A 40,500-nucleotide genomic window follows, 5' to 3' on the forward strand; every position below is an offset into this window, starting at 1 on the left:
TGCAGGGTGCCGAAGAAGCCGTTCTGGAGCTCGGGACGGAACAACCCGCCGGAGCTGGTGAAGTTGAGCATCACGAACAGCACCATCATGGCCAGCGTGGTCCAGCGCTTGAGGAAGGTGTGCAGGCCGACGCCGATGACGAGGATGCCCGCCGAGTACAGCCACGCCATGCCGAACAGGCTCGCGAGATCGTGGTGCGCGAGGCGGAACACCGGCCCGGCGAGCAGGGTGCCGATGCCGCCGACCACGGCGGAGACGCCGAGCGCGAGCAGCGCCCGTATCCGCATCGGGAGCGCGGCACCCGCGGCGCCGAGAGCGGCGACCGAGGCGTAGGAGCCGATGCTGACCGCGATCAACAGGAAGAACAGGCCCTGGCCGGTGGGGTCGTCGGAGACCGGCTCGGCCACGTCGGTGATCTTCAGCGGGAGGCCCTGCTCGGCGGCGACCGGGGTGAAGACCCTCTCGACGGCCGTCGCGCCCATGTCCGAGGCGGCGCTGGCCACGAGCAGTTCGGGCGTCCTGGCGCTCGGCACGTAGGCGCCGGTCACCTCCCGGGACTTCAGCAGTTCGACGGCGTCGGCGCGGGTGGCGACGGTACGGACGTCGAGCTTGTCCCCCGCGGTGTCCTTGACCGTCTGGGCGAAGACCATCGCCCGCGGGGTGGTGCCGACGACGGCGACCGGCAGGTGGTGGGGCTCGGGGGTGACGAAGGCCCCCATGTACGCGAGCCCCATGCCGACGCACATCAGCAGCGGGGTGATCAGGTGCGTCAGCACGTGGCGCAGCGCCGGGGACCTCATCGGGCGACCTCCAATGGTTGGCTTATACAACTTCAGGTTCAAGTTGTACTATACAACTAGAACGCCTGAGGAGGTATTCCCGTGAACTCAGCGGAGTCGGCCGTCGAGACGATCCAGCGCGAGATGACCATCTTCGCCCGCCGGGCCCGCGCCTCGGCGGGCCGTATGCACCCCGAGCTGTCGCTGGTCTCATACACCCTGCTCAGCCACTTGGAGGAGCAGAGCGGCTGCCGGGCCACGGACCTCGCGGCGCACTACGCCCTGGACAAGTCCACGGTGAGCCGGCAGGTGGCGGCGCTGGAGCGGACCGGGCTGATCGAACGCCGGCTGGACCCGGAGGACCACCGGGTCCAGGTGCTCCATCTCACGGAGGCGGGCGAGGAGATCCTCACCCAGGTGACCCACAGCCGCCGGGCCGCCTTCCACGAACGGCTCGCCGACTGGCCGGAGGAGGACCTGGTCCGCTTCGCGGCCTACCTGGAGCGGTACAACGCGGGACGGGGCGACTCCGGGCCCGCGTGACCGGCGCTGCGCCGCGCCGGGCAGAGCCGACCGGACCCGGCGGGACCGGCGCACGCCGGGGTGCGCGCGCGGCCGCGCACCGGCACACGCTCCGTTCCCATGACGGCTACGCCACCGGGACCGCCGTGCGGTCGTTCTCGGCCAGGTGCTCGGGGACGCGGGCCGCGCCGAACGCGGTGCTGCGGCGGAGGCGGAAGCCCAGGGACTCGTACAGCCGGATCGCGTTCGCGTTCTGGGCGCCCGTGTGCAGGAACGGCGTCTCGCCGCGCTCCCGGATGCCGTGGGCGACGGCGCGGATCAGCCGCGTCGCGAGGCCCTCGCCGCGGTGCGCCGGGTCGGTGCAGACCGCGCTGATCTCGGTCCAGCCCGGCGGGTGCAGCCGCTCCCCCGCCATGGCGATCAGCGCCCCGCCGCGGCGGATGCCGAGGTAGGTGCCGAGTTCGATGGTGCGCGGCAGGAACGGACCGGGCCGGGTGCGTGCCACGAGGTCGAGCATCTCGGGCACGTCCGCCGGCCCGAGCGGGACCGCCTCCGGGTCCGGCGCGGCGTCGAGGCCGTCGTCCACGAGTTGCACGCCCTCGACGCGAAAGGTGATCTCCCAGCCGTCCGGGACCTCGCCACGGTAGCCCAGCAGCGGAACCTCAGCGCCGGGACCCGCCAGCGCGGCGAGGTCCGCCCAGTCCCGCGCGTCCGGCTCGTCGGGCAGAGCGAGCCACGGGGTGACGTCGACGGGGTAGCGCACCAACCGGCCGCGCCACTGCGCGAAGTGCGCGTGCGGGCCGGTCAGCGCGGCCAGGGCGGGGCGGTCGAGGACGTGCGGGGCGGCGACGGACGTCCGTTCGTCGCCGCCCGGTCCGGCTATGACGCTCACGCGGCCACCTCGATCACGATCTTTCCCAGGGTGTGCCCGTCCTCGACGGCGCGCAACGCCCGGTCGGCCTGCTCCAGCGGGAAGGTGCGGGTCACGTGCGCCTTCAGCGCGCCGCGCACGGCGAGGTCGGCGACCGCCTCCAGGACGGCGGCCGTGCGGGCGCGCTCGACCCGGGCACCGCCGAGCGAGGCGACGGCGTCGAGCGGGGAGCCGGCCGTGATCAGCTTGCCGCGGTCCTTGAGCAGTTCGGCGGCGTCGGCGAGCACCGCCCCGCCCACCAGGTCGTACACCCCGTCGATCCCGTCGGGCACGGCGGCACGCACCCGCTCGACGAGGCCGGGACCGGAGGGACCGTAGGAGACGTGAACCGCGCCGAGCGACTCCACGAACTCCCTCTTGCCCTCGCTCGCCACGCCCACGACCCGCAGTCCGAAGGCCCGGGCGATCTGCACGGCCGCGCTGCCGACGCCGCCGCCGGCGCCCGTGACCAGCAGCGTCGTCCCGCCCGGCAGGTCGAGCTGACGGAGGCCGTCGTAGGCCGTGGCCGCGGCGACCGGGAGCGTGGCGGCGTCGGTGAAGGACAGCCCTGCGGGCTTGTGGACGGTCACGTCGGCGGTGAGCAGGGCGAACTCCGCGTACCCACCGCTGGCGGTGCTGCCGAGGACCTCGTCGCCCACGGCGAAGCCGGTCACGCCCGCGCCGACCTCCGCCACGACGCCCGCCGCCTCGCTGCCGAAGACCCGGGGAAAGGGGCGCTCGTTCTCGCCGGGGCGCAGGAAGCCCTTCCGCAGCTTCCAGTCGACGGGGTTGACCCCTGCCGCCCGCACCGCGATCAGGATCTCGCCGGGGCCGGGGCTCGGACGGTCGAGTTCGGTCAGCGCCTCGGTCTCCGGTCCGCCGTGCCGCGTGTAGACATACGCCTTGGGCATGTTCGCTTCCTCGCTTCTCTCGCGCTGCCACCGGTGTACCGGCACCCGCATCGAGCGCAAAGCAGAAGCGCCGCAGAGCTATTCCCGGAGCCCGAAAGAGTTCATACGGATGCAATGATCCACGCGGAGACCCGGGAAGGGGCACCCGGAACGACAGCGTACGGTTGAAGCATGAACGTCACGCGAGGCTTCACGGGCCGTCCGCGCGTCGACAACCCGGGGCTGCCGCCCGGACAGTACGACGCGGGCGAGGACTGGCCCGTCCTGTCCGCCGAGGTCACCCCGGACCTCGCGCCGGCCGACTGGTCCTTCCGCATCGACGGCCTGGTCGAGCGGCCGCACACCTGGGACTGGGACGCGGCGCACACGCTGCCGGAGTCGGCGTACACCGGCGACATCCACTGTGTGACCGGCTGGTCGAAGTTCGGCGTGCGTTTCGGGGGCGTCTGCCTGGACGCGTTCTTCGACGTGGTGCGGCCCCATGGGTCCGCGACACATGCCGTGGCCTACTCCCACACCGGCTACACCACGAACCTGCCCCTCGCGGACCTCACCGGCGGGCAGGCCTGGATCGTCTGGGAATACGGCGGCGAGCCGCTGCCGTCGGAGCACGGCGGTCCGGCGCGGCTGATCGTGCCCCATCTGTACTTCTGGAAGAGCGCCAAGTGGATCGCGGGTCTCACGCTGCTCGACCACGACGAGCCCGGCTTCTGGGAGCGCAACGGCTACCACGAGCGCGGCAACCCCTGGGAGGAGCAGCGGTACTCCGGTGACTGAGACGGCGACGACGAACCCGACGGCTCCGCCGGCCCCGGCCGGCGGCCCCCTCGTCCCCGCGACGCGGTTCGCCGTGCCGGGGCGGATCGAGGTGAGCGGTCGGGCGGCCACGGTGTGGCAGACGGCCACACTGACCGAGATCCGGCGCGAGACGCCACGGACGGCCACGTTCCGGCTGGCCGTGCCCGCCTGGGCGGGACATCTGCCCGGCCAGCACCTGATGCTGCGGCTGACCGCGCCGGACGGCTACACGGCGCAGCGCCACTACTCCCTCGCGTCGGCGCCCGACGACTCGGGGCACGTCGAACTGACCCTGGACCACGTCCCCGGCGGCGAGGTCTCCGGCTGGTTCCACACGGTGGCCCGCCCCGGTGACACGGTCGAGGTGCGCGGCCCGCTGAGCGGCTTCTTCGCCTGGCCCGGTGACCGGCCCGCGCTGCTCATCGGGGCCGGTTCCGGGGTCGTACCGCTGATGTCGATGGTGCGCCACCACCGGCTGCGCGGCCTCGACGTGCCGCTGCGTCTGCTGGTGTCCGCGCGCGGCCCCGAGGAGCTGATCTACGCGTCCGAACTGGGCACGGAGACGACGCCCGTGTTCACGCGGAGCGCCCCCCAGGGCGTGCCGGTGGGACGTATGGCGGCGGCACATGTGGCGCCGCTCCTGGCCGAGCGGCCTTCTGGCGGGTGGGAGGCCTATGTGTGCGGATCCAACGCGTTCGCCGAGCACGCCTCCCGGCTGCTGGTCGCGGCAGGACAGCCGGTGGAACGGATCCGGATCGAGCGCTTCGGCTGAGCCGCCCGTCCGGAACGCGGTCCGGAACATCGTCCGGGACACCGTCGAACATCGTCGGGAACAGGCCGGGAACACCTGTCCGGGTCGCACGCCGGGGCCGGGCGCGCGACCGTGGGGCGCATGGCTCGTTCCGCGCTCCAAGCGGGCTTGAACTCGCGGTTCACGGCGTGAGCGAGGGGCACCGTACGGGGTACGAGACGGATGTGGACGCTCGTGTGCGTGAGCGATGGGGGACGGCGGACCCATGACAGCGGTCCGTCCGGCGCTCCGGCTCCTACGGGGCGAGGAGGTGGACATGCGGACCCGGGTTCATGGCTGGCGCTGGCAGCGCAATCCGCTGCGGCGCCGCTCGGACGTCGTGGAGGCGTGGACGGTGCTGGTCGTCTCCGTCCTGCTGTTCGTGGTGGTGCCCCTGGCCGGGATGGCCGCGGGCCTGCGTGCGTACGACCAGGCCGGCTCGCTCGCGGCGACGGCCCGTGCCGAACGCCACCAGGTGCACGCCCGGGTGGTCGGCGAACCGCCGCGCCGGGTGTCCGCCGTGGAGGGCGACCGTGAGCGCCCCTACCGCGCCCAGGTGCGCTGGGCCGAACCCGGCAAGGGGACCCGGACGACCTGGGCCCGGGTGCCGACGGGGACCCGGACCGGTGACACGGTCTCCGTGTGGCTCGACGCGCGGGGCCGGGATGTCGCCCCGCCGCCGGACGATGCGGCGATCGTGCAGCACGCGGTGACCGTCGGTGTGTGCGCGGCGGGCGGCGCGGCGGCCGTCGTGCTCCTCGGGTGCGCGGTCGAGCGCCGGATCGCACTGCGGCACCGGATGGCGGAGTGGGAGCGCGAGTGGGAACACACCGGCCCGAAGTGGACCCAGCCCAGGGCGTGACAGCGACCCGATCACTGTGTCCGGCCGACGCACCCCGGCCATCCGGGAGCAAGCGCTTGCCCATCGCATGACCAGGCACGTCTCCCATCAGGAACCCGTAGGGACATGCCCCACCGGGCCTGGCCAGTCCTCCGATCATCCACGTACGGTGAGCTGACACGCTGTCCCTTCACCAAGGCGGTTGTTGATGGCCCTGTTCGACCTTTCCCTCGACGAACTGCACGCGTACCGGAGCGAGTCCATCGAGCCGGAGGACTTCGACGCCTTCTGGGACAAGACCCTGGAGCAGGCGCGCGAGCACGAACTGGACGCCCGTTTCGAGCCGGTGGACACCGGGCTGTCGACGGTCGAGGTGTACGACGTGACGTTCGCCGGGTTCGACGGCCACCCCGTCAAGGGCTGGCTGCGACTGCCGGCCGGTGCCTGCGAACCCCTGCCGCTGGTCGTGGAGTTCATCGGCTACGGCGGCGGGCGCGGGCTTCCGCACGAGAACCTGCTGTGGTCGTCGACGGGCCGCGCGCACTTCACGATGGACACCCGCGGCCAGGGCAGCGCCTGGGGCGGGGGCGGCGGCACGGCGGACCCGGTCGGCGCGGCACCGGCGTACCCGGGCTTCATGACGCGCGGCATCGACGCGCCCGAGAACTACTACTACCGGCGGGTGTTCACGGACGCCGTACGCGCGGTCGAGGCCGCCCGTGCGCACCCGCTGGCCGACGCCGCGCGCACGGTGGCGCTCGGCACCAGCCAGGGCGGCGGCATCACGCTCGCGGTCGGCGGCCTGGTGCCGGACCTGGTCGCGGTCGCGCCGGACGTGCCGTTCCTGTGCGACTTCCCGCGCGCGACAACCCTGACGGACCGTCACCCCTACCGGGAGATCGGCCAGTTCCTCAAGACGCACCGCGGCCGCTCGGCGGAGGTGCAACGCACCCTGTCGTACTTCGACGCCGTGCACTTCGCGACCCGCGGCCGGGCGCCGGCCCTGTTCTCCGCCGCCCTGGAGGACCAGACCTGCCCGCCGTCGACGGTGTTCGCGGCCTTCAACGCCTGGGCGCAGGAGGACAAGTCGATCGAGGTGTACGACTTCAACGACCACGAGGGCGGCGGCCCCTTCCACGAGGCGGCGAAGGTGCGCTGGCTGCGGTCGTACGCCTGACGGCGCGTCGTCCGTCTGACAGCGCGCGGCGGGTTTCGGCCGAACCGCAATGCCGCTCTTCCCTTGTGGTTTAGACCAATGCAATGGTGGTCGCGCAATGAGCCCGCACGGCTACGTCTTGTCACCACAGGAGGGCGCGGCATGGCCCGCACCACCCCGCACGAACCCGAGCAGAGCCACGCAGCCGCAACGGTCGACGACCGGCCCCTGTACGGGCGGATCGCGGCTCTGCTGCTCGACGAACTGCACGCCGGTACCATTCCGCCCGGCGAACGGCTGCCCGGCGAACGGCACTTGGCGGCCCACTACCAGGTCAGCCGGGAGACCGTCCGGCAGGCGCTGGACCTGCTGCGCCGAGGCGGCCTGGTCGCCACCGACCGGCGCGGCAGCCATGTCACCCTGCCCGGCCGTCCCGTCGAGGCGCCGGGGACCCCGGTCTTCCCGCTGGGCGCCCGCTCGGCGGACCCGTGCGCGGTCGACCGGGCCACGGTGACCTGGGAGGCGCCGCCGCCGGAGCACGCGCGGGCACTGGGCCTCGCCCCGCAGCGGCCGACGCTGGTGCACCGCTACCGGTCGGCCACTGCGGACGGCCGGTCGCTGCGCACCGCGGTGACGTCGTTCTCGGCGGTGGCGCTGGCCGAGGTCGCGGAGCTGGCCCGCTACCGGGGCCGGGCCGACGGGGCCACCCCGGCACAGCTGCGACGGGCCTACGACTGGATGCGCAAGGCCGGTCTGGCCCTGCACCACCGGGACGCCATCAGCCAGATCGGCGACGCCTCCTCGGTGCGGGTGACCCGCCGGGTGCACGACCAGTACGCGCGGCCGCTGGAGATCACCGACCTGGTGGTGCACGAACAGGACATGCTCGTCTACGAGTTCACGCTGCCCGCCGCCGGCTGAGGCCTGCGGGCCACCACCAGCCGGACCCGCGGACCGCCGTCGCCGCGCCGCCCGAACTCCGGCAGGGCGCGCAGCTCGGTCACGAAGCCGGCCTCCCCCAACTCCCGCAGCACAGCCCCGAGTCGGAAGGCCCGGTAGTACATGACGAACGGCGGCCGCCACAGGGCGTTGCGCACCCGCATCACCGTGTCGAAGCCGAGCAGCGCCCAGTAGCCGGGCCTCGTCGGGCGGGGCGGGGCGAGCACCGGGAAGGCGAACCGGCCGCCGGGCCGCAGGGTCGCGTGGACCCGGGCGAACAGGCCCGGCAGCTCGCTCGGCAGGAAGTGGCCGAACGCGCCGAAGGAGACCACGAGGTCGAAGGCGGCCGCGAACGGCAGGGCACGGGCGTCGCCGCGCACCCAGGCGACCCCGGGCCCGCCGGCGGGCGGCCGCACCCGGCGCCGGGCCACGTCCAGCATGCCCGCGCTGAAGTCGACGCCGGTGACGCTCCGGCGGCACAGCCCGGTCAGCACCTCCACGCCCGCGCCCGTGCCGCAGCACAGGTCGAGCCCGTCCTCGAACGGGCCGAGCGGGGCGAGCTCCTTCGCGACGGACTCCAGCACCGCGTCCGGTGTCCGGAAAGGGGTGTGGTCGAACTTCGGGGCGAGCAGGTCGTAGCCCCGCTCGACGGACGACAGCGCCTGGACCGCGAGTTCACGCAGGGTGGGGCCTTCGGGACCGAACATCGTCTCAGCCTAGGGCCACCCGCCGGGTGAGGACCGCGAGGGCCCGCTCGCACCAGCGCAGGTTCTCCTCCTCGAAGGAGATTCCGGCCATCAGGGTGAGGTACGGCCCGACACGCTCGGCGGTGCGCAGGTACTCCTGCTCGCCACGCCCGTCCAGCAGGCGCTCGCGCACCCGCCGGTAACGGTCGAGCTTTCCGCGCGCCCAGCCCCTGCGCTCCTCGATCAGCGCCCGGGTGATCTCCGGGTCGCCGCCGTCCATCGCCTGGATCTTGATGAGGAACTCGTCACGGACGGCCGTGGGCCGCTTCGGCGGTTCGGCGGCGAACGCGCCGAGCTCGGCCCGGCCGGTCGCCGTGAGCGTGAACATCCGCTTGTTGGGCCGCCGTTCCTGCTGCACGGTGCGGGCCTCGACGAGCCCGTCCTGCGCGAGGCGCTCCAGCTCCCGGTAGAGCTGCTGCGGGGTGGCGGGCCAGAAGTTCGCGAGCGAGACGTCGAACACCTTCGACAGCTCGTAGCCCGAGGCCTCGCCCTCCAGCAGGGCGGCCAGGACGGCGTACTTGAGCGACATGTGGACAGGCTAACAGCAGTTGATTAATCTCATCCGCACCTATTCAATTAATTGACTATGTGAGGTGATCCGATGCGCGCGTTCCGCGAGGCGGTGGAGGCCGGGGACATCGACGCCGCCGTGGCATTGCTGGCCGAGGACGTCGTCTTCACCAGCCCGGTCGTCTTCAAGCCGTATCCGGGCCGGGCGATCACCGCGGCGATCCTGCGCGCGGTCTCCCAGGTCTTCGAGGACTTCCGGTACGTCCGCGAGATCGGCGCCCCGGACGGCGGCGACCACGCGCTGGTCTTCACGGCCCGGGTGGGCGACCGCGAGCTGACCGGCTGCGACTTCATCCACGTGAACGAGGACGGGCTGATCGACGACTTCATGGTCATGGTCCGTCCGCTGTCCGGCGCCCATGCCCTCGCGGAGGCCATGGGCGCGCGGTTCGACCGGATCGCGAAGGAGGCGGAGGCGCGGTCGGCGTGAGCCGGACGGGCAGGGTGCGCACGCTGTTGCCGACGAAACCGGAGTGCGGCGGCAGATCGGCTTCGGCCGCGGCGAGTTCGAGGCCGGGGAAGCGGGTGAACAGCCGCTCCAGCGCGATCCCGGCCTCCAGCCGGGCCAGCGGCGCACCGAGGCAGTAGTGCGCGCCGTGCCCGAAGGAGAGATGGCGTACGGCGTCGGCCCGGGCGGGGCGGGTGACGTCGAAGCGGTCGGCGTCGGGGCCGTGCGCGGCCGGGTCGCGGCCGGCGGCGGAGTAGCCGGCGAGGACGGGGGTGCCCGCGGGGATGCGGGTGCCGTCGACGGTGAGGTCCCGCACCGGATAGCGGAACGGGAAGTAGCTCACCGGCGCGTCCCAGCGCAGCGTCTCCTCCACCACGTCCGCCCAGTCCGCCCGGCCCGCGCGCACGAGGTCGAGCTGGTCGCGGTGGGCGCACAGGGCGCGTACGGCGTTGGTGACGAGGTTGAGGGTGGTCTCGTGTCCGGCGACGATCATCAGGACGAGGGTGCCGATCAGTTCCTGGTCGCTGAGCCGGTCACCACCCTCGTCGCGGGCGGTGATCAGCGCGCTGGTGAGGTCGTCGGCGGGGTGCGCCGCCTTGGCCGCCGCGATCTGGCCCAGTATGGCGACGAGTTCGCGGTTGGCGGCGATGGCCCGCTCGGGTGGGATGTCGGTGGCGACGACCTGGTTGCTGAGGTGGTGCAGCCGGTCGCGGAACTCGACGTCCACGCCCAGGAGTTCGCTGATCACTCCCATCGGCAGCGGCAGGGCGAAGTGCCGGCGCAGGTCGGCGACACCGGCTCCGGCGTCGGCGGCGCGGGCGAGATCGTCCAGCAGGAGTACGGTCAACTCCTCGATCCGGGGCCTGAGTTCGGCCACTCGGCGAGGCGTGAAGGCCCGGCCCACCAGGGACCGCAGCCGACGGTGGTCGTCACCGTCGGCGGTGGTCATGCCCCGCACGGTCGCGAAGGTCAGCATCGGCCACCCGGGGCCGATCCGGCCCTCCCGCAGGGCCGCGAAGTGCCGTGCGTCCTTGGCCACTTCGGGGTGCTGGAGGAACTCCTTCATCGCCCCGTGCCCGAGTACGGCCATCCCCTCGATGCCGCCGGGCAGTTCGACCGGGGCCACGGCACCGTCGGCCAGCAGCCGCGCGTTGACGGCGTGCGGGCACCCGCCGGCGGGGTCCAGACGGTACGGGGGCCGGGCGGCAGAGGTCTCCACGGATTCTCCTGAAGGTCGGGCGGGCCGGGAATGAACGCGGACTCCGTCATGTTGACCGAAGCGGACGCACGGGTATAGTGCGATCAGCGCATGTGCGTGTCCCGTCGTACGGACACCGATGTCGCGGACTTCTCCACCAGCCCCTCGGCCATGGCGTTCGACCGGCCCGGGCTTCCTCTCAGCACCACCTCGTGACCAGGGCGTCTCCGCCGTACCCGAGGTGCCGTTCCCGCCGCCCGGAGGCACGCCGTACCGGCCGTACGCGCCTCCCTCTCGCGGCCTCTCCCCCCTTCCCATGCTCTCCCTTCCGTCCGCGAAAGGACTTCCGGCCATGACCACCACACTCGAACACGCTCCCGCGGCCCCGCAGGCCCCGGCCGCCCGGCTCGTCACCGGTGTCCTCGACATCGACGCGCAGGGCAAGGGGCACCTGCGGCCCGTGAACCTTCTGGCCACCCCCGCGGACCCCCAGGTCCCGGCGGCCCTGATCCGGCGCCACGGGCTGCGCAAGGGCGACCTCGTCGAGGGCGTCCGGGGCGAGAAGCGGGCGCTGACCGAGGTCACGCGCGTCGAGGACCGCGCCACGGCGGACGTGCGCGAGCGGCGCCGTTTCCGCGACCTCACCCCGCTCCACCCGCGTGACCGCATCCGCCTCGAACACCCCGCGTCCGGGCCGGCCGGCCGCGTCACCGATCTCCTCGCGCCGGTCGGCAAGGGCCAGCGGGGGCTCATCGTGGCCCCGCCGAAGACCGGCAAGACGGTGCTGCTCCAGCAGCTCGCCGCGGCCGTGGCCGGCAATCACCCGGAGTGCCGACTGATGGTCCTGCTGCTCGACGAGCGGCCCGAGGAGGTCACCGAGATGCGCCGCTCGGTGCGAGGCGAGGTGTACGCCTCCACGTTCGACCGGAGCCCCAGGGAGCACATCGCGCTCGCCGAGCTGCTCGTCGAGCGCGCCAAGCGCCTGGTCGAGGCCGGTGAGGACGTCGTCGTCCTGCTGGACTCGCTCACCCGCCTGTGCCGGGCCCACAACAACGCCTCCGCCGCCGGCGGACGCACCCTGAGCGGTGGTGTCGACGCGGGCGCGCTGCTCGGGCCGAAGCGGTTCTTCGGCGCCGCCCGCCAGGCCGAGGAGGGCGGCTCTCTCACCATCCTCGCCACCGTGCTGGTGGACACCGGCTCGCGTGCCGACCAGTACTACTTCGAGGAGCTGAAGAGCACCGGCAACATGGAGCTGCGGCTCGACCGGGAAGCGGCGGCCCGCCGTCACTTCCCCGCCGTCGACATCGACGCGACCGGCACCCGCCGCGAGGAACTCCTGCTCACCCCGGCCGAGTTGACGGCCGCACACGGTCTGCGCCGGGTGCTGCGCGGTCGCGAGGGCGGCCCGTCCGGCCTGGAGACCCTGCTGGAGCGGTTGCGCGCCACACCGGACAACGCCGCGTTCCTGCGGCAGATCCGGCCCACCCTGCCCGCCGGCTGACCCTCGCCCCGGGGTGCCTCGTCCGGGTTGTCCGCATGGGCCGAACGGACCGCAGCGCGCGAGGAACGGCAGGCGCCTCCCTACGTTGATGTGCATGATTCACGGACTTTCTCACCGTGTGGCCGTTTCGGCCTGTGCGCTGTGCGTGGCGGGGGTCCTGACGCTCACACCGGCCGCGGCCTCCGCCCGGCACCGTGCCGGAGCCCCCGCCCCGTCCCCCGGGGAGCCCGCCCCGCCCGGCCCCCGGGCGGCGCTGCCGGGGCCGTCCCTGCTCTACGGCTCCGGCACACAGGTCCGGCCGCACCGGGACGCTCCCGAGGTGCCGAACGTGTCGGCGCTGTCCTGGGTGGTGGCCGACGCCCGCAGCGGGGACGTGCTGGCCGCGAGCGGAGCCCACCGCGGACTGCCGCCGGCCAGCACCCTGAAGACGCTGTTCGCCCTCACCGTGCTGCCCACCCTGCCGAGCGGGATGCGGCACACCGTGCGGAACGAGGACCTGGCGGGCATCGGCGCGGGCAGCAGCATGGTCGGCATCAAGGAGGGGCAGACCTACCAGGTGGCCGACCTGTGGCGCGGGGTCTTCCTCCGCTCCGGCAACGACGCCGTCCACGTGCTCGCCTCGATGGCCGGCGGCTGGCACACCACGGCCACGCGGATGCAGGCCAAGGCCCGCTCGCTCGGCGCCCTGGACACCCATGTCGTCTCCCCGGACGGATACGACGCGGACGGCCAGGTCTCCTCCGCGTACGACCTCGCGGTCTTCGGCCGGGAGGGCCTGCGCAACCCCGACTTCGCCCGCTACTGCTCCACCGCCCGGGCCACGTTCCCCGCCGACGGCTGGTCGTTCGGGATCCAGAACACCAACCGCCTGCTGACCGGCGCGAACGGCGTGCAGCCGTACCAGGGCCTGATCGGCATCAAGAACGGCTACACCAGCAACGCGGGCAACACCCTGGTGGCCGCGGCCGACCGGGGCGGACGCACGCTCGTGGTGACCGTGATGAACCCTCAGGGCGGCGGCTTGACGGTGTACGACGAGGCCCGCGAACTGCTGGACTGGGGCTTCGACGCGGCCGGTCGGGTGGATCCGGTGGGCTCGCTGGACGGACTGCGGGTGAAGTCCCGCCCGGCCAAGCCCCCGGCCGCACCGGTGGCCGCCGCCGCGTCGCAGGCACCGGGCGACGGCGTGGACTGGCCGCGCACGGCGGTCGTCGCGGGGCTCTCCGGGCTCGGCGCGGGCGCCTTGACAGTGGCGCTGCAGCGGCGGGCCAGGCGCAGGGACGCGCGCGACTGACCCGTCGGCAGTCCGAGCAGCAGGCCCAGCGTGATCCACGTGTAGGCATTGCTGCCCAGGAAGCCGCCGACGCCCGAGGCGCCGTCGTACCAGAGCCACACCACGCTCGTGCACAGCACGGCGTACAGGGCGCCCGCGATCCGCGGGCGCCCGGCGCGGACCAGCACGGCGAAGGACGGCAGCAGCCACACCAGGTGGTGCACCCAGGTGATGGGGCTGACCAGGCAGGCCGCCGCCCCGGTGAGCGCGAAGGCCGCCGTCCAGTCGCCGGCCGTCACCGCCCGCCGGGTCCGCCAGGCCCATACGCACAGCGTCAGCAGGACGAGCGTCGCCCACAGCGGGCGGCCGGTGTCGCCGAGGCGGGCCAGCACGCCCTGGAGCGACTGGTTCGACACGTAGTCGAGCCGCCCCACCCGGCTGGTGTCCCACAGGGCCTCGGTCCAGTAGTAGCGGGACGCCCGCGGGTCCGCCCAGGCCGCGAGCGCGGTCGCCGCGACGGCGACGGCCGTCGCAACGCCGGCCGCGCGGCGGCGCCCGGCGATCAGCAGCAGGCCGATGAACAGGGCGGGCGTCAGCTTCACGGCGGCGGCCAGCCCGATCCCGGCACCGGCCCAGCGCCCCCGGCCGGTGGCGAGCAGCCGGGAGTCGGCGAGGACGAGGGCGAGGAGCACCAGGTTCACCTGGCCGAAGCTGAAGGTGTCCCGCAGCGGCTCGAACAGGGCGAGCAGACACAGCAGCAGCGCCCAGCGGTACCAGCCGTGGCGCCGCCAGCCGGCCCCGGCGAGGATCCGCAGGACCACCGCCAGCGCGGCCAGGTTGATCACGAGGGACAGCGTGATCGCGGCGGTCCGGCCCAGCGGGGCCAGCGGCAGCATGGTGAGCGCGGCGAACGGCGGATAGGTGAAGCCGTACGCGGTCCCGGGCACGTGGTAGTCGTAGATCCGGCCGCCATGGCGGACCCAGGTGTGCACGGTGCCGTAGTAGACGCGCAGGTCGAAGAAGTCGCGCAGCAGCGGCACGGTCGCGGTGAAGACGGTGACCGAAGCGACGAGGACGAGGACCAGCAGCAGCCGGCCCCGCCGGGTGCGCGGCCCGATCGGACCGGTCAGCGCGCTCATGCGGTACGTCCCGGGGCCGGGGCCTGCGCCGCCTGGTGGGCCTGCCACAGCACGACCACGCCGAGCACCCCGCCGGAGACCGCGAGCACCAGCTGCCCGAGGTCGGCGGGGCCGCCGCTGGGCAGGACGGCGAGCGCGAGCACCCCGGCCAGCGCCGCGACCCGGTGCCGTACCGAGGTCTCGGGCGCGGCGGCGGCGATCAGGAACAGCCCCCACAGCAGGTACCAGGGGCGGATCGCCGGGCCGAAGACGGCGACGGTCAGCAGGCTCAGACCGAGCGCGTACACCGGCTTGAGGCGCAGCCGGAGCCATATCAGCGCGACGACCACGGCGGTGATCGCGAGGCCCAGCAGATGCCAGGCCGGCACGGCGAGCGGGGCCAGGCCGCTGCCGAGGTGGTGGAGCAGGGCGCCGGTGGCCCGGCCGAGCAGGCTCGTCAGGGCCCAGTTCTGTGGGGAGACCGGGGTGGTCAGCGCGGCGATCCAGCCGTAGCCGGTGCCGGCGACGGCCGTGGCGGCGACCGTCGTCGCGGCAGCGGCGGCCGCCGTGGTCAGTACGGCGGGCAGCGGGCGGCGGCCGGAGCGGATCTGGAGCGCGAGGACCGCGAGGAGCCCGAGCGCGGCCGGCGCCTTGACCAGGGCGGCCAGCGTGACGAGGACGGCCGCGAGGATCCCGGCGGCCGGCCGGCGGCCACGCGCGGCGACCAGGCCGAGCCCCAGCAGGCCGAGCATCAGGGCGTCGTTGTGGGCGCCCGCCACCAGGTGCAGCAGGACCAGCGGGTTGAGGGCGCCGAGCCAGAGGGCGGCGGCCGGGTCGGCGCCGCTGTGCCGGGCGAGCCGGGGCAGCGCGAGCGCCATGAGCGCCACGCCGAGCAGGGCGACCATGCGCATGCCGAGCAGGCCCGCGGGCAGTTCGCCGCGGGTCAGGCCGGACAGCGCGGAGGCCAGCCCCAGGAAGGCGGGGCCGTAGGGGGCTCCGGTGTGCTGCCACATCGGAGCGACCTCGTCGGCGAGCGGGCCGCCGAGCTGGGCCGGGCCGTGGGCGTAGACGTCCATGTGGGCGTCGACCATGGCGCCCTGTGCGAGATAGCTGTAGACGTCCCGGCTGAACAGCGGCGGCGCGAGCAGCAGCGGGGCCGTCCACACGGCGAGGACGAGCAGCAGGGCGCGCGGGCTGGGCGGCCGGGGTCCGCGGACCAGGCGGCCGAGCAGCACCCAGGCCGCTACCAGCAGGACGACACCGAAGTACACGCCGACCAGGCCGAGCGCCGCCTGCGCCGAGGCGGGGGCCAGCAGATCCTGCACGGGCAGGGCACCGGCGGTCTCACCGCCCAGCGCGAGGAAGGCGGTACCGGCCAGCCCGAGCAGCTGACAGCGGCGGAGATCGACGGGGAATGCCATGGCCAACACTGAGTCAGCGTGTCGACATCGGGTGGCCGGAAGACTACGGTCCCGCCACCGACGGGCGGCCCGGACGTGTCCGGCGTGTGAGGAACCGCGCCCCACCTCGCGCGAATCCCCCGGCCCGAATCTCCTGAACCACTCAGAAAACCGACAAACCGGTCAGCGTCGTGAAGCGGTCCAGCGCCGCCACTCCGGCGACCGAGTTGCCGCGCTCGTCCAGGCCGGGGCTCCACACGCACAGCGTGCAGCGGCCCGGGACGACCGCGATGATGCCGCCGCCCACTCCGCTCTTGCCGGGCAGGCCCACCCGGTAGGCGAAGTCACCGGCCGCGTCGTACGTCCCACAGGTCAGCATGACCGCGTTGACCTGCTTGGCCTGGCTGCGGGTGAGCAGCCGGGTGCCGTCGGCACGGATGCCGTGCCGGGCGAGGAAGCCGGTGGCGAGGGCCAGGTCGGCACAGGAGGCGGCGACGGAGCACTGCCGGAAGTACTGGTCGAGCAGCACCGTCACGTCGTTGTCGATGTTGCCGTAGGAGGCCATGAAGTGGGCGAGCGCGGCGTTGCGGTCGCCGAAGGCGGTCTCGGAGGCGGCGACCTCGTGGTCGAAGTCCAGCGCCGGGTTGCCGCTCTCCGCGCGCAGGAAGTCCAGGAGCTGTCCGGCGGCGTCCTCGGTACGGGTCTGGAGGCGGTCGGTGACGACGAGCGCGCCCGCGTTGATGAACGGATTGCGCGGGATGCCGTTCTCGTACTCCAGCTGGACCAGGGAGTTGAACGGGTTGCCGGAGGGTTCGCGGCCCACGTGCTCCCAGAGTTCGTCGCCCTCACGGGCCAGGTCGAGGGCGAGCGTGAAGACCTTGGTGATCGACTGCGTGGAGAACGGTTCGCGCCACTCCCCCACCCCGTACACGGTGCCGTCCAGTTCGGCGACCGCCATGCCGAAGCTGCGCGGATCGCGGGCGGCCAGGGCCGGGATGTAGTCGGCGGGACGGCCGCGGCCGGGGGTGTGGCCTATCTCCTCGGCGATGCGCTCCAGGACCGGCAGGAAGGTGTGGGACGACGTCGTTGTCATGATCGCCATTGTGCCTCCCGGCCGGTCCCGGAGCGTAATCGAGCGCGCGTTGCCGCAGGTCAGGCGAGCGGTGCTCCGCTGCCCGCGAGGACCTCGGGGCGCAGCAGGCCGGCCAGCTGTTCGGCGGGCAGCAGGCCCTTCTCCAGCACGAGTTCGGCCACGCCGCGGCCCGTGACGAGGGCCTCCTTGGCGATGTCGGTCGCCGCCGTGTAGCCGATGTGCGGGTTGAGCGCCGTGACCAGGCCGATGGAGTTCTCGACGCTCGCGCGCAGCCGCTCGGTGTTGGCGGTGATGCCGTTCACGCAGCGCTCGGCCAGCGTCAGGCAGGCGCTCTGGAGATGCGTGATCGACTCGGACAGCGAGTGCAGGATGATCGGCTCGAAGGCGTTGAGCTGGAGCTGCCCGGCCTCGGCGGCCATCGTGATGGCGACGTCGTTGCCGATCACCTCGAAGGCGACCTGGTTGACCACCTCGGGAATGACCGGGTTGACCTTGCCCGGCATGATCGACGAACCGGCCTGGACGGGCGGCAGGTTGATCTCGCCGAGGCCCGCGCGCGGTCCGGACGACAGCAGCCGCAGGTCGTTGCAGCTCTTGGACAGCTTGACCGCGATCCGCTTGAGCACGCCGGACATCTGGACGAAAGCGCCGCAGTCCTGGGTGGCCTCGACCAGGTTGGCCGCGGTGACCAGCGGCAGCCCGGTGATCTCCGACAGGTGCCGGCGGGCGGCCTCGGCGTACCCGGGGGACGCGTTGAGGCCCGTGCCGATGGCCGTGGCGCCGAGGTTGATCTCGTGGATCAGCTCGACGGCCTCGGCGAGACGGCTGCGGTCCTCCTCGATCATGACGGCATAGGCCGAGAACTCCTGCCCGAGCGTCATCGGCACGGCGTCCTGCAACTGTGTACGGCCCATCTTGAGCACGTCACGGAACTCGACGGCCTTGCGGGCGAACGAGTCCTGCAGCACGGCCATGGCCTTGAGCAGTCCACGTACCGCGAGCACCGTCGCTATCTTGACGGCGGTCGGGTAGACGTCATTGGTTGACTGACCCAGGTTGACGTCCTCATTGGGGTGCAGATAGGTGTACTGGCCCTTCTCCCGCCCGAGCAGCTCCAGCGCCCGGTTGGCCACGACCTCGTTGGCGTTCATGTTGGTCGACGTGCCGGCGCCGCCCTGGATGACGTCGACGACGAACTGGTCGTGCAGCGCGCCCGCCCGGATCTCGCGGCAGGCGGCGACGATCGCCTCCGCCTTCTCGGGCGCCAGCAGCCCCAGCTCCTGGTTGGCCAGCGCGGCGGCCTCCTTGACGGCGGCCAGGGCGTCGATCAGATGCGGGTACGCGGAGATCGGCGTACCGGTGATGGGGAAGTTCTCGGTGGCCCGCAGGGTGTGCACACCCCAGTAGGCGTCGGCGGGTACGTCACGGTCGCCGAGCAGGTCGTGCTCGCTGCGAGTGGCGGCGGTCATGAGGGTACGGTCCTCTTTCTGAGGGTTTGAGAGTGTTCGGCGGACTACGCGCAGGCGGTGAAAGGAACCGGGTCGAGGGCACGCACAACCCGCACCGACCCCACCGGCTCACCCCCACCCAGCAGCGGTTCGCCCGCGAACTCGGTGAGCAGCCCGGGATCGACACCCGCGCGCGCGAGCGCGGCCGCGGCGACCGGGATCCGTGCCCGGTTCGCCCCGTCGGCGATCTTCACGGCGACGGCCCGGCCGTCCGGCAGCGCGGCGACCTGCACGCCCTCGAAGCCGTCCTTGGCGAGCAGCCCCGGCACGGCCCGCATCAGCGCGGCCACGTCACGGCCGGAGCCGGAGGCCATCTCGGCGTGCTCGCGCATCGCGGCGGCGACCTCGGCCTCCGGCGTGCCGGGCGCGGCCGAGGTGATCCGGGCGAGGGCGCGGGCGAGACCGTGCAGGGAGATGGAGAACAGCGGCGCCCCGCAGCCGTCAACGGTGACGCGGGCGACGCGCTGGCCGGTCAGGTCCTCGACGATCTCCTGGATCGCCTGCTGGAGCGGGTGCGCCGGGTCGAGGTAGTCCTCCAGCGTCCAGCCGTTGAGCTTGGCGGTCCACAGCATGGCCGCGTGCTTGCCGGAGCAGTTCTGCGCGAGCCGGGAGGGCAGCCGGCCCTCGCGGACCCAGGCGTCCCGGACGACCGGGTCGAACGGCATGTCGGGGACGTTGCGCAGGTCGTCCTCGGTGAGTCCGGCGAGTTCGAGGATGCGCCGGGTGCCGGCGAGGTGGCGCTCCTCGCCGGAGTGGCTCGCGGCGGCCAGCGAGAGCAGGTCGCCGTCGAGCGGCAGCCCGGCCCGCAGCATGGCCACGGCCTGGAGGGGCTTGACGGCCGAGCGCGGGTAGAAGGCGGCCTCGATGTCGCCGAGTTGGAACTCCACCCGGCCGTCGGCGCCGAGGACGACGACGGAGCCGTGGTGGATGCCCTCGACGACCCCGCCGCGGACGAGGTGGGCGACGGGAGCGTGGAGGGGTTCGCGGACGACGGGCGCGTCGGCGGGGGAACTGCTGTACATCACTGCCTGCATCGATGGGTCGGGGCGGGCCGGTTCGCGGGTCACGCGTCGGCGCCGGTGGACGAGCGCGCTATGCGGCCGCGGATGGCGTACCAGCCCGCGACCAGCGCTGCGACGATCAGCGGCAGGCACAGCACGGTGGTGCGTCCGGCGCCGCCGTCGGCGTACATGAGGACCAGGACGGAGACGAGGAACGCCACCGTCACGATCTCGGTCCAGGGGGAGCCCGGCAGCCGGTAGGACGGCCGGGTCAGCTCGCCCTTCTGGGTCTTCCGCCAGAAGAGCGCGTGACAGATCATGATCATGCCCCAGGTCGCGAGGATGCCGATCGCCGCGAAGTTGAGGACGATCTCGAACGCGTCGGCGGGGACGACGTAGTTGAGGCCCACGCCGAGGACACAGATACCGCTGGTGAGCAGGATCCCGCCGTACGGGACCTGGCTGCGGCTCATCTTCGCGGTGAACTTCGGCGCCGAGCCGCTCATGGCCATGGAGCGCAGGATGCGGCCGGTGGAGTACAGGCCGGAGTTGAGCGAGGACATGGCCGCCGTGAGGACGACGAGGTTCATCACGCCGCCGGCCGCCGGGACGCCGATGTGGGACAGGACCGTCACGAAGGGGCTCTCGCCGGACTTGTACACGTTCCAGGGCAGCAGCATCGAGAGCAGGACGACGGAGCCGACGTAGAACAGGCCCACGCGCCACATGATCGAGTTGATCGCCTTCGGCATGATCTTCTCGGGGTTCTCGGTCTCACCGGCGGCCACGCCGACCAGTTCGACGGAGGCGTAGGCGAAGACGACGCCCTGGATGATCAGCAGCATGGGCAGCAGGCCGTTGGGGAAGATGCCGCCGTTGTCGGTGATCAGGGACGGGCCGGGCTGGTGGCCGTCGACCGGGTGCTGGGTGACCAGCAGGAAGATGCCGATGCACATGAAGATCACCAGCGCGCTGACCTTGACGATCGCGAACCAGAACTCCAGTTCGCCGAAGATCTTGACCGAGATCAGATTGACGGTCAACACGACGGCGAGGGCGATCAATGCGATCAACCATTGAGGGATGTCCGAGAACATGCCCCAGTAGTGGGTGTACGTGGCGACCGCGGTGATGTCGGCGATACCGGTGGTGGCCCAGTTCAGGAAGTACATCCAGCCGGCGGTGTACGCGCCCTTCTCCCCCAGGAACTCCCGGGCGTACGACACGAAGGCACCGGAGGACGGGCGGTACAGGACGAGCTCGCCGAGGGCGCGCACGACCAGGAAGGCGAAGACGCCGCAGACGGCGTACGCGATGAACAGGGAGGGGCCGGCGTCGGCGAGCCTGCCGCCCGCGCCGAGGAAGAGGCCGGTGCCGATGGCTCCGCCGATGGCGATCATGTTGACGTGCCGGTGCTTCAGGCCTTTGCTGTAGCCGGCGTCTCCGGCGTCGACATGGCCGGACGAGGGGCGCGTCTCGTCTTTGAGGTGCTGCTCGCTCACGCCTCGGGTCCGCCTTCCGTGGGGAGGTCGTCCGTCCGCTGGGGACGCACGATGTCGGTGAGGGTCGTCTCGACGCGGTCCAGGTGGTGGCTCATGGCCTCCACCGCGTCGGGTTCGGAACCGTCGATCAGCGCTTCGACGATCTCCCGGTGCTCGCGGTTGGACTGTTCACGGCGGCCGCCCAGTTCGTTGAGGAAGGCCGACTGACGCGCCAGTGCGTCGCGGATCTCCTCGATGACCCGGCGGAAGACCGGGTTCTGGGCGGCCTCGGCCACGGCGAGGTGGAAGAGGGTGTCCATCGCGACCCACGCGGTGGTGTCCGTCTCCCGCTCCATACGCTCGAGCAGGTGCGCCAGGTGGTCCAGGTCCTCGGGCGTACGGCGCAGGGCCGCGTACCCGGCGACCGGGATCTCGATGTGCCGGCGCACCTCGAGCAGGTCGCTGGCCGCGTAGTCGCCGAAGGTGGGGTCCTCGACGGCGTCCGCGACGACGAAGGTGCCCTTGCCGGTCCGGGAGACCGTGAGGCCCATCGTCTGCAGGGCGCGCAGCGCCTCGCGCAGCACGGGCCGCGACACCTCGAGGGTGCGGCACAGCTCGGCCTCGGAGGGGAGCTTGTCGCCGATGGCGTAGTCGCCGCGTTCGATGGCGCCGCGGAGGTGGCCGAGAACAGCTTCCATGGCGCTCACGCGCCGGGGACTCCGACCACCTGTCTGGCTGTCTGACAGGTTCACGAGTGACGATCCTGCGGGTTGCCCGCAGGGGCTGTCAAGACATCCGGTAAGGGAACATTCACGGGGTGCGGCGCCTGAAAACAGGCATCCGCACCCCGTGGGTGATCAGCGATCTCCGGTCGGTCTTCGGTCAGGCGCTGAGCACACCCGCGCCGAGCAGGCCGAGCAGGCCGACGCCGATCACGATGCGGTAGATCACGAAGGCGTTGAAGGAGTGCTTGGCGACGAACTTCAGCAGCCAGGCGATGGAGGCGTAGGCGACCACGAAGGACACGATGGTGCCGACGGCCAGCGGGGCCGCGCCCACCCCGGCGCCGAGGGCGTCCTTCAGTTCGTAGATGCCGGCGCCGGTCAGGGCCGGGATGCCGAGGAAGAACGACAGCCGGGTGGCGGCCACGCGGTCGAGGTCCAGGATGAGCGCGGTGGACATGGTGGCGCCGGAGCGGGAGAAGCCGGGGAAGAGCAGGGCGAGGATCTGCGAGCAGCCGACCCACATGGCGTCCTTGAACGAGGTGTCGTCCTCGCCGCGCTTGTGCCGTCCCATCTGGTCGGCCGCCCACATCACGCCGGAGCCGACGATCAGCGAGCCGGCCACCACCCACAGCGAGCCGAGCGCGCCGTCGATCAGCGGCTTGGCGGCCAGACCCACCAGGACGATCGGGATGGTGGCGGCGATGACCCACCAGGCGAACTTGTAGTCGTGGTGGTAGCGCTCCTCGCGGTTGGTCAGACCGCGGAACCAGGCGGAGACGATCCGCTTGATGTCCTTGAAGAAGTACACGAGCACGGCGGCGATGGCTCCGACCTGGATGACGGCGGAGAAGCCGACGACGGACTTGTCGTCGACGGGGATGTTCATGAGCCCCTCGGTGATCTTCAGGTGACCGGTGGAGGACACCGGAAGGAACTCGGTCACCCCCTCGACGACTCCGAGGACGACGGCCTGACCGACGGAGATGGCGCTCATGGGATCCAGTTCTGGGAAAGAGGAGGGAAAGACCGGGTCGACATTTCTGTAGACAGTCTTACTATGCCCGACCGTAGGGCAAGAGCTAGGCAAACAGCACGCCGGCGAGGGCGAACCCCGCGAACGCCGCCGCGACCCCGGCCGCCACGCTCGCGACGACGTTGACGGCAGCGTAGAGGCCCGAACCGGCCTCGGTCAGCCGCAGGGTCTCGTACGAGAAGGTCGAGTACGTCGTCAGCGCCCCGCACAACCCGACACCCAGGAGAAGTTGCAGGTGAGAGCCTTCGGCACCGGTGGACACGGCACCCGCGAGCGTCCCGAGGACCAGGCTTCCGGAGACGTTGACGACGAACGTACCCCAGGGGAAGACCGAGTCGTGGCGGGCCTGTACGGCGCGGTCGGCGAGGTAGCGCAGGGGCGCGCCGACCACGGCCCCCGCGATCACCAGGAGCCAGTTCACGACGAACTCTTACCTTCCGTGTCTCCTGTGTCAGGACCCGGCTCGTCCCACGTACCGCACGACCTCGCACGCGTCCAGCGTCACCAGCCCCTCGTGGACCAGTTCGTCGAGCTGGGGCAGGAACGCCCGCACCCGCTCCTCGGTGTCGACGACGACCACCGCGACCGGCAGGTCCTCGCTCAGGGACAGCAACCGGGAGGTGTGGATGCGGGAGGAGGCGCCGAAGCCCTCGATGCCGCGGAAGGCGCTCGCCCCGGCGAGCCCGGCCGCGTGGGCGCGGTGCACGATCTCGGAGTACAGGGGCTTGTGGTGCCAGGTGTCGTCCTCGCCGATGTAGACGGTCAGTCTGAGGGCCCGGCCGCTGAGCGACGTCATCGTTGCCTCCCGAGCAGCAGCCGGCGGGCCGCGACCAAACCCAGCCACACCGCCGTGAGTGCCGCGCACAGGGTCCCGGCGAGATAGGCGAGCCCGGCGCCCGGGCGGCCGGCCTCGACCAGCCCGCGGATGTCGACGGCGTAGGTGGAGAAGGTGGTGAAGCCGCCGAGGACACCGGCGCCGAAGAAGGGGCGCACCAGGCGGTGGGCGGCCCACACGTCGGTGATGAGCACCATGAACACGCCGATCACGGCGCAGCCGATGACATTGGTCCAGAAGGTGGCCCAGGGGAAGGAGCCCGGGGGCGTGGGCAGGGCGAGGGCGAGACCGTAGCGGGCGCAGGCGCCGAGGGCCCCGCCGACGGCGACCACGGCGACGATCGGTGCCTGCCCGCGCCACTCGGGCCTGCGCCGCGCCGCCGCAGGGACACGGATGCTCTCGGCTTCGGGGGCTGTCATGCGCTCGCGCCTCCTGTTCGGCCTGCCCCGCGACGGGTGATCACGACCGGACACCAGCGTACCGCCGCCCCGGCGGGCGGGGGCGGCGCGCGGATCCGCTCCCGGGGCCGGAGCTCACCAGCCCTTCTCGAAGACGCGGGCGACCTCGGCGATGCGGATCTCGTCGCGCCGGTAGCAGACGCGGCAGCGCACGCGGCGGGTGCGCAGCAGGCCGAGGCGGGTGAGGAAGTCGAGGTGGGCGCGGGCCGTGCGGGGCGGGACGCCCAGTTTGACGGCCACGGCCCGCGCGGTGACACCCGTCTCGGCGAGGTCGCCGCTCCCGCGGGCCGGGAAGTGGGCCGCGGGGTCCTTGAGCCACTCCAGGATGGTGTGCCGTATCCGGCCCGAGGGTGCTCCCGCCATCCGTCCGCCCTCCGTCGCCGCCTCCTCGTACGCAGTGTTCCCACTGTGGCCCGGGCGACGCCGCCGCGCGCGGCACTCGACGGCCGTTGTCCGGTACGGAACGGGCATGCGGCCGAGGAGTAACGGGCCCGGGCCGTGTGCGACGACGGGGGCCCGGCCGCCCCATACGGCCGGACCCCCTGCGGCGGTGGTTCAGCGGTGGCTGAACCACGTCATGGAGGAGAGCGCCTTGTCGTCGTAGCCGAACAGGGCCTGGTTCTCCCAGCCGTTTCCGGACGTGGCGTCGGTCGGGTCCCAGCCGTTGCCGGACACGGCGGTCCAGGTGGCCTCCCAGGAGAAGACGCCGAGGCCACGACCGCCCGGGACCGCCTCCACGATGCTCGCGACGTCGTTCATCCACTTGGTCTGGCCGGCCACCGTCGCCGGGTAGCCGGAGACCAGCTTGGCGGTGGTGTCGATCTGGTTCTCCAGCGAGTCGTTGTTGGCCAGCGTGAAGGGGTACGCGGTCTCGGCGACGAAGACGGGCTTGCCGTAGCGGGAGGCCGCGTCGTCCAGGGTGGTCTGGAAGTCGGAGAGCGGGCCGTGCCAGTAGCCGTAGTACGACAGTCCGATCGCGTCGAACTTCACGCCGTTGGCGACCGCGTTGTCGAACCACCACTCCGTGCCGGACTTGTCACCGCCCTTGGCCAGGTGCAGCGCGACGACCGTGGACGAACTGACCGCCTTGGCCGCGTCGTAGCCCGAGTTGAGCAGGCCGGCCAGCTGGCTCCAGTTGGACGTGGATCCCTCGGACCACAGGATGCCGCCATTGATCTCATTGCCGATCTGGACCATGTCGGCGGTGGTGCCTTGAGCCTTCAACGCGTTCAGGACGTCGTACGTGTGGTTGTACACGTCCGTCTTGAGGTGACTGTATGTATGGCCCGTCCATGCGGCCGGCTTGGTCTGGGCCCCGGGGTCCGCCCAGGTGTCCGAGTAGTGGAAGTCGACCAGGAGCTTCATGCCCTGGGCCTTGATGCGCTTGGCCATCGCGAGGACGTGCGCCTTGTCGTTGAAGCCGTCCGCGGGGTTCACCCAGACCTTCAGGCGGGCGTAGTTCATGCCGTACGACTTCAGGATGGCCAGGGCGTCGCCCGTGGTGCCCGAACTCGTCTTGTAGACACCGCCCTTGGCCTCGCTCTTGGCGAGGGAGGAGATGTCGGCACCGTGGATGGACGTGCCGGTGGTGCCGGACGTGAAGGTCAGATCGTCAACATTGATCCAGTTGCCGGCGTTCGCGTCACTGTTGATGCTGATGGTGCACTGGCTGTTCGTCACCTTGATCGGCGTGACGATACGGATCCACCCACTGGACGAGATGGGCAGATCGGTGCGCTGTTCCGGACTCCCGCAATTCTTGAGCGCTATGTACGCGGCGTTCTGCCCGCCACTGGAGCGGACCCAGGCGGTCAACGTGTAGTTCCCGTTGGTCAGGCCCGACAGGTACTGGTACGTCTCCACCTTGTAGGCCGACGCCGCGTAGTGGGTGAGGCGGTAACTGCCGCTGTGCCCGCCGGACTCGGTGTACGAGGCGCCGGTGTCGCCGTACTCGGACCAGCCGGCGGGGGTGGCCGTGCCGGTGCCGTCGGCCTCGAAGCCGCCGTTGGTCAGCGTGCTCGCGGCGTGCGCGGCCTGCGCGGGCAGGAAGGCGAGGGCGAGCCCGGCCGTGAGGGGCAGCAGCAGGGCTCTGGTGGTGCGTCCGGGATGGAACTTCATCGTCCGTCGTCCCTTCGACGTGACTGGGGAGGGGACCTCCAGCGGGGCTGGAGGAGAACCCCTCCGCCCGCGGCTCTCGTGGCACACGCGGGCGGAGGGGAGCCTGCTCAGCCGTCGAGTCGTACGACCCGGACGGCCCCTGCCGGGACCGGGAGGCGGCCCGCGGCGCGTTCGCCCGTCAGCAGCTCGGTGCCGGGCGACTCCAGCGGCACCTTGGTGTCGCCGGCGGTGTGGTTGATCGCGAAGAGGTAGGTGCCCGACGCGCCGCTGCGGCGCACCACTTCGACGTCCCGGGGCAGGTCGGCACGCGGCGCGAGCCCGGCGTCGTCGGCGGCCCAGCCGATCAGGGCGTCCAGGCCCTGGGCGTCGAGGCGGGTGGAGACGTACCAGGCGGTGCCGTGGCCGAGCGGGTGCCGGGTGACGGCGGGGCGGCCGGCGGTGAGTCCGTCGGCGTAGGTCCACACGGTCTCGGCGCCGCGCGGCACGACGAACTCCGTCCACACGTCCCCGGTCAGCTCGGAGCCGTCGGGTCCGGTCAGCCGTACCCGCTCGTCCTTCAGCAGCGGCGAGAACTCCTCCACCGTCAGACCGAGGACGTCGCGCAGCGCGCCCGGGTAGGCGCCCTCGTGCACGGCGTCGTGCTCGTCGACGATGCCGGAGAAGTACGACACCACGAGCGTGCCGCCGTTCTCGACGTACTCGCGGACGTTGTGCCCGGCCGCCTCCGTCATCAGGTACAGGGCCGGTACGACGACAAGGGGATAGGCCGACAAGTCGGCTTCCGGGTGGGCGAAGTCGACCGTGAGGTGGCGGTCGTAGAGGGCCTCGTAGAACGAGTCGGCGCGTTCGCGCGGGTCGTGGTCCTCACTGGGGCGCCAGGAGAGGTTCTGTGCCCACCAGGACTGCCAGTCCCACAGCATGGCCGCGTCGGCCTCGGTCCGGGTGCCGCGGATCGGGCTCAACGACTCGACGGAGGCGCCGAGTTCGATCACCTCGCGCCACACGCGCGTGTCCGTGCCGCCGTGCGGCAGCATCGACGAGTGGAACTTCTCGGCGCCGCGCCGGGACTGGCGCCACTGGAAGAACATCGCGCCCTCGGAGCCGCGCGCCACGTGGCCGAGCGAGTTGCGGGCCATCTGGCCGGGGGCCTTCGCGGGGTTGCGGGGCTGCCAGTTGACGCCCGAGGTGGAGTGTTCGAGGAGCAGCCAGGGGGCACCACCGGCCACGGACCGGGTGAGGTCGGCGGCCATCGCGAGGTTGACGTGGGTGCGGCGGCCGTCGGTGATCAGGTAGTGGTCGTTGGTGACGAGGTCGACCTCGCGGCCCCAGGCCCAGTAGTCGATCGAGTCGCACTGGCTGAGCGCGGTCATGAAGTTGGTGGTGACCGGAACACCGGGTGACAGGCGGTGCAGGATGTCGCGTTCGGCGGTGAAGTTCTCGCGGATGGTCGCGTCGGCGAACCGCTTGTAGTCCAGGGCCTGGCCCGGGTTGCCGACGGTCGGGGTGGCCCGGGGCGGGTTGATCTGCTCGAAGCCCGTGTAGCGCTGGCCCCAGAAGGCCGTCCCCCAGGCCTCGTTGACGGCTTCGACGGTACCGTGCGTCCGGGCGAGCCAGCGACGGAAGTGTGCGGCGCAGGAGTCGCAGTAGCAGGCCGAGACGGGGACGCCGTACTCGTTGTGCACGTGCCACAGGGCGAGTGCGGGGTGGTCGCCGTACCGCTCGGCGAGTTTCACGGTGACGGCCCTGGCCGCGGCCCGGTAGTCGGCGTTGCTGTGGCAGATCGCGCCACGGGAGCCGAACTCGTATCGCGTGCCGTCGGCGGTCACCGGCAGGGCCTCGGGGTGTGCGCGGTAGAACCAGGCGGGCGGGGCGACCGTCGGCGTGCCGAGGTCGACGCGGATGCCGTTCTCGTGGAGCAGGCCGATCACCCGGTCGAGCCAGCCGAAGTCGTACTCCCCCGGGGCGGGTTCCAGCAGGGCCCAGGAGAAGATCCCGACGCTCACCATCGTGACGCCGGCCTCGCGCATCAGCCGGACGTCCTCCTGCCAGACGCTTTCCGGCCACTGCTCGGGGTTGTAGTCGCCACCGAAGGCGAGCCTGGTGAGGCCCCTGGGGCTGGTGTCCGGCATGGGTGTCTCCCGTTGAATCGATCATTTGGGAACGTGCACACACAGCAGCGGCGGTGCGAGCCCAACATAACCGCACAGCAACAACCATTGACAAGTGTCCGGGATGTTTCTCTACTGTGAACGCTCACAGAAGCATGGCAGGGGGGTCCGCCAGGTGAGGACCCGGTTCATGTGAACGTGCACATCTGCATGGCAGGTCCCCGCAGGAGGCGGGGACCCAGGTCAGGGGAGAAACCATGCCGCACACGAAGCGTCGTCGCCTCGTGACAACCGCCCTCTCCGTCGCGCTCGGCGCGACCACCCTCGCCGCCTGCGGCTCCGGGGACGACAGCACATCCGGGTCCGGTCCGGTCTCGCTGACGTACTGGACCTGGACGCCCGGCATGGACAAGGTCGTCGACCTGTGGAACAAGGGGCCGGGCAGGAAGGACCGGATCACGGTCACGGTGAAGAAGCAGGCGTCCGGCGACACGCTGGTCACCAAGATCCTCACCGCGCACAAGGCGAAGAAGGCCCCGGACCTGGTGCAGGCCGAGTACCAGGCGCTGCCGACCCTGGTCAGCAACGACGCGCTGGCCGACATCTCCCAGCAGGTCGGTGACATCAAGGGCAAGTTCGCCGACGGCGTCTGGCAGCAGACCACGCTCGGCACGAAGGCCGTCTACGCCGTCCCGCAGGACATCGGCCCGATGATGTTCTACTACCGCGCGGACCTGTTCGAGAAGTACGGCCTGACGGTCCCCACCACCTGGGAGCAGTTCGCCCAGACCGCCCGCCAGTTGAAGAAGAAGGCGCCGGACAAGGACCTGACCACCTTCTCCGCCAACGACTCCGGACTCTTCGCCGGTCTCGCCCAGCAGGCCGGCGCCAGGTGGTGGACCGCCTCGGGCGGCAAGTGGAAGGTCGCCATCGACGACACGGCCACCCGGAAGGTCGCCGCGTTCTGGGGCGGGCTGGTCAAGGAGGGCGTCATCGACAACCAGCCGATGTACACCCCGGCCTGGAACAAGGCGCTGGACACCGGCAAGCAGCTCGCCTGGGTGAGCGCCGTGTGGGCGCCGGGCACGCTGGCCACCGCCGCGCCCGACACGAAGGGCAAGTGGGCGATGGCCCCGCTGCCGCAGTGGTCGGCGACCGAGGACGTGACCGGCAGCTGGGGCGGTTCCTCCACGGCCGTGACCACCGACTCCGCGCACAAGGAGGCGGCCGCGAAGTTCGCCGCCTGGCTGAACACCGACCACGACGCCCTCAACGCACTGGCCAAGGACGGCGGCATCTACCCGGCCTCCACGTCCGCGCAGCTCAGCGGCGCCTTCTCCAATCCGCCGGACTACTTCTCGAACCAGGCCGACTTCTACACCAGGGCCGCCGACATCGCGAAGACCACGGCGCCCTCGGCCTGGGGCCCGAACGTGAACGTCGCCTACACCTCGTTCAACGACGCCTTCGGCTCCGCCGCCAAGAACAAGTCGGACTTCGCCGCCGCCCTGAAGAAGATGCAGGACGACACGGTCGCGGACATGAAGAAGCAGGGCTTCGAGGTCTCCCGGTGACCAGCCCCGCACGCCGGAGGTCGTACGGGGTCAAGGGGGCTCCGTACACCTTCCTCCTCCCCGCGTCCCTGCTGTTCGTCCTCTTCTTCGCGCTGCCCATCGGCTACGCCGTCTTCCTCAGCTTCCGCAAGGTGCACGTCTCCGGGCTCGGGCTCGGCGCGAACGCCCGCAGCGAGGTCTGGGCGGGCTTCGCGAACTACACCGAGGCCTTCAAGGACAGCGAACTACTGCACGGTGCGCTGCGTGTGCTCGGCTACGGCTGCATCGTCGTCCCGGTGATGCTGGGCCTCGCCCTGTTGTTCGCGCTGATGCTGGACTCCGAGAAGGTACGGTTCGCCCCGTTCACCCGGCTCGCAGTCTTCCTCCCGTACGCCATTCCCGGTGTGGTGGCCGCGCTGTTGTGGGGCTTCCTCTATCTGCCGAGCGTCAGCCCGTTCTACTACGTGCTCGCCAAGCTCCACCTGCCCCAGCCGAACCTGCTGGACGGCGGCCCGCTCTATCTCGCCCTGTCGAACATCGCGGTCTGGGGCGGCACCGGCTTCAACATGATCGTCATCTACACGTCGTTGAGGTCCATTCCGGCCGAGGTGTACGAGGCGGCGAAGCTGGACGGCGCCACCCCGCTGCAGACCGCCCTGAAGATCAAGATCCCGATGGTGGCGCCCTCGCTGGTGCTGACCTTCTTCTTCTCGATCATCGCGACACTCCAGGTCTTCAACGAGCCGACGACCCTCAAGCCGCTCACCAACTCCGTCAACACGACGTGGAGTCCGTTGATGAAGGTGTACCAGGACGCCTTCGGCCGGAACGACATCTACTCGGCGGCCGCCGAGTCCACCCTGATTGCCCTGGCCACGCTGCTGCTGTCGTTCGGGTTCCTGCGAGCCGCGAACCGCCGGAACACGCGGGACGTCAGTGAAGGAGACGCGCGATGAGTTCTCTTGCGCTGCGCAAGGCGGCCCCGGCCGCGGGCACCACCCCGGGCACGGCCCAGGGCCCGCCGCTGCGCCGCCGGATCGCACTGGTGCCGACGGTCACGCTGCTGATCGGGGCCATCTACACGCTGCTGCCGGTCGCGTGGGTGGTGATCGCGTCCACCAAGTCCGGGCACGAGCTGTTCTCCACCTTCACCTTCCTGCCGGGCACCGGGTTCACGCAGAACATCAAGGACCTGAACGCCTACCGCGGGGGCGTCTACTGGACGTGGATGGGCAACTCCGCCCTGTACGCCGGTCTGGGCGCCCTGCTCTCCACCGCCGTCTCGGCGTTCAGCGGCTACGCACTCGCGACCTACCGCTTCAGGGGCCGCGAGACGATCTTCAACGTCCTGCTCGCGGGCGTGCTGATGCCACCGGTGATCCTCGCCGTCCCGCAGTACCTGCTGCTGGCGAAGGCGAACCTCACGGACTCCTACCTGTCCGTGCTGCTGCCGCAGATCCTCTCGCCGTACGGGGTCTACCTCGCCCGGATCTACTCCGCCGCGGCCGTCCCCGCCGACGTGGTGGAGGCCGGGCGGATGGACGGGGCGAGCGAGTGGCGGATCTTCACCCGGATCGCGCTGCCGATGATGATCCCGGGCATGGTCACCGTGTTCCTGTTCCAGTTCGTCGCGATCTGGAACAACTTCCTGCTGCCGTTCATCATGCTCAGCGACGACGAGAAGTTCCCGCTCACGCTGGGCCTGTACACGCTGCTGGAACAGGGCTCCAACACCCCGGCGCTGTACACCCTCGTGATCACGGGCGGGTTCCTCGCGGTCCTCCCGCTGATCGCCCTGTTCCTGGTCGTTCAGCGGTTCTGGAGCCTCGACCTGCTGTCCGGGGCCGTAAAGTCATGACCATGAGCAATCCGGGGGGCCGGCGCAAACCGCCGACGATCCACGACGTGGCGCGCGAGGCAGGCGTCTCGCGCGGCACCGTCTCGCGCGTGCTCAACGGCGGGCACTACGTCTCCCCCGCCGCGCAGGAGGCGGTCGACGCCGCCATCCGCAGGACCGGGTACGTCGTGAACCGGCACGCCCGCTCACTGATCACCGGACGCTCCGACTCGGTCGGCTTTCTGCTGACCGAGCCGCAGGAGCGGTTCTTCGAGGACCCCAACTTCAATGTCCTGCTGCGCGGTTGCACCCAGGCGCTGGCCGCGCACGACGTGCCGCTCCTGCTGATGCTGGCGGGCACCGAGGACGAACGGCGGCGCATCACGCGGTACATCACCGCCGGGCACGTCGACGGGGTGCTGCTGGTCTCCAGCCACTCCGGCGATCCGGTCGCGGAGGAACTGCGGGAGGCGGGCGTGCCGCTCGTCGCCTGCGGCAAGCCCATCGGCCTGGGTTCGAAGGTGAGTTACGTGGCCGCCGACGACCGGGACGGCGCGCGGGACATGGTCCGGCATCTGCTGTCGCTGGGCCGGCGCCGGATCGGTGTGGTCACCGGTCCGCTGGACACGCCGGGCGGTGTGGAGCGGCTCGCCGGGTACAAGGAGGTGCTCACCGAGGCCGGTATCGCTGTCGACGAACGGCTCGTCGTCTCCGGCGACTACAGCCGGGCGAGCGGTGAGGCGGGCGCGGAGCGGCTGCTGGCGCGGGCCCCGGAGATGGACGCGGTGTTCGTGGCCTCCGACCTGATGGCCCAGGGCGTGCTGTCCGCGCTGCACCGGGCCGGAAGGCGCGTGCCGGATGACATCGCTGTCGGCGGTTTCGACGACTCCCCGGCGGCGACGGCGGCGACTCCGGCCCTGACGACGATCAGGCAGCCGTGGGACCGGATCAGCAGCGAGATGGTGCGGGTGCTGCTCGCGCAGATCGGCGGGGAGGACCCGGCGGCGGTGATCCTGCCGACGGAGCTCGTTCGACGCGAGTCGGCGTGAGCGCTGCGCGGTGAACGCCGGGAAGGGTCGTCAGGCGTCTGCGGCTCCGTGGGGGTCGATCGCGCGGTTCCCGGCGCCCCCGCGGGGCGCGACCAGGCCGGTTTCGTAGGCGAGCACCACCGCCTGGGCCCGGTCGCGCAGGCCCAGTTTGGCGAAGATGCGGGCCACGTGGGACTTGACCGTGGCCTCGCTCAGGGTCAGTTCGGTGGCCAGTTCCGTGTTGGACAGGCCGCGGCCCATCAGGGTCAGGACCTCGCGCTCGCGGGGCGTGAGCGCGGCCAGGTCGGCGGGCGGTGCCGTCGCCGTGCGCACGGCCTCGGCCGCGTAGCGCTCCACCAGGCGCCGGGTGATCTGCGGGGCGAGCAGGGCGTCACCGGTGCCGACGAGGCGGACGGCCGCCGCGAGGTGCTCCGGGGTGACGTCCTTCAGCAGAAAGCCGCCGGCGCCGATCGACAGGGCCTCGTACACGTACCGGTCCAGGTCGAAGGTGGTCAGCATGAGGACCCGGCAGTCGGGGGTCCGCGCCAGGATGCGCCGGGTGGCCTCCAGTCCGTCCATGACCGGCATGCGGATGTCCATCAGCACGACGTCCGGGCGCAGTTCACGGACCGCGGCGACCGCCTCGGCGCCGTCGGCGGCCTCGCCCACGACGTCGATGCCGCGTGCGGTGAGGATGAGCCGGAAGCCGGTACGGATCAGGGTCTGGTCGTCCGCGATCAGGACCCGGGGTGTCCGCTCGGGCGCGCCGGCCGTCATGGGCGGTCCAGGGGTATGCGGGCGCGGACGCGGTAGCCGCCGCCGAGCCGGCGCCGGGCGTCGAAGTCACCGCCGTAGACGGCGACCCGTTCACGCAGGCCGAGCAGGCCGCGGCCGGTGCCTTCGGCGCGCGGCCGCGGGGAGCCCGGTGCCGTGCCGGTGAGCACGCTGGGGCCGGAGTTGAGCACCTCGACGCGCAGGGCGTGGTCGGCGTAGCGCACGCTCACCTCCGCGGTGCCGCCGTCGCCGTGCCGCAGGGCATTGGTCAGGGCCTCCTGGACGATGCGGTAGGCGGTCACGTCGATGCCCTGGGGCAGCGGGCGCGGTTCGCCCAGGACGCGGACCTCGACGGGGAGCCCGGCGAACGATATCCGGTCCACGAGCGAGCCGAGCCGGTCGAGACCGGGCTGCGGGGCGAGGGGCGTGCCCGCCCGGTCGGTGTCCGCCGCGGCGTCGGTGTCCGTGCCGTCGGGGGCCGGGGCCAGCAGGCCCAGCAGGTGTCTGAGGTCGGTCATCGCGCCCCGCCCGGCGTCCTCGACGGCTCTGAGCGCGGTCGCGGCCTCGTCCGGCATGGTGCCCAGCACCTCGCGCGCGGCGCCCGCCTGGACGACCATCAGGCTGACGGTGTGACTGACGATGTCGTGCAACTCCCGGGCGATCCGGTCGCGTTCGGCCGCGATCGCCGCTTCGGCGGCGCTCTCCCGCTCCCGCTCCAGCAGCCAGCCGCGCTCCCCGACGGCCGCCTGCCAGCGCCGCCGGGTGCGCACCAGTGCCCCCGCCAGTCCCACGACGGCCGCGCACGCCACCGCGAGCGCCGCCGCCAGCATCTCGTCCTCCCCCATGGCGTTCATGGTCGCAGACGGCACCGACATCCACATCGGCCCGGGGATCCAGTCGGCTGCATCGCCGGGATGAGGGCGGCACGGTGCGCGACGGGCGCCACCCGGGTGAAGATCACGGGCCGGCGTCGGCAACCGGTCAGGATCTGAGAAGCCGTGGCGGGCCGACCGGTCCTAGCGTGAGGTGCGTCGGCGGGACGACCCGTCGGGCCGCACATCGCGAAGGAGTGAGTTCCATGACCACAGGCGTGCAGACGATCATCTACCCCGTCAAGGACGCGAAGGCCGCCAAGGCGCTGTTCACCGCCCTGCTGGGCGTCGAGCCCTACGCCGACGAGCCGTACTACATCGGTTTCAGGGCCGCCGGGCAGGACGTCGGGCTCGACCCGAACGGGCACGCGCAGGGCCTGACCGGGCCGGTGCCGTTCTGGCACGTCACCGACCTGCGCGAGCGGCTCGCGGCGCTGGTGGAGGCGGGTGCCGAGGTGCTCCAGGACGTGCGGGACGTGGGCAACGGCCGGCTGGTCGCCTCCGTGAAGGACCCCGACGGCAACCTGATCGGCCTCCTCCAGGACCCGACCGCCTGAACCCCGGTCACCTGAGATCCGACCGCCCGCACCCCGAATTAGTTGCACACTCAACGATTGGCCGGATCGGTGCTACGGTGCGGGTATGGCAGTCAAGACGGCCGACGCCCGGCTCGAGGAACGGTGGCGGGACATCCTCGCGGTGCACGCGCGCACGATGTGCGAGATAGACCGGGCTCTGCACCCGCACGGACTGGGCGCCAGCGATTTCGAGGTGCTCGACATCCTGGCGACCGAGTCGCCCGCGCCGGGCGAGCAGTGCCGGGTGCAGAACCTGGTCGGCCGGGTGCATCTCAGCCAGAGCGCGCTGTCCCGGCTGATCGGCCGGCTGGAGAAGGACGGGCTGGTCGAGCGCTCGGTGTGCGTGGAGGACCGGCGCGGGGTGTGGGTGGCGCTCACTCCCAGGGGCCGCGCCCTGTACGAGGCGGTGCTGCCGCTCCAGCGGGCGGTGCTGGAGCGCATGCTGGCCGACCAGGACGCCAGGGCCGCGACTCCGCGACCCTAGAGCAGCAGTTCGGCCCCGTCGTCCAGCACTTCGACCCCGTTCTCGGCGGCACGCGCGCGTGCCGGTGACGACGGGTCGAGCAACGGGTTGGTGTTGTTCAGATGGGTGTAGACGCGGCGCGCCCCGGGATGCCGGGCGAGGGCTGCGAGGGTGCCGTACGGGCCCGTTACCGGCAGATGCCCCATCGCCGCCTGCCCGGCGCCCGACCGTACCACCGTCCCCATCTCGTCGGGCGCGTAGAAGGTGCCGTCGAGCAGCACGCAGTCGGCCTCGGCGCACAGCTCGTCCAGCTCCGCGCTCCAGGCGCCCACGCAGGGCGCGTACACCAGCACTCCCCCGCTGGCCAGGTCCTCGACGCGGTACGCCGTCACCCACGGGCCGGCCGGCCGCGGTGCCTGCGCCGGTATGTACTTCGGGATCTTCGCGCCCACCGGACGGGCCGTGACCACCAGCCCGCCGGCCAGGACGAAACCGCCGTCGGCCAGGGTGTCGGCCCAGTCCCAGGGGGCGTAGCGGTCCAGGGCGGCGCGCACGGGGGCGAGGGCCGCGCGGACCGGCGCAGCCGCGTAGACCTTCAGGCCCGGCGCGCCCCGCAGCTCGCCGAGTCCGCTGACGTGGTCGGCCTCGGCGTCGGTGAGCAGGACCCCGCGCAGCGGGGTGTCCCGGGGGCCGGGGCCGGGCCACAGTGCCGGTGTGGCGGTGAGCTGGGTGCGCAGATCGGGCGAGGCGTTCAGCAGCCACCAGTCGCGGCCGTTGCCGGTGACGGCGGCGCACTCCTGGGTACGGGAGGGCAGCCTGCCGTCCCGGGCGGCCGCGCACAGCGCGCAGGCGCAGTTCCACTGCGGGAAGCCGCCCCCGGCGGCGGTGCCCAGCAGGACGACCCTCACGATGGCCCCTCCCCGTTCGGCCGGCCTTTCTCCCGCTGGGGTCTTCCCCTCGCGAGGAGAGTGACCACCTCGGCGCGGGGAGCAGTTCCGGCCGTTCGGTCGCCCAAGGGGCGGGTGAGGGCGTGTTGTCAGCGGGCCAGCAGCGTCCGCACCCTCCGTGACGTGAGTGTCAGGGCGTGGGCGGAGTTGCCGTCTATGGCCAGGGCCAGGTCCTCGTCGGGCCACTGCGCGGCGAGGGCGCCGAGCGGGACGAGGCGGTAGCGCGAGATGAACGGCAGCAGCCGGCCCAGCTCGCCCTCCGTGGTGAACACGGGAACGACCGGTTCGCCTCCGGGCTGCTCCAGGACGGGCAGGGCCAGCGAGGAGGCTTCGGCCCCCTCCTCGTCGAGCGCGTCGTCCGGCACCGGGACGAGCACGTCGCTGTGCGCGAGGGTGTCCAGGGCGGCCTGGTCCTCGGCGTTCACGGCCAGCGCGTCCAGCGCCTGCTGGGCCGGTGTCGGCCGGTGGTCGTGTGCGGCGGATGTGTCCATGGCAAATCCCCAGGTAGCTGCGGTGATGCGGCCTCCCGGGCGGGTCCGTGCCCGGGTGCTCCCGATCGCGTACCCGCTGGGCTCCGGGGCATGCGTGGCGATCGCGGGGAGGTCTGGTGAGTACGCGGGCGTGCGGCCTAGCGTGTCCCCATGCCGATGCAGACCTGGTTCCGTGAGGCCAAACTGGGCGTCTTCGTCCACTGGGGCGTCTACGCGGTGGACGGCGTGCCCGAGTCCTGGTCCTTCTACACCGGGCAGGTCTCCCACGAGCGGTACATGAAGCAGTTGGACGGCTTCACGGCGTCCCGTTACGACCCGCGCGCGTGGGCGGAGCTGTTCGCCCGGGCCGGTGCCCGGTACGCCGTGCTCACCGCGCGTCATCACGACGGGGTGGCCCTGTGGGACAGCGCGCACGGCGGGCTGGACGTGGTCCGTCACACCCCGGCGGGGCGCGACCTGATCGCCGGGTACGCGGACGCGCTGCGCGAGCGCGGCCTCAAAGTGGGCCTGTACTACTCCCATTCGGACTGGAACCACCCCGACTACGCGAGCACCCGGCACCCCGCCCCGGACGAGGATCCCCCGAACCCGCTCGCGCACGCCCGGCCCGGTGCGGAGGACCCCGTCGCCTGGGCGCGGTATCTCGCCTACCGGGACGGACAGGTCGGGGAGCTGGTGAACCGGTTCCGGCCGGACCTGCTCTGGTTCGACGGCGAGTGGGAGCGCACCGAGGAGCAGTGGGGGCTGGACGCCCTGGCCGCGCGGATCCTGGCCGGGAACCCGGACACGGTGCTCAACGCGCGCATGCTGAGCCACGGCGACTACGCCACCCCGGAACAGGGCGTGCCGCTTCAGGCACCCGAGGGACCCTGGGAGTTGTGCCTCACGGTCAACGACTCCTGGGGCTTCCAGCACCAGGACCACAACCACAAGTCGGTGCGCCAGCTGGTGCGTTACTTCACGGAGACGATCGGCGCGGGCGGCAACCTGCTGCTGGACGTGGGCCCGCGCGAGGACGGCACGATACCGGCGGAGCAGGCGGAACGGCTGACGGGGCTCGGGGCGTGGATCGCCCGGCACGCCGAGGCCGTGTACGGCACCGTCGCGGGGCTGCCGCCGGGCCACCACTACGGCCCGAGCACGCTGTCGGCCGACCGGCGGACGCTGTACCTGGTGTGCTTCGACACCCCGCGCGAGACGGTGTCCGTGCGCGGCCTGCGCAACCGGGTGCGCCGGGTGCGGGCGCTGGGGACGGGCGCCGGACTGGGCCATCGGGTCACCGGCGGGCTGCACGACGTACCCGGCGTGACCTGGATCGATGCACCGGCGGCGACGGACGTGGACGAGTACGCGACCGTGCTCGCCGTGGAACTCGACGGGGAGCTGGATCTGTACCAGGGTACGGGGCGGAGGTGATCGTCAGCCGGGTCGGCCGGGCCGGCCGAGCAGTCCGGCGGCGGTGGTCACCCGGATCAGCGGCCGGTACAGGTCCATCAGGTGGAGGGCCTTGCGGTGGGAGTCGTCGTCCGCGCCCGCGCAGGCGTCGGCGACCACCAGCACCTCGGTGCCGGCGTCGGCGGCGGCCAGGGCGGTGGACAGCACACAGCAGTCGGTGCTGACTCCGGCCAGCACCAGCCGGTCGCCAGGGGCGAGGCGGGCGGCCAGCTCCGGGGTCCACTTGCCGAAGGTGCCGGCGTCCAGGACGTGCCGCGCCTCGTCGGCGAACTCGGCGTCCAGGTCCCAGAGTTCGGCGTCCGGGGGCCTGCGGGCGAAGGGCCACCGGTCGTAGTAGGCGCGCCAGGCACCGGTCGGGTGCTCGGGGGCCACGAAGCGGGTGAAGGTCACGCGGCCGGCGAAAGCGGGCAGCAGGCTGCGTACGCCCGCCGCCGCGTCCGCGTACCGGGGTGCGGCCCAGGGGCTCGCCGGGTCGGCGAAGACACGCTGCATGTCGATCACGGCGAGGTGGTCGGCGCTCATGCGGGGAGCACCTCTTCGCCGGGCGCCGGTGCGGTCTCCTCCTGGGCGCGCACCCGGCGGCGGCCGAGGAGCAGCGTGCCGAGGAAGGCGAGCGCGAGGGCGGCGAGGACGCCGAGGTCGGCGTACGCCCAGGCGCCTGCCGTGCCGCCGAGCCCGAGCGGCCCGAGCAGATAGCCCTGCCAACTGAGCCAGCTCGCGGCGGTGTTGGTGACCAGGCCCCAGCCGACGGCCGTGGCGGCGAGGGTGAGCAGCAGGGGCACCGGGGGGATGTCGCCGTAGCGGCCGTGCGTGCGGTAGAGGTCGTGGTCGTCGTAGTCGCGGCGGCGCAGGGCGAGGTCGGCCAGCATGATGCCGCACCAGGCGGCGATGGGGACGCCGAGCGTGGTGAGGAATCCCGTGAACGGGGCGAGGAAGTCGCCGGCGAAGAACACGATGTAGACGGAGCCGGCGATCATCAGGGCGCCGTCGAGGAGCGCGGCCAGGTAGCGGGGCACCGGCAGGCCGGCGGAGAGCAGGGCGAGCCCGGAGGAGTAGATGTCGAGGACGGCGCCGCCGACCAGGCCGAGGACGGCGACGACGGCGAACGGCACCAGGAACCAGGTCGGCAGGACGGTCGTGAGCGCGCCGATCGGGTCGGCCGCGACGGCCTTGCTCAGCGTCCGCGAGGAACCGGCCAGCAGCAGCCCGAGGACGAGCAGGAGCAGCGGGGCGGCGGAGGCGCCGAAGGTGGTCCAGCCGATCACCGACCGGTCGGCCGAACTGCGCGGCAGATAGCGGGAGTAGTCGGCGGCGGCGTTGACCCAGCCGAGGCCGAAGCCGGTCATCATGAACACGAGCGCGCCGATGAACTCCTGCGGGGAACCTGTCGGTACGGCGCTGACGGCGGCCCAGTGGATGTGGCCGGCGACGAGGACGGCGTAGACGACGGTGAGGACGCCCGTGATCACTGTGATCGCCGTCTGCAGCCGCATGATGACGTCGAAGCCCATGACCCCGCCGCCGACGGTCAGCGCGGCGACCACGACGAGGGCGAGCACCTTGGTCCCGGTGCCGCCGCCCCAGCCGAGGCGGCCGAAGACCGTCGCGGTGGCGAGCGTGGCCAGCGCCGTGAGGACAGTCTCCCAGCCGACGGTGAGCATCCAGGAGATCAGGGACGGCAGCCGGTTGCCGCGCACACCGAACGCGGCCCGGCTCAGCACCATCGTCGGTGCCGAGCCGCGCTTTCCGGCCACTGCGACGAGGCCGCACAGCAGGAACGAGACGACGATGCCGAGCACGCCGGCGGCGAGCGCCTGCCAGAAGGAGATGCCGAAGCCGAGCGCGAAGGCACCGTAACTCAGCCCGAGAACCGAGACGTTCGCCCCGAACCAGGGCCAGAACAGCGTGCGCGGCGTGCCCGTGCGCTCCGCGTCCCCGATCACGTCGAGGCCGTGTGTCTCCAGTTGGATCGGGCGGCGGCCGGAGGATCTGCCGTCGACCGGGTCCTGCGGGTACGTCGTCACACCGGGCCCCCTGTCCTGCCTGTCCGGGCGCGTCGCGATCACGCTAGGCGGACGCCCCGGGAGCGTCAATCGAGTTGCGGCACGTCGGCACCGCGGGGTGGAGCCGGACGCGTCGCGCCGGGAGCGGGCCGTGGGGCGGCGGGTTCAGCCCATGGTGCGTCGGGGCCGGGCCGCGTCGCGTCGGGTACGGACCGTGGGGCGGCAGGTCCGGGCCGTGG

Annotated in this window: 41 protein-coding genes and 1 pseudogene (1 of these 42 cut by a window edge); 16 read left to right on the top strand and 26 right to left on the bottom strand. The window is 72.1% G+C overall.

Annotated elements, in window-relative coordinates; all coding sequences use genetic code 11:
* Positions 1-800, bottom strand: partial view of a hypothetical protein gene (locus BIV23_RS36915; protein ID WP_071385335.1) — the 5' portion only. It extends 334 nt beyond the left edge of the window; 800 of the gene's 1,134 nt are visible here — the first part of the coding sequence; its start codon is at positions 798-800; its stop codon lies beyond the left edge, outside the window.
* Positions 801-881: 81 nt separating this feature from the next.
* Here BIV23_RS36915 and BIV23_RS36920 point away from each other — a divergent pair, with 81 nt between their 5' ends.
* A complete protein-coding gene (locus tag BIV23_RS36920) occupies positions 882-1,322 on the top strand; it encodes a MarR family winged helix-turn-helix transcriptional regulator (protein ID WP_071385336.1) in 441 nt (146 codons plus the stop codon).
* 106 nt (positions 1,323-1,428) lie between these two features.
* Here BIV23_RS36920 and BIV23_RS36925 read toward each other — a convergent pair whose 3' ends face one another.
* On the bottom strand, positions 1,429-2,193 hold the full coding sequence (locus tag BIV23_RS36925; RefSeq protein ID WP_071385337.1) for a GNAT family N-acetyltransferase: 765 nt from the start codon (positions 2,191-2,193) through the stop codon (positions 1,429-1,431).
* A complete protein-coding gene (locus BIV23_RS36930) occupies positions 2,190-3,122 on the bottom strand; it encodes a quinone oxidoreductase family protein (protein ID WP_071385338.1) in 933 nt (310 codons plus the stop codon). The genes BIV23_RS36925 and BIV23_RS36930 overlap by 4 nt, the downstream gene beginning before the upstream one ends.
* Before the next feature lie 171 nt (positions 3,123-3,293).
* On the opposite strand from BIV23_RS36930, the gene BIV23_RS36935 reads away from it, so the two are divergent.
* From BIV23_RS36935 to BIV23_RS36955, 5 genes are all read left to right on the top strand, one after another.
* A complete protein-coding gene (locus BIV23_RS36935) occupies positions 3,294-3,899 on the top strand; it encodes a sulfite oxidase-like oxidoreductase (RefSeq protein ID WP_071385339.1) in 606 nt (201 codons plus the stop codon).
* Positions 3,900-3,972: 73 nt separating this feature from the next.
* Positions 3,973-4,692 (top strand): ferredoxin reductase, encoded by a 720-nt coding sequence (locus BIV23_RS36940; protein ID WP_071385388.1) that lies wholly within the window; start codon positions 3,973-3,975, stop codon positions 4,690-4,692.
* Between the two features lie 295 nt (positions 4,693-4,987).
* Positions 4,988-5,572, top strand: coding sequence for an Rv1733c family protein (locus tag BIV23_RS36945; protein WP_071385340.1), 585 nt, complete (start codon positions 4,988-4,990; stop codon positions 5,570-5,572).
* 187 nt (positions 5,573-5,759) lie between these two features.
* Positions 5,760-6,728, top strand: a complete 969-nt coding sequence (locus BIV23_RS36950; protein ID WP_071385341.1) for an acetylxylan esterase — start codon at positions 5,760-5,762, stop codon at positions 6,726-6,728.
* 141 nt (positions 6,729-6,869) lie between these two features.
* Positions 6,870-7,628, top strand: a complete 759-nt coding sequence (locus tag BIV23_RS36955) for a GntR family transcriptional regulator (protein WP_071385342.1) — start codon at positions 6,870-6,872, stop codon at positions 7,626-7,628.
* On the opposite strand, the gene BIV23_RS36960 is transcribed toward BIV23_RS36955, so the two are convergent.
* Together BIV23_RS36960 and BIV23_RS36965 are read right to left on the bottom strand one after the other, a co-directional pair.
* Positions 7,598-8,353, bottom strand: a complete 756-nt coding sequence (locus BIV23_RS36960) for a class I SAM-dependent methyltransferase (RefSeq protein WP_071385343.1) — start codon at positions 8,351-8,353, stop codon at positions 7,598-7,600. The two genes, BIV23_RS36955 and BIV23_RS36960, sit on opposite strands and share 31 nt — an antisense overlap.
* Before the next feature lie 4 nt (positions 8,354-8,357).
* On the bottom strand, positions 8,358-8,921 hold the full coding sequence (locus tag BIV23_RS36965; RefSeq protein WP_071385344.1) for a PadR family transcriptional regulator: 564 nt from the start codon (positions 8,919-8,921) through the stop codon (positions 8,358-8,360).
* A gap of 72 nt (positions 8,922-8,993) precedes the next feature.
* Between BIV23_RS36965 and BIV23_RS36970 the strand changes: the two genes are divergently transcribed.
* Positions 8,994-9,392 (top strand): nuclear transport factor 2 family protein, encoded by a 399-nt coding sequence (locus BIV23_RS36970; RefSeq protein ID WP_071385345.1) that lies wholly within the window; start codon positions 8,994-8,996, stop codon positions 9,390-9,392.
* Here the strand turns inward: BIV23_RS36970 and BIV23_RS36975 are convergent.
* Positions 9,295-10,629: a cytochrome P450 family protein gene (locus BIV23_RS36975; protein WP_079173637.1), complete on the bottom strand. Its 1,335-nt coding sequence runs from the start codon at positions 10,627-10,629 to the stop codon at positions 9,295-9,297. The two genes, BIV23_RS36970 and BIV23_RS36975, sit on opposite strands and share 98 nt — an antisense overlap.
* Before the next feature lie 331 nt (positions 10,630-10,960).
* Between BIV23_RS36975 and rho the strand changes: the two genes are divergently transcribed.
* Both rho and BIV23_RS47490 read left to right on the top strand, forming a co-directional pair.
* Positions 10,961-12,109: a transcription termination factor Rho gene (rho, locus tag BIV23_RS36980; RefSeq protein WP_071385346.1), complete on the top strand. Its 1,149-nt coding sequence runs from the start codon at positions 10,961-10,963 to the stop codon at positions 12,107-12,109.
* A gap of 94 nt (positions 12,110-12,203) precedes the next feature.
* Positions 12,204-13,106 (top strand): annotated as a pseudogene (locus tag BIV23_RS47490) (D-alanyl-D-alanine carboxypeptidase family protein); the annotation flags it as partial.
* Between the two features lie 11 nt (positions 13,107-13,117).
* Here the strand turns inward: BIV23_RS47490 and BIV23_RS53695 are convergent.
* From BIV23_RS53695 to BIV23_RS37060, 14 genes are all read right to left on the bottom strand, one after another.
* On the bottom strand, positions 13,118-14,521 hold the full coding sequence (locus BIV23_RS53695) for a glycosyltransferase family 87 protein (protein WP_071385348.1): 1,404 nt from the start codon (positions 14,519-14,521) through the stop codon (positions 13,118-13,120).
* The gene (gene mptB / locus BIV23_RS37000) at positions 14,518-15,921 is read right to left on the bottom strand and encodes a polyprenol phosphomannose-dependent alpha 1,6 mannosyltransferase MptB (protein ID WP_071385349.1); all 1,404 of its coding nucleotides are present in this window, start codon (positions 15,919-15,921) and stop codon (positions 14,518-14,520) included. The genes BIV23_RS53695 and mptB overlap by 4 nt, the downstream gene beginning before the upstream one ends.
* Before the next feature lie 142 nt (positions 15,922-16,063).
* Positions 16,064-17,002: a glutaminase gene (locus BIV23_RS37005; RefSeq protein WP_071385350.1), complete on the bottom strand. Its 939-nt coding sequence runs from the start codon at positions 17,000-17,002 to the stop codon at positions 16,064-16,066.
* A 50-nt stretch (positions 17,003-17,052) separates the two neighbouring features.
* Positions 17,053-18,462 carry an aspartate ammonia-lyase gene (aspA, locus tag BIV23_RS37010; protein ID WP_071385351.1) on the bottom strand — a complete coding sequence of 470 codons (1,410 nt, stop codon included), beginning with the start codon at positions 18,460-18,462 and terminating at the stop codon, positions 17,053-17,055.
* A gap of 44 nt (positions 18,463-18,506) precedes the next feature.
* Positions 18,507-19,523, bottom strand: a complete 1,017-nt coding sequence (locus tag BIV23_RS37015) for an asparaginase (RefSeq protein WP_071385352.1) — start codon at positions 19,521-19,523, stop codon at positions 18,507-18,509.
* A gap of 41 nt (positions 19,524-19,564) precedes the next feature.
* Entirely contained in the window at positions 19,565-21,004 is a 1,440-nt protein-coding gene (locus BIV23_RS37020) for an amino acid permease (protein ID WP_071385353.1), read from the bottom strand.
* Positions 21,001-21,681 carry a FadR/GntR family transcriptional regulator gene (locus tag BIV23_RS37025; protein ID WP_071385354.1) on the bottom strand — a complete coding sequence of 227 codons (681 nt, stop codon included), beginning with the start codon at positions 21,679-21,681 and terminating at the stop codon, positions 21,001-21,003. Before BIV23_RS37025 ends, BIV23_RS37020 begins: the two co-directional genes overlap by 4 nt.
* A 184-nt stretch (positions 21,682-21,865) precedes the next feature.
* Positions 21,866-22,702, bottom strand: coding sequence for an undecaprenyl-diphosphate phosphatase (locus tag BIV23_RS37030; protein WP_071385355.1), 837 nt, complete (start codon positions 22,700-22,702; stop codon positions 21,866-21,868).
* An 85-nt stretch (positions 22,703-22,787) separates the two neighbouring features.
* On the bottom strand, positions 22,788-23,162 hold the full coding sequence (crcB, locus tag BIV23_RS37035) for a fluoride efflux transporter CrcB (protein ID WP_071385356.1): 375 nt from the start codon (positions 23,160-23,162) through the stop codon (positions 22,788-22,790).
* A gap of 30 nt (positions 23,163-23,192) precedes the next feature.
* A complete protein-coding gene (locus tag BIV23_RS37040; RefSeq protein ID WP_071385357.1) occupies positions 23,193-23,537 on the bottom strand; it encodes a DUF190 domain-containing protein in 345 nt (114 codons plus the stop codon).
* The gene (gene crcB, locus BIV23_RS37045) at positions 23,534-23,995 is read right to left on the bottom strand and encodes a fluoride efflux transporter CrcB (protein WP_071385358.1); all 462 of its coding nucleotides are present in this window, start codon (positions 23,993-23,995) and stop codon (positions 23,534-23,536) included. The genes BIV23_RS37040 and crcB (BIV23_RS37045) overlap by 4 nt, the downstream gene beginning before the upstream one ends.
* A 114-nt stretch (positions 23,996-24,109) precedes the next feature.
* A complete protein-coding gene (locus BIV23_RS37050; protein ID WP_071385359.1) occupies positions 24,110-24,397 on the bottom strand; it encodes an ArsR family transcriptional regulator in 288 nt (95 codons plus the stop codon).
* Positions 24,398-24,589: 192 nt separating this feature from the next.
* Positions 24,590-26,152 carry a glycosyl hydrolase 53 family protein gene (locus BIV23_RS37055; protein WP_071385360.1) on the bottom strand — a complete coding sequence of 521 codons (1,563 nt, stop codon included), beginning with the start codon at positions 26,150-26,152 and terminating at the stop codon, positions 24,590-24,592.
* A 107-nt stretch (positions 26,153-26,259) separates the two neighbouring features.
* Positions 26,260-28,281: a beta-galactosidase gene (locus BIV23_RS37060; RefSeq protein ID WP_071385361.1), complete on the bottom strand. Its 2,022-nt coding sequence runs from the start codon at positions 28,279-28,281 to the stop codon at positions 26,260-26,262.
* A 236-nt stretch (positions 28,282-28,517) separates the two neighbouring features.
* Here BIV23_RS37060 and BIV23_RS37065 point away from each other — a divergent pair, with 236 nt between their 5' ends.
* From BIV23_RS37065 to BIV23_RS37080, 4 genes are read left to right on the top strand one after another with little or no spacing between them, the layout of a single operon-like run.
* Positions 28,518-29,834: an ABC transporter substrate-binding protein gene (locus BIV23_RS37065; RefSeq protein WP_071385362.1), complete on the top strand. Its 1,317-nt coding sequence runs from the start codon at positions 28,518-28,520 to the stop codon at positions 29,832-29,834.
* Positions 29,831-30,769 (top strand): carbohydrate ABC transporter permease, encoded by a 939-nt coding sequence (locus tag BIV23_RS37070; protein ID WP_071385363.1) that lies wholly within the window; start codon positions 29,831-29,833, stop codon positions 30,767-30,769. The genes BIV23_RS37065 and BIV23_RS37070 overlap by 4 nt, the downstream gene beginning before the upstream one ends.
* Positions 30,766-31,671, top strand: a complete 906-nt coding sequence (locus BIV23_RS37075) for a carbohydrate ABC transporter permease (protein ID WP_071385364.1) — start codon at positions 30,766-30,768, stop codon at positions 31,669-31,671. The genes BIV23_RS37070 and BIV23_RS37075 overlap by 4 nt, the downstream gene beginning before the upstream one ends.
* A complete protein-coding gene (locus BIV23_RS37080) occupies positions 31,668-32,699 on the top strand; it encodes a LacI family DNA-binding transcriptional regulator (RefSeq protein ID WP_071385365.1) in 1,032 nt (343 codons plus the stop codon). Before BIV23_RS37075 ends, BIV23_RS37080 begins: the two co-directional genes overlap by 4 nt.
* A 30-nt stretch (positions 32,700-32,729) precedes the next feature.
* On the opposite strand, the gene BIV23_RS37085 is transcribed toward BIV23_RS37080, so the two are convergent.
* Positions 32,730-33,455, bottom strand: coding sequence for a response regulator (locus BIV23_RS37085; protein ID WP_071385366.1), 726 nt, complete (start codon positions 33,453-33,455; stop codon positions 32,730-32,732).
* Positions 33,452-34,297, bottom strand: coding sequence for a sensor histidine kinase (locus BIV23_RS37090; protein WP_071385367.1), 846 nt, complete (start codon positions 34,295-34,297; stop codon positions 33,452-33,454). Before BIV23_RS37090 ends, BIV23_RS37085 begins: the two co-directional genes overlap by 4 nt.
* Positions 34,298-34,530: 233 nt before the next feature.
* On the opposite strand from BIV23_RS37090, the gene BIV23_RS37095 reads away from it, so the two are divergent.
* Both BIV23_RS37095 and BIV23_RS37100 read left to right on the top strand, forming a co-directional pair.
* Entirely contained in the window at positions 34,531-34,881 is a 351-nt protein-coding gene (locus BIV23_RS37095) for a VOC family protein (protein ID WP_071385368.1), read from the top strand.
* A gap of 85 nt (positions 34,882-34,966) precedes the next feature.
* Positions 34,967-35,386 carry a MarR family winged helix-turn-helix transcriptional regulator gene (locus BIV23_RS37100; protein WP_071385369.1) on the top strand — a complete coding sequence of 140 codons (420 nt, stop codon included), beginning with the start codon at positions 34,967-34,969 and terminating at the stop codon, positions 35,384-35,386.
* On the opposite strand, the gene pqqB is transcribed toward BIV23_RS37100, so the two are convergent.
* Both pqqB and BIV23_RS37110 read right to left on the bottom strand, forming a co-directional pair.
* The gene (pqqB, locus tag BIV23_RS37105; protein WP_071385370.1) at positions 35,383-36,273 is read right to left on the bottom strand and encodes a pyrroloquinoline quinone biosynthesis protein PqqB; all 891 of its coding nucleotides are present in this window, start codon (positions 36,271-36,273) and stop codon (positions 35,383-35,385) included. The two genes, BIV23_RS37100 and pqqB, sit on opposite strands and share 4 nt — an antisense overlap.
* 128 nt (positions 36,274-36,401) lie before the next feature.
* The gene (locus tag BIV23_RS37110; protein WP_071385371.1) at positions 36,402-36,803 is read right to left on the bottom strand and encodes an SseB family protein; all 402 of its coding nucleotides are present in this window, start codon (positions 36,801-36,803) and stop codon (positions 36,402-36,404) included.
* A 150-nt stretch (positions 36,804-36,953) separates the two neighbouring features.
* Here BIV23_RS37110 and BIV23_RS37115 point away from each other — a divergent pair, with 150 nt between their 5' ends.
* Positions 36,954-38,219, top strand: coding sequence for an alpha-L-fucosidase (locus tag BIV23_RS37115; protein ID WP_071385372.1), 1,266 nt, complete (start codon positions 36,954-36,956; stop codon positions 38,217-38,219).
* A gap of 3 nt (positions 38,220-38,222) precedes the next feature.
* Here BIV23_RS37115 and BIV23_RS37120 read toward each other — a convergent pair whose 3' ends face one another.
* Positions 38,223-38,780, bottom strand: coding sequence for a cysteine hydrolase family protein (locus BIV23_RS37120; RefSeq protein ID WP_071385373.1), 558 nt, complete (start codon positions 38,778-38,780; stop codon positions 38,223-38,225).
* Positions 38,777-40,282, bottom strand: a complete 1,506-nt coding sequence (locus tag BIV23_RS37125) for a purine-cytosine permease family protein (RefSeq protein ID WP_071385374.1) — start codon at positions 40,280-40,282, stop codon at positions 38,777-38,779. The genes BIV23_RS37120 and BIV23_RS37125 overlap by 4 nt, the downstream gene beginning before the upstream one ends.
* Positions 40,283-40,500: the final 218 nt, after the last annotated feature.

The sequence above is a fragment of the Streptomyces monashensis genome (assembly GCF_001866665.1).
GTDB lineage: Bacteria > Actinomycetota > Actinomycetes > Streptomycetales > Streptomycetaceae > Streptomyces > Streptomyces monashensis.

Bases quoted from the DNA above. Each gene is read 5' to 3' on its own strand.
- BIV23_RS36930 (WP_071385338.1), bottom strand. From the start codon at position 3,122: ATGCCCAAGGCGTATGTCTACACGCGGCACGGCGGACCGGAGACCGAG.
- BIV23_RS36935 (WP_071385339.1), top strand. From the start codon at position 3,294: ATGAACGTCACGCGAGGCTTCACGGGCCGTCCGCGCGTCGACAACCCG.
- BIV23_RS36945 (WP_071385340.1), top strand. From the start codon at position 4,988: ATGCGGACCCGGGTTCATGGCTGGCGCTGGCAGCGCAATCCGCTGCGG.
- BIV23_RS36950 (WP_071385341.1), top strand. From the start codon at position 5,760: ATGGCCCTGTTCGACCTTTCCCTCGACGAACTGCACGCGTACCGGAGC.
- BIV23_RS36955 (WP_071385342.1), top strand. From the start codon at position 6,870: ATGGCCCGCACCACCCCGCACGAACCCGAGCAGAGCCACGCAGCCGCA.
- BIV23_RS36960 (WP_071385343.1), bottom strand. From the start codon at position 8,353: ATGTTCGGTCCCGAAGGCCCCACCCTGCGTGAACTCGCGGTCCAGGCG.
- BIV23_RS36965 (WP_071385344.1), bottom strand. From the start codon at position 8,921: ATGTCGCTCAAGTACGCCGTCCTGGCCGCCCTGCTGGAGGGCGAGGCC.
- BIV23_RS36970 (WP_071385345.1), top strand. From the start codon at position 8,994: ATGCGCGCGTTCCGCGAGGCGGTGGAGGCCGGGGACATCGACGCCGCC.
- rho (WP_071385346.1), top strand. From the start codon at position 10,961: ATGACCACCACACTCGAACACGCTCCCGCGGCCCCGCAGGCCCCGGCC.
- BIV23_RS53695 (WP_071385348.1), bottom strand. From the start codon at position 14,521: ATGAGCGCGCTGACCGGTCCGATCGGGCCGCGCACCCGGCGGGGCCGG.
- mptB (WP_071385349.1), bottom strand. From the start codon at position 15,921: ATGGCATTCCCCGTCGATCTCCGCCGCTGTCAGCTGCTCGGGCTGGCC.
- BIV23_RS37005 (WP_071385350.1), bottom strand. From the start codon at position 17,002: ATGGCGATCATGACAACGACGTCGTCCCACACCTTCCTGCCGGTCCTG.
- aspA (WP_071385351.1), bottom strand. From the start codon at position 18,462: ATGACCGCCGCCACTCGCAGCGAGCACGACCTGCTCGGCGACCGTGAC.
- BIV23_RS37015 (WP_071385352.1), bottom strand. From the start codon at position 19,523: ATGTACAGCAGTTCCCCCGCCGACGCGCCCGTCGTCCGCGAACCCCTC.
- BIV23_RS37025 (WP_071385354.1), bottom strand. From the start codon at position 21,681: ATGGAAGCTGTTCTCGGCCACCTCCGCGGCGCCATCGAACGCGGCGAC.
- BIV23_RS37030 (WP_071385355.1), bottom strand. From the start codon at position 22,702: ATGAGCGCCATCTCCGTCGGTCAGGCCGTCGTCCTCGGAGTCGTCGAG.
- BIV23_RS37040 (WP_071385357.1), bottom strand. From the start codon at position 23,537: ATGACGTCGCTCAGCGGCCGGGCCCTCAGACTGACCGTCTACATCGGC.
- crcB (WP_071385358.1), bottom strand. From the start codon at position 23,995: ATGACAGCCCCCGAAGCCGAGAGCATCCGTGTCCCTGCGGCGGCGCGG.
- BIV23_RS37050 (WP_071385359.1), bottom strand. From the start codon at position 24,397: ATGGCGGGAGCACCCTCGGGCCGGATACGGCACACCATCCTGGAGTGG.
- BIV23_RS37055 (WP_071385360.1), bottom strand. From the start codon at position 26,152: ATGAAGTTCCATCCCGGACGCACCACCAGAGCCCTGCTGCTGCCCCTC.
- BIV23_RS37060 (WP_071385361.1), bottom strand. From the start codon at position 28,281: ATGCCGGACACCAGCCCCAGGGGCCTCACCAGGCTCGCCTTCGGTGGC.
- BIV23_RS37065 (WP_071385362.1), top strand. From the start codon at position 28,518: ATGCCGCACACGAAGCGTCGTCGCCTCGTGACAACCGCCCTCTCCGTC.
- BIV23_RS37075 (WP_071385364.1), top strand. From the start codon at position 30,766: ATGAGTTCTCTTGCGCTGCGCAAGGCGGCCCCGGCCGCGGGCACCACC.
- BIV23_RS37080 (WP_071385365.1), top strand. From the start codon at position 31,668: ATGACCATGAGCAATCCGGGGGGCCGGCGCAAACCGCCGACGATCCAC.
- BIV23_RS37085 (WP_071385366.1), bottom strand. From the start codon at position 33,455: ATGACGGCCGGCGCGCCCGAGCGGACACCCCGGGTCCTGATCGCGGAC.
- BIV23_RS37090 (WP_071385367.1), bottom strand. From the start codon at position 34,297: ATGGGGGAGGACGAGATGCTGGCGGCGGCGCTCGCGGTGGCGTGCGCG.
- BIV23_RS37095 (WP_071385368.1), top strand. From the start codon at position 34,531: ATGACCACAGGCGTGCAGACGATCATCTACCCCGTCAAGGACGCGAAG.
- BIV23_RS37100 (WP_071385369.1), top strand. From the start codon at position 34,967: ATGGCAGTCAAGACGGCCGACGCCCGGCTCGAGGAACGGTGGCGGGAC.
- BIV23_RS37110 (WP_071385371.1), bottom strand. From the start codon at position 36,803: ATGGACACATCCGCCGCACACGACCACCGGCCGACACCGGCCCAGCAG.
- BIV23_RS37115 (WP_071385372.1), top strand. From the start codon at position 36,954: ATGCCGATGCAGACCTGGTTCCGTGAGGCCAAACTGGGCGTCTTCGTC.
- BIV23_RS37120 (WP_071385373.1), bottom strand. From the start codon at position 38,780: ATGAGCGCCGACCACCTCGCCGTGATCGACATGCAGCGTGTCTTCGCC.